The sequence below is a fragment of the Streptomyces sp. SCSIO ZS0520 genome, from assembly GCF_025643355.1.
In the GTDB taxonomy this organism is placed as follows: Bacteria; Actinomycetota; Actinomycetes; order Streptomycetales; family Streptomycetaceae; genus Streptomyces; species Streptomyces physcomitrii.
The window spans coordinates 2518595-2576265 of sequence record NZ_CP092644.1 but is presented as its reverse complement, the minus strand read 5'-3'; the positions used below and the strand labels follow the sequence as shown (position 1 = coordinate 2576265).

The window sequence follows — 57671 nt, the reverse complement described above, 5'->3', positions numbered from 1 at the left end:
GCCCGGGGCGGCTGTGCGGCTCCGGGTGCTGAACCTGCGTGCCCGGAGGGTGGGGCAGGACCCGACCGGTCCGTAACGGTACATGCGGACCCGATCCCCGTCCGGACCGGACGGCTCGAACACGGCCCGAGGCCTGTTCCGTTGCTCCGTCACTCGGCTGTTCCACTGTTCGACTGCGGAGCCTCCGCAGTCGAACACCGTCGGCCGCGTTCGGGGTCCCGGCGAACATGGACAGTTCTTGCTTCCTTGGCCCATATTGAGCGCCATGACAAAGCAGGGCGCCGATTTGTCCGACGGGTGGTCGATCGCCGCTGACGCTGCTGAAGTACACGAACTGCTCTGCGCTTCGGATGTCTTTGTCGCCGCGACCTACGGAACTCCGGTGCCGCGGCGAAACCGGGAGAGCACCGACGGGCTGGTGTCCGCGGGAGCCGTGCATCTTCTCCGGCAAGGCGGCGTGGCGACAGGCATGTTCACCCTGACGTGGGCACCGTCGTTCACCACCGGTACGGACATCTTCCCCGATACCGCCAAGCCGATCTACATGCAGCGGATGGCCGTGCTCCCGGACCGGGTCACCGGCGGGGAATTGACGGGCCTGATGTGCGTGCGCCGGGCCATGGAAGCGGCGCTCGAATACGGGGCGACGGCCATTCGGGCCGAGACCAATCCCGATCTCACGAACACCCTGCTGCTCATCGAGCAATTCGGGTTCCGGCCCTATGGACCCGTCCTTGCCGACGGCGGCGTGCGCCGTATCCATCTGCAGAACGACCTCGAAATACCAGAGTAGTGATGGAACGATGCCGACCGAAGGCGGTTCGGGACGCCGCGGCCAGGCTGCGGGACCGTTGGCGTCTGGCGGGAATGCTCCGTGCGGCGGGTCTGCCGGCCTTCGCCGGGCTGACCGTCGTCGATCTCGCGCTCGCCCTGCTCCCCACGGGCACCGGCCTGATGACGGGCGCCCTGGTCTCCCGTCTCGTGTCCGATCCGGACGACGGCCACACACTCACCTTGCTGACCCTGGCCGTCGGCGCGCTGATCTTCGCCTCGCAGGCGTTCGAGTTCCTCCACTCGGCGCTGCGCGTCGTGGCGGCCCAACGGGTGAACGCCCACCAGCGGCTGCGGATGGGCGACCTGGCGACCCGATCCGACGGCATCGCGGGCCTGGAGGAGCCGGCCGCCCAGGACGATCTCGCCCTGGCGGTGATGAAAGGGCTCCCGAACTGGGTGTTCTACACCGTGGGCACCGGAGCGGCAGGCCAGCTCACGATCATGACCCGGACCGTCGGAGCCTGCGCCGCGGCCGGTGTCCTCGCGGTCTTCTCCTGGCCGATGGCGCTGTGCATGTTGGCGGTCTCGCTGTTCGTACGGTCCTCCACCCGCCGGCAGTGGATGAAGCAGCACGCCGAAGTCCGCGGGTGGGCGCCCGAGATGCGCCGGGAGGACTACTTCACCCAGGTCGCCGCGGCTCCGTGGGCCGCGAAGGAACTGCGCGTCTTCGGTCTCGCCGCATGGGCGATCGGCCGGTACCGAGAGGTCACCGGTAACCGGGTGGACGGAACGGCCTCGGTGCGCCGGGGCCTTCTGCTGCGACTGCGGTGGCACTTCGTTCTGCTTACCGTCGCCGCGGCGGGCGGACTGGCCCAGCTCGGTCTCTCGGCGGCGTCCGGACGGATCTCCGCCGGCCAACTCGCCGTCCACCTGGGGGCGTTCTGGGGTGTCCTCGCGGTCAGCCGCTGGGACACGGAGGCGTACGACGTGGAGTTCGCCGGCATGCCGGCGCTGCACGCGGCCGACCGGCTTGCCGAGCGGTTCACGGCGCGGGACCGCTCGTCGGCCACACCCGGTCCCGCGCACCGGGCACGCGGTGGGCCCGCGGGTGCGGAGGAGGCCGCGGCCATCCCCCCTCTGGTGCGGTTCGACGCGGTGGACTTCCGGTACGAGGGATCGCAACGCACAACCCTGCGCGGCCTGGACCTCGAGATCAGGCCCGGCGAGCTGCTGGCCCTGGTCGGCGTCAACGGGGCGGGCAAGACGACGCTGACCAAACTGCTGGCCGGGCTGTACCAGCCCACGGCAGGAGCGGTCACCGTCGACGGGGTGCCGCTCACCGAGGTCGATCCGGAGGCGTGGCGGGCGCAGATCACCGTCGTCTTCCAGGAGTTCACGCGCTACGAGATGTCCCTGCGGGAGAACGTGGTCCAGGGCGCCCCCGGCCACCCGGCGCCGGCCCGGCTCCTGGAGGACATCGCGGAGCAGGCGGGCATCACCGACCTCGTCGAACGAGCGCCCCTGGGCTGGGACACGCCGCTGGCGCGCGGGTACACGGACGGCATCGACCTCTCCGGCGGACAGTGGCAGCGTGTGGTGCTGGCGAGGGCGCTGTACGCGACCGCGTGCGGTGCCCGGCTCCTGGTCCTCGACGAGCCGACCGCGCACCTCGACGTCCGGGCTGAACTCGACGTCTTCTCCCGGGTGATGAAACACGCCGGGAAGACGAGCGTGGTGCTGATCTCCCACCGGCTGTCCACCGTACGCAGGGCCGACCGGATCGCCGTGCTCGACGGCGGTCGGGTGGTCGAGACGGGCACCCATGACGAACTGCTGGCCCTCGACGGCCAGTACGCCGACATGTTCCACCTGCAGGCGGCCCGCTTCGCCGCCGACGACGCGCTGCCCGAGCCCGCCGAGAGCGACAACGAGGTGACCTCCCCATGACCCGCGGACAGGTGCTGCGCCGGCTCTTCGGGCTCTCGTGGCAGCGGCACCGTGGCTGGGTCCTGGCGTTCGCCGTCCTCGCGGTGGCCGACGTACTGGCCACCGGGGCCTTCGCGCTCACCCTGCGGATGCTGATCCAGAGCGCACTCGACGAGCGCATGCAGGACGCGCTCATCGCCACCGCCGGCGCCGCGCTCAGCTACGCGGTGACGGTTGTCGGGGCCTCCGCCCGGCTGAACGTCGTCAACCTGCTCGACGAGGCGATCGGGGTGGACCTGGACGAGCGGATCCTGGGTCTCATCGCCGGACTGGACGGCATCGAGCACCTCGAACGCCCCGAGTACGCGGACCGGATCGCGATGGTGCGCGGCAGCGGAGACGTCATCGCCCGCTGCGGGTGGGTGCTCCTGGACGGCGTGACGATGGTGGTCAGGCTGCTCGTGGTGCTCGCCATCCTGGCGCTGACCGCTCCGGTGCTGCTCGTCCTCGCCCTGCTGCTCGTACCGGCGCTGTGGTTGCCCCGCCGAGGACAGCGCGGGATCCGGAAGGCGGCCGTCGCGGTAGCGCAGGATGTCCGGCAGGCGGAGCACCTGCATACCCTGCTGACCGAGGCGACGCCCAACATGGAGGTGCGGATCGCCGGGGCGGGGCCGGGGCTGCAGAAGCAGGGCCGGGAGGTGTGGGACCGGATCATCCGCACCCAGGCCCGCGCCCAGTGGGCGAGTGCCGGTCTCGGCATCGCCGGGTGGGCGGTCTTCTCCCTGGGATACGTGGCGGCCCTGCTGCTCATCGTGCACGACGTGTCCTCGGGGCGGGCGGAGCCCGGTGACGTCCTGCTGCTGGTCACTCTCACCAACACGCTCCGCGCCCAGGCCGAGGGCGTCGTACGGTCCCTGCAGCGCACCACCGACGGCATGAGCGCGCTGGACGCCTTCCTGTGGCTCGAGGACCACGCGGCGGCCCACCGCTCCGGCGAGTCCGGGGCCCGGGTGCCGGACCGGCTGACCGACGGCATCACGCTGGCCGGGGTGTCGTTCCGGTACCCGGGCACGGACGCCCCGGTACTCCAGGGGATCGACCTCCGTCTGCCGGCCGGTTCGACCGTCGCGGTCGTGGGGGAGCACGGGGCGGGCAAGAGCAGCCTCGTCAAGCTGCTCGCCAAGTTCTACGAGCCGACCGAGGGCACCGTCCTCGTCGACGGTGTCCGGCTGGACGAGATCCCCGCCGGGCAGTGGTGGTCCCGTACGACCGCCAACTTCCAGGACTTCGCGCGGTTCCTGTTCCTTGTGCGGGAGTCGGTCGGCGTGGGGGATCTCAGCGCGGCCGACCAGCCCGACCGGCTGGCCCGGGCGATCGCCGACGGGGACGCGGAGGAGATCGTCGCCGGACTCCCGGACGGTCTGGACACCCAGCTCGGCCGCGTGTTCGACGGGGAGGAGCTGTCGACCGGTCAGTGGCAGCGGGTGGCCCTGAGCCGCGCCCATATGCGGACCGCCCCGCTGCTGTGCGTCATCGACGAGCCGACCGCCTCCCTGGACGCGCGCAGTGAATACGCGGTCTACCGGCGGCAGATGGCGCTGGCGAAGCGTCTCGGTGAGCGTTACGGGACGGTCACCCTGGTGGTCTCCCACCGGTTCTCCACCGTTCAGATGGCAGATCTGATCGTGGTCGTCGAGGGCGGCTCCGTGGCGGAGATGGGCGATCACGAGGAACTGATGGCAGTGGGCGGCGTGTACGCGGACCTGTTCCGCATGCAGGCGGCCGCCTTCCGGAACGGATGAACGGGCCGCGGGCCGTACCGGATCGGCCCGCGCAGGCTACAGAAGGAGAATCGTGTCCTCCCCTCCCCATGATGTGGTGGTCATCGGCGCCGGAGCCGCGGGTCTGACCGCGTCGGTCATGCTCGCCCGCGCCAAGTTGCGGGTGCTGGTGGTGTCGACGGAGAACCGGCGCAACTCGTGCGTCGACGCGGTGCACAACGTGCCCTACGCGGAGGGGGTCTCGCCGGCGCAGCTGTACGGCAGCATGGAGGCGACCGCCGAGGAGTACGGCGTCGACTTCGTATGGGACGAGGTCCTGGAGGCCGAGGCGGGTGACGCCGGTGTGGCCGTGCGGACCCGTGGCGGCGGCCGCCATACGGCCGACCGCCTGCTGCTGGCGACCGGGCCGATCGACGAGCTGCCCTCCTGGCTGCCCGAGGGCGTCTGGGGCAAGACCGCCTTCGAATGCCCCTTCTGCCACACCCACGAGCACGACGGAAAGCCGTTCGCGTCGGTCGGCACGGGACTGGAGGCCATCGGCATGGCCCTGATGTCCATCCAGTACGCGACGACCATGACCGCTGTCGTCTCGGACGAGAGCGCCGCCGGGACCCCCATGGCGGAGCGCCTGCGCCAGGCCGGCGGCACCGTCCTCGTCGACGAGATCACCGGGGCCGACCGGGACGCGGGAGGCTCGATGACCCTTCACACCAAGGGGGGTGCCGAAGTGGCCGCAGGGGCTCTGCTGATTCCCGGGGTGAAGAAGCACAACCTCCGCTTCGTTCCCCAACTGGGCCTGGAGCTGAACCAGAACGGCGGCATCAGCACGACGACGCTCGGCCAGACCGCGAACCCCCGCGTCTGGTGTGCCGGCAACGGCTCGGGGAACGGGCCGTACTTCATGTGGACCGGGGCGGCCGCCAGCGGTATCAACGCGGCCCGTTCCATCTGCGAGGACATCGCGTTCGGCCCGCTCCTCGACTCGTACTGGACCCAGGTCAAGAAGACCCCCGGCGAACAGGGACAGAAAGCATGACGATGAACGTTCTGTTGGTGAGGTACAGCCCGTACTGGGCGGCTCCCGTGCTCGACCGCGACGACGTCGCCCTCTACGTCGTGCACGAGCGGACCCCTCAGCCACTCGCCGCCGACGCCCTGGCGCGCTTCGAGAAGGTCTACTACGTCTCCTCCTTCGACGCGCTCGAGGAACTCAGCGCCGTCGCGGCGGACCTCGTCAGCGAGGGCGTCGGCATCGACAAGGTGATGTCCTCCAACGAGTTCAGCCAGTACGCCGCCGCCTACCTGGCCCATCTCCTCTCCGCGGACCAGCCCTCGACCTCCGTGGTGCTCGCCACGCGCGACAAGCGCCTGATGAAGCGGCGGGCCCGTGAGGCGGGGCTGCACACGGCCCGCACCTGCTCCGTGCCGGACCCGGCGTCCCTGGCGGACGGCGACGACGCCCTCGTGGAACTGGAGAGCTCCGTCGGCTACCCGGCCGTCGTCAAGCCCGCCAACGGCTGGGGCACCGTGTCCACCACGGTCGTCCGGGACCGCGAGGAACTCCGGGCCGCTCTCAAGGACTTCCGGTACGCGCCGGAACTGCGCTCCCAGCACCTGCTGGCCGAGGAGTACATCGACGGCGAGGAGTTCCACGTCGACGCCGTCTGGCGGGACGGCGAGCCGTGGGTCTTCTGCGTCAGCCGCTACGTCACCCCGCCGCTGCAACTGCGTGAGGGCACCGGCCCCGGCCTGTCGGTCCTGCTCGACGAGGACGACCACGCCGGTCTGTACGCGGAGGTCCGGGAACTGCACCGGCGGCTCAACGAACAGCTCGGCCTGACACGGGGCCCGACGCACCTGGAGTTCTTCCGCGAGCACGGCACGGGCCGGCTGGTGTTCTCCGAGATCGCCAGCCGCCTCGGCGGCCTCACCGTGGCACAACTGGTCGGAGCCGCCGTCGGCGTCGACGAGCGGGAGATCGCCGCGCACGAGCTGCTCGACGGCGCCCTCTCCGAACTGCCGCTCGCCAAGAGCCGGTTCCGGTACGTGGGCATGCTCAACATCACTCCGCCCCGCTCCGGCCGTGTGACCCGGATACCGGCCCGCGACGAACTGCTCGCCCACGACCACGTCCTCGACGTCTCCATCGGCCCCGGCGTCGGCTCGGAGGTGACCCTGGGGCAGTCCTCCGCCAGCGTCTGCGTCATGGTCATCTACGGCGCCGACAGCGAGGACGAACTGCTGCAGATCGGCGCCGAACTGGCGAAAGCCCACCCGGTCGAGGTCGAGTAGCCCACCGGGCCCGCGGTGTCCGCCCAGGAGAAGGGCGGACACCGCGGGCGGGGCGGGGTGCCCGTTGCCTCAGCGACCCGAGAAGGGCACCCGGCCCCGTGCGTCCGCGAGCGCGGCACCGAACAAGCCCGCGAAGATGTGGTCTACCAGCGGACTCCACTCCTCACGCATCCCGCCGTACGTGGGCAGCAGTCGATGGGCGGCACCCACAGCGGAGTCGTCGTGCCGGGCGACGGCGACGACCCGGCGCCCGATCTCGGTACCGCGGACGATCAGGTCGACGGCGCGGGAGTGGCTGCGACCGGGCGGGGCCAGCACGAGCAGCGGGCAGTCGCCGGGCAACGCGAAGCGCTCCACGTGCCACCACTCCTCCAGGTCCTGGGCGAACGCGGGGAGCGCGCAGGCCTCCACCACCTTCGCCGCCGCGTACTTGGCGGTGCCTGCCTGGGGGCCGGTACCCGTCACCACCAGTGGACCGGGATCCGCCGCCACCTCCTGGGCCAGCTCCCGACACGGCGCCTCCAGCGCCTCGGCGGTCGCCGCCACGGCGTCGGCGGCGGCGCACAGTTCGTCAAGGAGCGGCCGCACGGGCTGCCGCGCGGAGCCGAGGCGCACGGCGGTGACGAGGAGCGCGGTCAGACATGCCTGGTAGGTGACGATGCCCGGCGACGCCTGCCGCGGGCCGGTCGGGGCGATCACCCCGGTGTCCGCGGCCCGCGTCACGGGACTGCCTTCCGACACGGTCACCGCGACGGTCGGCGAGCCCCGGTGCGCGGCCTCCTCCAGCACACGTGTCACGGCCCTGCTGCCGCCGGACGCGGAGATCCCGACGACCAGGGTGTCCCGCCCGTCGCCGCCGGGACCGACCGCGCCGTAGTCGAGGAACCGCTGGGCGTTCAGCGGCTCGCAGGTGAGACCGGAGAAGCTCGCGAAGGCCAACTCCGCCGCCCGTGCTGCGTGATAGGAGTCCCCGTTGCCGGTGAGCACCACCCGGCGCACTCCGCGGGCCGTCCCCTCCAGTGTCCCGTCCGCGGTCGCCCGGGCCAGGTGGTCGACCACCTGGGTGAGCTCCGACGCCAGGGACCGGGTCTGGCGCCGCATCTCCTCGGTCGTATAAGCCTGGTGCGCGGTCACGCGGCGTCCTCCAGCGAGCGCAGGATGTCCATATAGGCGGCGACCTTGTCCACCTGGATGCGGCCCTTCCATCCGTTGAAGCAACTGCTCACGAACGCCCCGTCGGCGTGCGCCATGAGCCGCGCCGCGTTCTCGTGGTCGGTGTGGCCCGCGAGGAAGACCGGAACCCCGGGTGCCGTCCGCCTGACCGCGGCGATGGTCTCGAGCGTCCGCTCCTCGTCCTTACTGCCCAGGCACACCACATCGGCGCCGACGAAAGCCGCCTGACGGGCTATCGACTCCGTCGGTACGCCGCCGCCGAGCCACTGGAAGTGCATCGAGTCCACGTCGGCGATGACCTGGACGTCCCACGCGTCGATCTTCCGCCGGTACTCCATCACGTCGAGCGGGTCCGCCTGGACCAGGCCGTGGGTGCTGACGGTGGCGCCCACGACGGCGGTCGCACGCACGAAGTCGCCCCCGCAGACCTTCGCCACCGCGAGCGACGCCTTCGTGGCGTGCCGCATGAGTTGCACCCCGATCCGGAAATCGTCGCCAGTGGCCTCCCGGGCGGCCCGGGCGATCACGCTCATCGACGCGATCCGGGCAGGGTCGGACTCGTCGCGGGTGGAGTAGACCCGGTCGACGGTCTGCAGGAGGGCGCCATGAGCGCCGCCCTCGTACAGCGCCCGCACGGATGCCACGGCGTCGTCGAGGATCCGGTCGAAGGAGCCGGCCTCGTGGAAGGGAGTGCCGGGCAGCGGATCGAGGTGGACGACGCCCAGGCACACCTTGCCCGGTCGGCCGCCGGCCGCCCCATTGTTCTCAACCTGACTCAAGGGATCACCTCGTATACTGCGCGTTATGCTTCTTTATCTTTCTTCATTTCGCATCGGGAATCGGCCCGAGGAGTTGCAGCGCCTGCTCGCCGGACGTACCCGCACGGCACTCGTGATGAATGCCTATGACTTCCAGGACGCGGACTCCAGGAATGCCTCCCTGCAGCGCGAGGTCGCGGAACTGCAATCGGTGGGACTTGCTCCGGAGGAACTCGACCTCCGCGACTATTTCAGTGGTGACCGTTCGCTCCGGAAAACTCTGGAGAACTTCGACCTGGTGTATGTGCGAGGTGGGAACACCTTCGTCCTGCGCCGTGCTCTCCTGCACAGCGGCGCCGACGAACTGCTGCCGGAACTCCTGGCCTCCGACGCCCTGGTCCTCGGCGGATACAGTGCCGCCGCGGCCGTCGCGGGCACCACCCTGCGCGGCATCGCCGGCCACGTCGACGACCCGGACCACCTTCCCGCGGGCTACCCCGAGGGCCCTCCGCTGTGGGACGGGCTCGGACTGCTGCCCTTCGCGGTCGCTCCCCACTACCGCTCCGACCACCCCGAGACCGAGGAGATCGAGCACACCGTCCAGTACTACATCGACCATCACGAGCCGTTCGTGGCGCTGCGGGACGGCCAGGCGATCGTCGTCGACGGCGACGGTGTACGGGTCGTCGGCTGACCGCCGCCCGGCCGTGTCCGCAACGTCGTGCCTGCCCCGCGTGCTCCGGGCGAGCGACGGGACTTTGCGGACACGGTCTAGGGGACGACCGAGAAGCGGTAGATCGTGCTCTCGGTGCGGGTACCGCCCGGGTCCAGCCGCGCCGAGGGGTAGTCGGAGCGGTTGGGCGCGTCCGGGAAGCAGCCCGGCTCCAGGGCCAGTCCGGCCCGCGGGGTGAGCATCTTGTCGCCGGAGTACACGCCCATCCCCGGCCCCTCGGTGCGGATCTCCAGCAGCCTGCCGCTGCCCGGGTCGTGCAGTTGCGCGGCCCACAGCCAGGGGTCGTCGAGGACGAAGAAGTTGTCCAGCTCCTCGGCCCCGATGCCACGTGCGCTCTGGTAGTCCAGCCGCGTCCCCCGGATGTCCGCGGGCGGCCCGGCGAGCGGCATCTGCTCCGCGTCGAAGAACACGCTGCTGCTGGAGTTGATCGCCAGTTGGTGCCCGTCGACGGTGCCCTGCCCGGCCAGATTCCAGAAGGCGTGGTTGGTGAGGCCGAAAACGGTCGGCGCGGTCGTCGTACCGCTGAACTCGATGGTCAGCCCGGCCTCGCGGTCGACCCGGTAGACCGTCTCCGCCGTGACCGCGCCGGGATAGCCCTGGTCGCCGTCGGGGCTCTCCAGCCTCAGCCGCAGCACCAGTTCGTCGCCGTCGCGGCCCGCCTCGGCGTCCCACACCCTTCGGTCGAAGCCTTCGCCGCCGCCGTGCACATGGTGCGGCCCCTCGTTGCGCGCGAGCTGGTGCGGCACACCGTCGAGGACCATCCGGCCGTCCCGGACACAGCGGCAGTACCTCCCCACCGTCGCCCCGATGTAGGCGTTGCGCTCGCGATCCTCGTAGTCGCCGAGCCCGGGCAGGCGTACGACCACGTTGTCGGTCCGGTTGTCCCGGCCGGGCGTGCGGACCTCGACCAGGGTGGCGCCGTAGGTCCAGACGGTGACCGCCAGATCGTCGCCGTTGTCGAGGGTGTAGGCGTCGACCGGCAGATCGGATCCCTGCGAGGTGTTCGTCCGTCCGACGGGCTGCCTCTGGATTCTCAAAATTCCCTCCACGGAATATATTGCTGCACACGGTGTCCAGCGAGAGCCTCGGGAGCGCTCGGCGTATGCGTGTACACGGAGATGCGATTCGGTTCGGAATTCATTCCGGACAGCAGTACGCGACCTTTTCTGAAATGGTCGACTTGTGGCAGCGGACAGAGGAACTGGGGTACGACTGGATTTCCTGCTTCGATCATTTCCGCCCGCCCATAGGCGGCCCCTCCGGCCCCTGTTTCGAGGGCACTACGCTGCTGTCCGCGCTGGCCGCCCGCACGAGCCGCATCCGCTGCGCCCTGCTCGTCTCGGCGGTCACCTGGCGGCATCCCGCGGTGGCTGCCGCCGCCGCGGCCACCATCGACCATGTGTCCGGCGGGCGCCTGGAGTTCGGCATCGGCGCCGCCGGTGACGATCTCGGCTACGAGCAGTACGGAATCCCCTTCCCGCCGGCCGGAGAGCGGCTGGACATGCTGGACGAGGCGTGCCGGGTGCTGCGCGGGCTGTGGGACGAGGAGAGGACGGACTTCGAGGGCAAGCATTTCCGGCTTTCCGCCGCGCACTTGGAGCCCAAGCCGCTGCAGCAGCGGCTTCCCCTCGTCATCGGCGGCGAGGGTGTGCGGCGGATGCTGCGCATCGTGGCCGAGCACGCCGACATCTGGAACACGCTCGTGGCCGAGCCGGAGACCTATCGCCGCAGGCTCGCTGCGCTGGCCGACCATGCCGCCTCCGTGGGCCGGGACCCGGGTGAGATCCGGCAGTCGATGACCTTCCGAGCCGTCCTCGGCGAGGACCGGCGGCAAGTCGAGGAGCAGAGAAGGGCCGTGGCCCGGATCCTGCCGCCGGACTCGCCGTTGTGGTCGGAGTACCTGGTGTTCGGCACTCCGGAGGAGTGCGTGGAGCGGCTGAAGCCCTATCGTGAACTCGGCGTGCGGGACTTCCTGCTGGGCTCCCGGCCTCCTCTGGACTGGCGGACCATCGAGCTGTTCGCGACCGAGGTGATCCCCGCACTGCGCGACGACACCGCCTAGGTCGGGGTGGGCAGGCTGACACCGTCCGCTCCCGTGCCGGTTGCCCGGTCGTCGTCCGCCTGCCCGCCCGGTGCCGGGCGCCATCCCATCCTGCGCAGGTCCTCGATCCGCTTGCGCAGGAAAGAGGCCGCCGTGTACTGCTCGTTCAGCCGGACGCCGCCCGCCGGGTGGAGGAACATCGGCATGGAGAAGCGCGAGCGCCCGCCGTCGCCTCCCTCGGGGAACCGCACGCGATGCTCGGTGGCCCGGTAGTGCCCGCCGGTGAGCTGCTCCAGCATCTCCCCGGCGTTGATCACGAAGGCTCCGGCATCGCAGGGCACGTCGTGCCACTCGCCCGCGCTGTCACGTACCTGCAGTCCCGGTACCCGGGGGGCGGGGAGCACCGTGATCAGGTTCAGATCGGTATGGGACAGTCCGCGCAGGGAGTCCGGGGTCTCCTCGCCGGTCGCCGGGAGGTAGCGCTGGATCCGCAGGGTCGTGTTGACGGAGCCCTCCAGCATGCGCGGCAGCGGCATGGCGAACCGGCGTGCGACAGCGGTCGGCACGGCGTCGCCGAGCCAGCCGAGCAGCGTGGCCGCGAGCCGCTCGGCTTCGTCGAAGTACCGCAGTGCGGAATCCGGCACCTCCTCCGGATAGCTGCCGTCGCGCATGACCTGAAAGAATTCTTTTCGGTCGAGTTTCGGCGCATCGGGTCCTTCGCCCGCCGGCAGTGGAAAAAAGCCGCCCTGGCTCCCGGAACTCGTGTACTTCCGCTTGGCGTCGGTGGCGAAGAATCTCGCCCATTCCTCGTGGATCTGTCGGGGCAGACCCGTGGCGGCCAGCGGATGGCCGACGACGACGCCGAAACCGGTCGCGTGCATGGATGCGGCGAACTCGGCAGGTGCGTGCGGGTCGTTGTAGTCGATGGTCGCTACGTGCATGGCCTCCCACTCTCCCCAAACGTTCGGCCTGCGGGTCTCGGTGCCAGACGGTAAGCCACGTGTCGCGTTTGAGTCCACGGCCGATGCTTTCTGCTGTTCGAGCGAACACCTGGCCTACGTTGTCACTCCTGGAAATGACCCATACGCTTTCCTGCCGGTCCGGTAAGGGGCGATTCGTTTTCGAGACTGCGGAGGCTTTCCTGTGACTCGTTCAGACTCCCTAAACGACAGGGAATTCTTTGATTGGGTGTGTAGTCGCATCCGGACGCCCGAAGCCGTGAGCCGCCGCGTCGGGGGGAGCACCGCCGGCTCCCGCGCCTGCCTGACGGTACCGGGCCGCGGCCACGCGCCGGTGCCCGGCGGGAACCTGGAGTGATGGTGCACGGCACCTTCCTCGAACGGGACTCGGATCCCCATGTCGCGCTGCGCGGCTCGCTGCTGAACAGCGGCCGGCGGCTGCCCCCGCCGCGCGAGACGGTGCCCCCGGTGCCGCCGGGCGGACTGCTCGCCGAGACCGTCCGCCAGCTGGACGCGGACGGCCTCTTCCTCGGCGCTCTCGACACCCCACCGGTGGACGAGGACTTCATCGCCCTCGGCAGGACCCTGGGGGAGCCGATACCGGAGGCCGACCCGGCGGTGCAGGACCACGTGTCCCAGGAGGTCCTGCTCAACCTGGTCAGCGTCCACCCCGAGACCGACGACGCGTCGCTGCAGCCCTTCGCGACCGGGGCACTGACCCTGCACTCGGAGGGAAGCGGCCGCCCGGTCGGCGGCCAGCCCCGGTACATCGTGCTGATGTGCTGCGACCCCGGAAGGCCCGCCGTCACCGCGGACGGCGGTGAACTCGTCCCGGCGCAGACCGTGTTGGTGCCGATGGCCGAGGTGCACGAGGCGCTGACCCCGGCGGAGCGCGACATCCTGCGCGCCACCCGCTACCGCACCGACCAGTCCGTACCCACCGTGCTGCGCGAGGTCGACGGCAGGCCCGTCTTCTCGTTCCGCGACTTCGGTACCGCGAAGCTGCACTGGGTCTGCGACGCCCGCGGGGTCACCGAGTCCGAGGTGAACGACGCCTTCCGCGCCCTGCTCGCCGCGATGTACGCGCAGGAGACGGCCCGGGCCGTCCACTGGGCGCGCGGCACCGTCGCCGCCCTCGACAACACCTACTTCTTCCACGGCCGCACGTCCGGCGCGGCCCATCAGCCCGGATCCCGCCGCCACCTCAAGCGGCTCCGGATCAGGACCGCACGGCACACGGGGGAGCGATGACCACGGGATCGGGGTTGTTCTCCGGCATGGCGACCGGCACGCCTCTCGCGGTGCCCGAGGAGATCGCCCGCAGGGCGGGCATCGTTCCGCCGTCCGCGGGGGTGGTCATGGACCCCTCGCCGGACGACCGGATGGCCGAGATCTTCCGGCGGGCCGCCGATCCGGCGGACCCCATGGAACTGCGCGACCTGTACCTCGGCCGGATGGAGGCCGAACTCGGCCGGCACAGCACGCGGCCCGAACTCGCCTCCCGCTGGCGGGAGTCGACGGTCCGCCGCCCGTTCGACAGCGAGGAGATACTGTCCTCGCGGGCCACGGTCCGCTTCGTCAAGGAGATGTTCAACTACTACTTCCGCGACGACCTCTACGGCGATCTGCGCCCCACCGCCGACGTGATCCTCTCCGGCGGCGCCGTGGACGAGGAGGCGTGGGGCCTGCCCGGGGTCCTCAAGGACTGCGTCAGCTACGCACTGACACGCGACTGGTACGGCTACTCCGACTCCCGTGGCCGGGAACCGGCACGCGCGGCGGTCGCCGGCTACGAGTCGGCCCGGATGGGCTTCTCCGCGTACGGAGCGGAGAACATCGCTCTGACGATGGGCGCGACCTTCGCCATCAGCAGCCTCGCCGACTTCCTGCTGCTCGGCGCCACCGGCACCGCACCCGCTCTGTGCGCTCTGCCCAACTACCCCCCGCTCGTGGAGTCCGTGGCCCGGCGCGCCGACACCAGGCTGGTGCCGCTGCCCGCCCGGGACGGCACGACATCGCTGCGCCCGCTGATCGACCAACTGCGGCCGGACACCCCGCTGGTGCTGCTGCAGACCGCGGCGAACCCGACCGGCGCGCTGGTCCCCGAGGGGGAGCTCGACGAGCTGATCCAGGCGGCGTCTCCGAACACGGCCATCGTGCTCGACGAGTGCCACGAGTGGCTCGGCCGACCGGTCTCGCTGTCCAAACTGCGCGCGGCACCCAACGTCATCAGGGTGAGCAGCCTGTCGAAGAACTGGTCCGCCCCCGGACTCAAGGTGGGCTGGATCATCGCCGACCGCGCCTTCGTGGACGAGTACTACGAGTACGCGTCCACGACCTTCGGCGGACCGCCCTCGTTCTTCTACACCCTCGTCGAGGTGCTGGCGCGGATGGAACGATGGATCGTCACGGGAGTCGAGGAGCCGGACACAGAGCAGTGCGGTGAGTTCGAGCAGGGCTACGGCGTCCAGCCGAGCGCCCTGGCCGCCGCCTACCGCGCCTACCGATCGGACCGGCTGGCCCGGCAGGATTCCCTGATGGCGCTGCGCGACGCGGTGACCGGTGGCCTCGATCTGCCGGGCATCTCGGTCATGCCCGCCGCGTACTCCATCAACCTGGCCCTGAACTTCGACGACTACGCCGACTCCTACCTCTGCTTCCGTGATCTGCTCCGGGAGACGGGCGTGTCCGTCTTCCCGGGCCTGCTGACCTTCGGCCTGTCGGGCGGCACCGTGCGGATCACCAGCGCCCGCCGGTGGGAGGAGCTGTCCGCGGCCCTCGACCGGCTGGCCACCCGCCAGAACCGCGTCCGGGGCACCACACGTTCGACCGCATCGCATCCGCAGTCGAACGGTCTTCGGCAGGCGCGAGGGCGCACCCATGGCTGACACGTCCCCTCGGACGGGCCCGCGACGGGGCCCGGGCACACGCGTACCGGCCGCAGCAGCCTTCGTACGGCGGGGAGTGGGCGATGCCGCGACCCTGCCAGGCCCGGCGGCCCCGGCAGGGACGCCGGGCCCGCCATATCGCGGGGACCCGGACCGGTCTCCCGAGAGAGGAAGAGAGCGCGGATGAACGATGTGACGCAGACGGTCGAGGAGCTGGTCATCCGGCGCCTCAAGGCGGGGGACGCGGAGGAGCCCGCGGACCTCGACACCCCGCTGACGGACCGCGGCGTGGACTCGCTGGCCATCGCCGCACTGATCGTGGACATCGAGCGGACCTTCGGCGTCCGCTTCCGCTCCGACCTGATCACGCACGACACCTTCGCGTCCGTGCGCACGGTGGCCGCCGCTGTCCGCGACCTCACCGAGGCCGGCACGGACAGCGCGGTCACGCCCCGGCCCGGGGACGACGCATGACCGGCCCCGAGCAGGACCACGCGGCCGTTCACACCTACCAGGGCATGCCCTCGGACCGGTACACCGGCCGCCACTCCACCGTGCTGGCGGCGCTGGCGGCCCGCGTCCAGGACATGCCTGACGCGCCCTATCTGACCGCCGTCGCCGCCGACGGCACCGAGACCGTACTGACCTTCGGACGGCTCGACGCGTGGAGCGCCAGGCTGGGCCGTTGGCTGCGGCGCGAGCTCGCGATCGCCCCGGGCGACGTGGTCGCACTCATGCCGCTCAACGAGCCCATCTCCATCGCCACCCTCTTCGGAGTGCTGCGCGCGGGTGCCTCCTGTCTGCTGCTCAACCCCGGGGACCCGGCCGAGCGGGCGCTCCAGCAGAGCGGCAGCCAGTCGGCGGTGACGGTGCTGTGCCCGCCGGCGGTACTGCGCGAGCGGGATCCGCTGCCGGGCGCCGTCACCGTGCCGGATCCGTCCCTGCTGCCGGACGCCCCGGACGGGAGTGACCTCCCCGAGGTACGGGCCGGTGCCGACGCGCTGCTCTTCGGTACGTCGGGTTCCACGGCGGCGTCCAAGATCGTGGCGCAGACCCACCGCAACGGCGCCGCCAACGCCGAGGCGTTCGGGCGCCACCACCGGGTCCGGCCCGGCGAGCGCATCCTGGGCTTCCTGCCGATCCACCACGCCAACGGCGTGCACACCACCCTGTTCTCCCCGCTGTTCTCGGGCGCCCATACGGTGCTGGCCGCTTCGTTCAGCCCCTTCCAGTACCCGGGACTTGTCGAGCGCTACCGGCCGCGGTTCGCCAGCGCGGTGCCCAGTGTTCTCGACTCGCTGCTGCACACCTGGCGCGAGCCGCGACTGCCCTCCGGCTTCGAGTACTTCCTGACCGCGGCCGCACCGCTGTCCGCACGGACGTGCGCCGAGGTGCGGCGGACCTTCGGGGTCCGGATCGTCCAGGGGTACGGGCTGACCGAGACGACCAACTTCTCCACCACGGTGCCGCTCGGCCTCTCGGAGGACGAGTACCGGCGCCTCATGCTCGACACGGACATCCCCTCCATCGGCACCGCCGTGTACGGCAACGAGGTCGCGGTCTTCACGGATTCCGGCGACCGCGCCCGGCCCGGCGAGATCGGCGAGATCCGGATGCGCGGCCACAACGTCATGTCCCGGTACGCGGGAAACGCCGAGGCCACCGAAGAGGCGTTCCGCGGCGGCTGGTTCCACTCCGGCGACCTGGGCTACGAGGTGGAGTCCCCCGAGAGCCCCGGCAGCCTCCTGGTCATCACCGGCCGTACCAAGAACATGGCGAAGGTACGGGGCGAGGCGGTCTCCCTGGAGGAGATGGAGCGCGCCCTGCTGCGGCTCGACGGCGTGGTGGACGCCGCCTGCCTCGCCGTCGCCGATCCCGTGGACGGGGAGGCGGTCACCGCGGTCGTGGTGTCGCCGCAGCGCGGTCAGGGCGAGGTCTTCCAGCACCTGAAGACCGCGTTCTCCGCGAACGCCCTGCCCCGGCGGATCGTCTTCGCCGACCGGGTCCCCAGGACGAGCACGGGAAAGATCATCCGGCGGCAGCTCGCCGAAGAGGTGGACAGGGACCAAGGGGAGCGCCCGTGAACACCGGCGCGGAGCTTCGCCTGTACAACTCGCTGAGCCGCAAGCTCGAAGTGTTCGAGCCGTCCGGGGGCGAGGGCGAGCCGGTGCGCATGTACAGCTGCGGCCCGGTCGCCTTCTCCTCCGCGCACCTGGGAATTCTGCGCGGCTTCGTGTGCGTGGACCTGCTGCGGCGAGCGCTGCGCTGGAAGGGGCACTCCGTCCGGCAGGCCATGATGATCACCGATGTGGTCCGGGCCGGCGTGCCGGAGGGCACGGACCCCGAACTCCACATCAAGGAGTTCCTCGACAGCCTGGCGGCCCTGAACGTCCTGCCCGCCACCCACTACCCCCGTGCGTCGGAGCACATCGACGACATGATCGCCATGGCCGGCGACTTGGAGCGACGCGGCCACGCCTACCGGCTCGACTCGGGCCTGTACTTCGACACCTCCCGCTCACCGGGCTACGGAGAACTCGCCGGGCTGGACCTCGACGCCCAGCGCGAGGGCGCCAGCGCGGAGTCCATCCCGGGCCGCCGCAACAAGAACGACTTCGCACTGTGGCGACTGACCGGCGAGGACGCGGAAGCCGCGGGCACCGGCAGAAGCTGGGACTCACCCTGGGGCCGGGGCCTGCCGGGCAGCCATCTGCCCTGCAGCGCGGCGAGCACGGCACTGCTGGGCCCGCACCTCGACATCCACACCGGGGGCCGGCACCACCGCTCCCTGCATCACGTCAACGAGATCGCGCAGAGCCAGGCCCACTTCGCCGACGCACGCCCCTGGGTCAGGCACTGGCTGCACCACGGCGCGCTGACCGCTGCCGACCAGCCCATGGTCCGGCACCGGGCGCCTCATCTGGGCGACCTGACCGCCAGGGAGCTCCACCCGATGGCGTTCCGTCTCCTGCTGCTGCGCGGCCACTACCACCGGGACCTGGCCTACACCGACGAGGGTGTGGTCGCCGCCCAGGCCACGCTGCGCCGACTCCTCGCCCGGCACCGGCCCGCCATCCCGCACCCGCGCGGCGAAACCCGCCACACCCGTATCGAGACCTACCAGGACGCCAGGCGACTGCTGCCCCCCGACGACCCGGCCGCCCATCGCGTTCTCGACCGTATGGACACCGCGATCTGCGCGGACCTGAACACGGCGCAGGTGCTGGCCGAGCTCCAGCAGGCCGTCCGCAGCCCGGACATCACCGAGCACGGTCTGCGCGTCGTCCTCGCCGGCGCGGACGCCCTCCTCGGACTGCGCCTGACCACGCTCGACCCCGCAGAACTCGCCCAGCAGACCGGGACCGGTGAACTGCCCCTCGGACAGCAGCACCTCGTCGACCGGCTGATCGCCGACCGCACCGCCGCACGCGCCCGCAAGGACTGGGAACGGGCCGACACCATCCGCGCGCAGCTGTCCCGGATGGGCATCGAGGTCACCGACGCCGGCAGCGACTCCACCTGGACCCTCCGCCGGGACAGCCACGTCCTGGCGGAGAGAAGGACGCGCATATGACCAGAGAACGCTTGTTGATGATCGCGAGCACCGGGCGGCCCTTCCGCGAGTACATCCTGGCCGACATGAGTACGGCCGTGGACCTGATCCTCGTCGACGACCGGGACCTGAGCTGGCAGAAGCCGTACGTCAGCGGGTTCCACCAGGCCGATCCCCGGGACCCGGTCGCCGTCGCGGAGATCGCCCGCGCGGAGGCGCCCGACGGGCTTCTCACCTACGACGACGCGCTGGTCGAGATGGTGGCGGACCTGGCCGCCGAACGGGGACTTCCCCAGGCCTCGCCCGCTGCCGTACGGCGCTGCAAGGACAAGGCGGCGCTGCGGGCCTGCCTCGACGCGGCCGGTGTCGGACCGGTGAGGTTCGCGGTGGTGACCGACCAACAGGAGGCTCTCGCAGCCGCCGAGGACATCGGCTACCCCGTCGTCCTCAAACCCCGTGACCTGGGCGGCAGCATCGGCGTCGTGCGGGCGGACGACAAGGAGCAGCTCCTTGCCGGGTACGCCATGACGGCCGGCACCCGGGCCCGGTTCAGCGAGATCGACGGACCTCCCGGTGTGCTGGTCGAGGAGTACTTGGACGGACCCGAGTTCAGCGTCGACTGCCTTACCTGGCGGGGTGTCACCCACCCTCTGTTCGTGGCGGAGAAGGTCCTGGGGCTCGCTCCGTACTTCGAGGAGGTCGGCCACATCGTGCCGGCCGCGCCCCACCCGGACATGGACGAAGCCCTGCGCCTGGTGCGCGAGGCGCACCGGGCGGCCGGACTGGACGACCTGGCCACCCACACCGAGTTCCGGCTGACCAGCCGTGGCCCGCGCATCATCGAGATCAACGTCCGGCTCGGCGGCGACCTGATCCCGCACCTCGGCAAGCTGGCCACAGGCATCGACCTCTCGGTGGCCACCGCCGATGTCGCTGTCGGGCGGGAACCGCGGCTCGCGGCGGACCGTTCGCGGGTGGCCGCCGTCCACATGATCTATCCGCCCCACGACATGACGTTCCGGCGGCTGCGGCTCGACAGGGATCCCGGCCGACTCCCGGGCCTGGAGCGGTTCGAGGCCATTGTGCCGGAGGGCCGGCAGGTCCGGCTGCCGCCCAACGGCTTCCGTTCCCGGGTCGGCTACGCGGTGATCACTGGTGCGGACCGGGCGGAGTGCCTGGCGCGCTGTGCCGCGGTCGAGGCGGCCGTCGTGGTCGAGGGAGAGACGCACTGAACCGCGGCATCCCACCCTGCTCCGCGGGGCACCGCCCCTTCGCCCCACTTCCGGCTGCATCAGTACCAGAAACGGAGAGTTCATGGTTTCCGAAACTCTGAAGAACAATCCCGACGACGAGAACGAGGTCCACGACCTCGACAATTTCGAGGACGCGGGGTCCTGTATCGTCACGCCGGTCGCCTCGCTGCCGGCGATAGCCGCGAACGCCCTGGTCGCCGCGATGGCACAGGTCGTCCGAAACGGCCATGCGGTGGAAACTGCGTTGACCCCGGACAACGACGGCGTGGTCCGCGCGCAGTACTTCGAAGAGGGCCTCGTCTATATGCTGGCCAAGCCCATGGACGGCTACTCCGCGAGCCGCTACGTCATGGATCTCTTCAACGTCGGCGAGCGGGAAGCCTGTTCGCGCATGCACTACCACACGGGCGCCCGGATGGTGAGGCTGATCACGGGCGAGGACACGACCATCCGGGTGTCCGCTCTCTCACCCTTCCACTACACCTATGTCGACGGGGTGACACCTTTCAAGGTGGAGGTGGAGTGCGACAAGATGCCGGACAGCACGCGCAATCGTTACAGCTTCTGGGTGCCGGAATCCTCGATCGTCGACATGCAGATTCCCCGTGGAACTTCGCACCAGTTCAATTCCTTCGGGGACAACGCGGTGATCGACACGATTCATCCGGAGGAGACGATCGAGGCCTTCCGGGAGAAGATGTCGGGGCTGCGCATGATGGCACAGACGGTATTCCTCTCGGACGCTTTCCCCTCGGTCGAGGACTGTGGCGGAGACCTGCGCCGATGAGAGAAATCGACTGGTACGGCCTCGGAGTCTTCGGACTGCCGATGGCTTCTCGCGGTGTCGCGTCCGGTTATACGGTGCGCGCGGGAAGCGAGCGTGGTCAGGTCGCCGAGTTCCTCGCGGCCGGCGGCTCCACGTCCACGGCCGAGGTCCAGGGTCTGCCGATAGTGGCGCTCTGTCTCCCGTCGGGTATCGAGGTGCTGGATGTCGTCCGGGGGCTGCGGAACGCGTCCTGCGTGGTGGACTTCTCCTCGCACGATCCGCTGACGGCCAGGGAAGCGGCGGAGCTGTTGGCCGATCGCGGGATCACCTACGTCGACTGCCCGGTGTCGGGGAGCGTGGAGCTTGCTCGCGACGGGCAGCTGACGGGATACCTCGGAGCCGACCCGGACGATGTCACCAAGGACGTCCGCGAGTTCGTCGAAAGCCTCTGCGGCAATCTGTTCTGGACCGGCGCCCTCGGCCAGGGGCAGGCCATGAAGCTGGTCAACCAGGTCATCCATCTGGGCAATGTGCTGGTCCTGGGCGAAGGCTTCGCACTGGCGGATCAGCTGGGGCTCGCGCCGGACACCGTTCTGGAGGCGCTGAAGGCGTCATCGGGTTCGAGCCGCATGCTGGAGCGGTTCGGCCGGCAGATGCTGCGTGACCTGTACCCGCGCCAGTTCAGTGCACGGCTGGCACGCAAGGACATCGGCAACGCGCTGCGGCTGTCGCCCGACCTGCCTGTCGCGGCCATGGTCGAGGAACGTCTTCAGGGCCTCGTCGACTCCGGGCACGGTGAGGAGAACTTCACCCGGCTGGCGAAGCGGCCGCAGAAATAGACGACAGGTTCCTCCGGTTCCTCGCGGTCACCGCTTGGCCCCCGGTTGCTGGTGACTCAGGTCCAAGAGGTGCCCCGCAGCGGCGGCTTTCGGCGCGGACGCGGGGCACCTTTCCGGCTCCGGCCGGGAGGCCGAGGAGTGGGCCGACGCGGGTACCCGCGCTCGGAGCGGGATCTGCCGCAGGCCGACGGGTCGTCCGTCGTCTCCTCTGAAACGACGCCTCCGGGCCGAGGCGGGCCGCTCTCCCGTGGTCAGCCGACAACCGGCGGCATATACAGGCAAGTTGGGCTAACGTTGGGCTCCCACTTCTGACCGGCCGACGAGATCGCGCGGCCGGTCCGCCGGACTCCGGGGGGTTTTCATGGACCAGACCTTGCTGACGCTGGCCGCTTCCGCCGGTACGACCGTCGTGTCGCTCCTGGTGACCGAGGGGTGGCAGCAGGCCAGGGACGGCGTCGTGAGCGTATGGCGGCGGTTCCACCCGGAGGCCGCCGACGATGTGGAGCAGGCCCTGGAGGCGTCGCGGCGCTCCTTGCTCGCGGCGGAGGAGAGCGGTGACGCCGATGCCGCCCTCAACCTGGAGGCGCACTGGCGCCAACGCGTGGCGGGTCTGCTCGCCGAGCACCCCCAGGCCGCGGTCGAGCTGGACGGGTTGCTGATCAGGCTGAACGAGGCCTCGTCGGGCCGGACGATCAACGGCGGCGTGCGGATGCAGGCCCGGGTGTCCGGGAACGGCCGCTCCTACCAGGCCGCCGGCGACCAGCACATCACCGAGCGATGAGTCCCACCACACCGGGCGACGCCGAAGGAGAGTCCCGTAGGAGGGCCGAGACCTGGGGCCGCGCTTCCGGTCGGGGCCACGTCTACCAGTCCGGCAGGGACCAGCAGATCACGCATGTCCATGTGCGGACCGTCTCCTCGGCAGACGAGGGCTCGGAGACCGAGAGCGGTCTGGCCGTCCTCCGGATGGACGACCAGTTGCACACGCTGGTCCAGGTGCTGACCCTGACGGCGGCCGAGTGGCGGGAGCGCTGCACCGAACTGGCGGAAGAGGCGCAGCGTGCCCGGGAGGAAGGCCGCGCCGAAGCACTCGCCGAAGTGCAGGAGCAACTGCGGGAGTCCGAACTCCGCGTCATACAGGCGCAGCGCATGCTGCGGGAGGCGCAGGAGGGACGCAAGGAGGCGGAAGCCCTCATGCTGCGGGCCCAGCAGGAGGCGGCCCAGCTGCGGAGAGCGCAGGAAAGTCGAGAGGTGACGCCGCAAGAGAACGATCTGCCGGCACCTCGCGGCGCAGACCGTACGGAACAACTGCGCGTAGAAGGAACGCAGTTGACCGACATCATGGACGAGGCCGAGGCGCAGCTCGCCTCGGTACGCGAAGAGCTGCGCTCCCTGGGTGAGCAGGCGAGGGTGAAGCAGCTCGGACCGGGGTCCGGCACCGTGGTGGGGGAGGCGGTTCTGCCTCTTGACCCGGAGGACGGACACCTCGCGAACTCTTCCGCCGAGTCCGCCGAGTCCGCCGAGTTCGCTGAGCGGGATTCCGGCTCCCGCTCCACGACGGCGCCCCGGGCGGGTGCCCAGGAAGCGCCGCAGGCTCCGGAGCGGACCAAGCCCCCCGTGCCGGGTCCGCCGCGGAGTGGCCGTATCACTCTTCACCTGGTGCTGTGTGCGCTCCCCGCGGCCGTTCCGATGGTCACCGTCACGGCTATTCGGGCCGCATACGCGGCCGACCCGACAGCCTGGCAGGCCGTGGCGTTCACGGTTTCGGCGGCGGTCGCCGGACTCCTGGTCTACGGCGCACTGGGATTCTCGATCCTGGTGGCGGGCACACTTTCGCTGGACCGGGACAGGGAAGCGTCCGCCTGGGACATCGGACTCGTGGAAACCCTGCTCGTGGCGTGCCTCTTCTTGATCGTCGGCTTCTTCACTCCGCTGGACTGGCCGGGCCCGGCCGGGGAGTGGGGCCGGTCGATCGCGGCGCTGGTGGGGCTCCACGCTTAGGTCAGGGGCAGGCACCGCTCCCGCGGCCCCACGTTCACATGACCGCTGTTCCCTCGGGCCTGGTCGCCCTTTGCGCACCCGTCACCAGCGGTAGTCCACCCTGCCCATGGATGCCCTGCCCATGCATGCCCGGTCCATGGATGCCCGGTCCACGGGTGCCCGGCCCAGGCACACCGTATTCAGCGACACCACAGGCCCACCGCGGGCGTGGGGAGCGGCTTTCACGTCTGGATGCCCTCGTCCCGCAACCCCACCCCCAACTCCCCTCGCCCCCGAACCCCCAACTTCCGGTACGTGCTGGTCAGATGGGTCTCCACGGTCCGCCGGGCCAAGCCGAGCAGTTCCGCGATCTCGGTGTTGGTGCGGCCCTCGGCGGCGAGGTCGGCCACCCGGCGTTCCCCGGCGGTCAGTGAGTCGGCCCCCGTATGAGGCGACGGCACGCGCCGGGCCCCGGTTTCCAGGAGGGCGTCGGTGGCCTGGGTGCGGAGGTGGACGGCACCGAGGCGTTCGGCGTGGGCGGCGGATTCGCGGAGGGCTGCGCGGGCGCGGGGGCGGTCTCCGGTGGCGAGGAGTTGGATGCCCAAGTCGAGGAGGACGGCGGCCAGTTCGGCGCCGTCGGGGGCGGAGCGGAGCAACTCGACTGCCTCGGTGGTGAGTTGGAGGCCTTCGGGGCCGCCGGTGGCGCGGCCCAGGGCGCGCAGGGCCCGGCCGACCGTACGAGGGGTGTCCCAGACGCGGGCCAGGCGCAGTTCCTCGGTGGCGAGAGCCAGGGCCTCCGGGCGGTTGCCGAGGGCGAGTTGGCAGGCGGCGGCGGCCGAGCGCCAGGGGGTGACCACGGGGCTGTGCACGGTGCGGGCGCTCTGCCGACGGCCGGATTCCAGGAAGTCGTGCAGGGCGCCGGGGAGGTCGCCCTCGGCGAAGCGCAGGACACCGCGGGCGTAGAGGAAGCGGTTCAACTCCCAGGATTCGGCGGCCTCGCGGAGCAGGCGGCTGTCCACCAGGCGCCGGGCCCGGCCGAGTCGGCCGGTGGCGACGAGGGCGAGGACGGCGTGCGCGTCGGCGTTGTCGGGCCCGCGCCGGGCGGGGTCGGACCCCAGCTGAGCGGAGTCGGCCCCGCGCCAAGTGGAGTCTGCCCCGAGCCGGTCGGAGTCGCCCCCGAGCCTGGCGGACCCGGACCCGGACCCGGACCCGGACCCGGACCCGAACCCGTGTCGGCCCGGCCCGGAGCGGGCGGCATGTTCGGTGAGAACGCGCTGGTAGTCGCCCCGGGCGGCGGTGACGTCGAGGCGTACGTTGCGCAGGGCGGCGGCCATGGGGTGGAGATAGCCGGGGCTTTGGCCGTCCAGGCCGCGTTCCACCAGGGCTTCGGCCTCGTCGAGTTCGTCGGCCCACTGGGCGACCGCGGCGGCGGTGCCGAGCAGGAAGGGTTCGGCGAGCGGGTCGGCGGGGCCGGTGAGCAACTCCCTTATGCGGCCCATCGCTTCGCGGGCCGAACTGGTCCCGGCGGTGGCCGCGTACCGGACGAGCAGGGCCGCCCCCGCGGTGCCGACCAGGGTGGGGGAGCGGTCGGCGGTGTCGCTCAGGGCGCGGTAGGCCTCGGCGCGGACCGTCTGGTCCTGGTCGGAGAGGAGTGCGACGGCGGCCCGTACCGTGCGGGCCAGTTCGGGGTGTTCGGCCAGGCCGCCCGCGACCTGGTGCAGGAGCCGTACCGCGGGCTGCACCTCGCCCCGGTCGGCGAGGGCGGTGCCGAGGGCGAGGGCGGTGCGCACCCGGTCCTGGGACCCGGCGGGCAGCCGCAGCGCCTCGGTCAGCCGCGGGATGCCGCCGGGGGCCGTGCTGCCGCTGTACTCCAGGGAGCCCAACTCGGTGAGCAGCCGCTGCCGCAGGGCGTCCGGGAGGGGTTCGTCCAGCGCGCGGCGCAGATAGCGGACGGCGTCGGCGGGGCGGGATGCGCGTACCGCGACGGCGGCCGCGTCCCGCAGGGTCCGCAGCGCCCAGGGCTCGCCGAGGGCGGTGACGGCGAGCAGTTGCCGGGCCACCGCCTCCACCGGGTCGCCGCGGCGCAGCATCTCCTCGGCCGCCGCCCGGCCCGCGGCGAGGCGCCGCTCGGCGGGCCAGCCCGCGAGCACCGCGTCGCGCAGCAGGGGGTGGGCCCAGCGCGGGCGGCCCCGGTCGTCGGGGCGCAGCGGGCCGAGCCGGGTCATGGCGGTGAGCCAGCCGGTCACCCGCGCCCGGTCGGTTCCGCTCGCCGCGGCGAGGAGGTCCGCCGGGTCCGCCAAGTCGTCGGGGAGGGCGGCGAGTTCGATGCCCGCGAGCGCCCGGGCCACCTCGGCGGTCTCCTTCCCCGCGCTGTCCAGCCACCAGGAGACGGCCGCCGGATAGGCGCCGGGGTAGAGCGCGGCGCTGCTCTCGGGCAGGCGGGTGCCGGGGGCCTCGCGCAGGTCCTCCAGGAGGGCGCGGAGGAGAAGGGGGCTGCCCGCGCCCGCCCTTACGCAGTCGGCGATCAACCGCGGTGCGGCGGACGGGAGTTCGTCGCGTACGAGCCGGGTCGCGGCGGTGTCGCCGAGGGGGTGGAGGGTGAGGGTGCGCACCAGGGACGGCGGCAGGGTGTGGGTGAGTCCGGCCGGGTGCGGGGCGATGTCGTACTGGCTGCGCTCGGTGGCCAGCAGGAGGAGGGGTAAGGCGTCGACGCGCCGGGCGGCCTCGGTGAACCAGCGGTGCGAGAGCGGATCGGCGAGGTGTACGTCGTCCACCGCCACGCACAGCGGGGCCTGTCCGGCGTAGGTGTACAGCGTCCGCCACAGCCGCGCCGCGGTGTCCCGCTCGCCGGTGCCGGGCGGTTCGGAGTCGCTGAACTCCGGTATGCCGCACAGGAGATGGCGTACGGAGGAGAAGGGGGCCGCCCGGTCCTCGGGGGAGCAGCGCACGCTCAGTACGCGCAGTCCGAGCCCGGCGGCCTGCGCGGTGGCGCGCTCCAGGGCGGCGGTGCGGCCGGTGCCGGTGGCTCCCCGCAGCAGCACCAGGCGGCCGGTGCCCGCGTGGGCGCGCGCGGCCTCGGTCACCAACAGCGCCTGGGCGCCCTCGCGTTCCCAGAGCGGTGCGGTCATCGCGGCCTCCTGGGGTGCTGGGGGGTGGCGCGTGCCGTCCGCGGGACAGGGAGAGACGGACCGCGTGTCATGAGGTACTCCGTCCGGGACCTGGGCGGTTCCCGTGGCGATGGTCACTGCGGAAAAACGCAACGAATTCGAAAGCGGATCCGCGGCTTCCGGTGCACCCCGTCTGACCTGGTGTTCTGTCCGCTTTTCCGGGTCTCTCGTGGTGGCCCGGGGGCTGCTCTCGTGGTGCCCCTCGTGGGGGTCCACGATTGCGGCGGGGCGGGCGGGCGAACAAAGGTGAGCCCGGCGCAGGTTCGGCCGGTCCGTCCGGTCGCCTGGCTTCGGCATCTCACCGTTCACCTGGGAGAATCGGTTGCTCAGCTCACCCCGGACGCCGGAATCCGGCATCGCGCGGCGGATACCTGTGGCGGTCGCCGCCCCGGACCCGCTGTCCCGTGAAGGCGCCGCGAGCCTGCTACGCCACCGGCCCGAGGTCGAGATGCGCGAGGACTCGGGACCCGGCACCGTCGCCCTCCTCGTCGAGGACGTCCTGGACGAGGAGGCGCTCACCCGGGTGCGGCGGCTGGTGCGCGGCGAGGGCACCCGCGCGGTCCTGGTCACCGCGACCCTGCGGGAGAACGAACTCCTCGATGTGATCGGCTGCGGGGTCGGCGCCATCGTCTGGCGGCGGGAGGCCACCGCGCACCGGCTCGTGCAGGCGGTGCTCGCCGCCGCGCGCGGGGAGGGCGACCTCCCGGCCGACCTGCTGGGCAGACTCATCAGCCAGGTGGGCACCCTGCACCGGGGTACGGCGGGCAGATCGGGCGTGCCCTCGCTGGGCCTTGCACCACGCGAGGTGGATGTGCTGCGGCTCATCGCCGAGGGCCTCGACACCGGGGAGATCGCGGGCAAACTGTCCTACTCCGAACGCACCGTCAAGAACGTCATGCACGGACTCACCACACGACTGCATCTGCGCAACCGGGCACACGCCGTCGCATATGCCCTGCGTGAAGGCTACATCTGACCTTCCGGGCACCCGCGAGCGGACCCCGGGGCAGCGGCTCTGCCCGCCCGCCGTCCCCGCCGCGCCTCGGCCCGCCCGTACGGAGGCGGCACGATCGGTACCGGGCGGACGGACAGACAGACGGACGGGCAGACGGGCGGACGGGCGGACGGGCGGACGGGCAGACGGACAAGCCCGGGACTCCCCGGACAGGGCCCACCCGGCTCGGCGGTCGACCTGAACAGGGCCCACCTGCCTCGGCGATCGACCCGAACAGGGCGCGCAGGCAGGGCGATTCACCCGGACGGGACGTGCCGACAGGGCCGGTCCATCCCAACAGGCCGTATCAGCAAGGCGATTCAGGAGCACGACGGTGATCCACGAGGTGGACGAGGTCCTCAAGGGGCTGCTCGGCGGCGGTGCGCTGACCGGCTCGGGCATCGAGGTGTCCTTCGAGGCACCCACCCGGGACTGGGCGGCCCGGCGCAACGCCCCTGTGGTCAACGCCTACTTGTACGACATCCGCGAGGACGTCGCCCGGCGGCAGCGCGGCCAGGTGCCGGTGCGCGACGAGCGCGAGGTCGTGGTGCGGCGCCGTCAGCCGCCGCGCTGGTTCCGCCTCTCGTATCTGGTGACGGCCTGGACCAAGACCCCGCAGGACGAACACCGGCTGCTCTCCGCCGTGTTGGCGACCCTGCTGCCCCGCGAGATGCTCGGGCCGGACGAACTCCCGGGCTCACTGGGCACCTTGGGTCTCTCGGTACCGGTGACGGTGGCCGGGATCCAGACCGAGTCCCGCTCGCTCGCGGAGATCTGGTCCGCGCTCGGCGGCGAACTCAAGCCCTCCCTCGACCTGGTGGTCACCGCGCCCTTCCCGGCCTACCCGGAATACGACGCGGGCCCGCCGGTCACCGAGGGCGCGGTGGTACGGGTACGCGGACTGGACGGCGACCCGCCGGAGGACGGCGAACGCGCGCACCGCCCGGACCAGCTCGCCACCGCCCGCGAGGCCGCCCGCGAGCGGAACAGGCAAGGCAAGCGGAACAAGCAGGACGAGCGGAACAAGCAAGACGAGCGGGATGAGCGAGACGAGCAGAGCAAGTCATGACCGAGGCCCGCGCAGACACCGCCCCCGCTGCCCCGACCCCCCTGCTCACCGGACTGGCCGCCCTGCGCGAACGGGTCGCCGCCCTGGTCGCCCACCGCTCGGCCGGTGACCCCACCGCCGAGGACCCGCTCCGGGGCCTCTACCTCTCCGAGGAGGCGGTGCACCATCTGCTGCACCGGCCGGACGGGCCCGGGGCGGCGCAGGGCCCCACCGCCCCTGCGAGCAGCGACCGCGTCGCCGCCCCTCCGAGCAGCGACCGCCCCACTGCCCCGCCGGATGGCGACCACCCCGCCGCCGAGGGCAACTCCGCTGCCCCCGAGGGCAGTTCCCCCGACCCGCTGAGCGCCCTCGCCCCCCGCAACGGCCTGACCGAGCGGGACACCGCGGTCCTGCTCGTCGCGCTCGCCCCCGACCTGGACCGCTCCTTCGAGCCGCTCTACGGCTACCTCAACGACGATGTGAGCAGGCGCCGGGCCACCATCGGACTCGCCCTCGACCTGCTCGGGGTGCCCGCCTACGAGGCCGGGGCGCGGGCCCGCTTCCACCCCTCGGCGCCGCTGCGGGCGCTCGGCCTGCTGGAGGTGGAGGAGCCCGAACGCCCCTTCCTCAGCCGCTCCTTGCGGGTACCGGACCGGCTGCTCGGCCACCTCCTCGGCGACGACACCCCCGACCCGGAACTCCGCGGCCATCTGCACCCGCTGCCCGAACCGCCCTCCCTCGAAGACGCCCCGGACGGCGCGGAGTTCGTCGCCCGGCTCGCCGAACGCCTGCGCCAGGGCCCGCTGTTCGGCTACGTACGGGAGCACCGCGAGGGCGGGGGCGTGGCCGCGCTCACCTCGGCGCTGCGGGCGGCGGGACTGAGCGCCCTGCGGTTCTCCGGCCCCCAGGAGCGGGTCCCCGCCCTGCTGCGCGAGGCGCGGCTCACCGGGCAGGCCGTGGTCCTCACCGAGCTGCCGGAGCAACCCGGGGCCCTGGTACACCAGTTGGGCGCCGCCGGGGATGTGACCGTACTGCTCGCGGATCCGCGCCCGTACGACCCGCACTGGTCCCCCCACGACCCGCTCGTGCTCCAGGCGCCCCGGCTGCGGGCCGGGGGTGCGGCCTCCTGGGCGGCGGCGCTCGGTCCGGCGGCCGAGGGCTTCGACCTGGCCTCGGCGGTCGCCCCGTACCGGCTCGGCGGTGAGCGGGTGCGCCGGGCCGCCGAGGCCGCCCGGGCGCTGGCCGCCTTCGAGGGCGCCCCGCTCGGCGCCGAGCACATCCGGCTCGCGGCCCGGCAGCAGTCGGCCTCCGGGCTTGAGCAGCACGCCCGGCGGATCCGGCCCGCGGTCGGCTGGCCGGACCTGGTCCTGCCCGAGAAGCCGCTGGCCCAGCTGCGCGAACTCGCCCTGCGCGCCCGGCACCGCGACCGGGTGCTCGGCGACTGGCGCCTCAGCGCGGGCGGCGGCCGGGGCCGGGGGGTGCTCGGCCTGTTCGCGGGCGAGTCCGGCACCGGCAAGACGCTCTCCGCGGAGGTGGTCGCCGCGGACCTCGGACTCGACCTGTATGTCGTGCAGTTGTCGTCCATCGTGGACAAGTACGTGGGCGAGACCGAGAAGAACCTGGAGCGCGTCTTCAGCGAGGCGGACCGTACCGACGCGGTGCTCCTCTTCGACGAGGCGGACGCCGTCTTCGGCAAGCGCTCCGAGGTCAAGGACGCGCACGACCGGTACGCCAACCTGGAGAGCGCCTATCTGCTCCAGCGCCTGGAGTCCTTCGACGGCATCGCGCTGCTCACCACCAATCTGCGCGCCAATATCGACGAGGCCTTCACCCGGCGGCTCGACTCGGTGGTCGACTTCCCCTTCCCGGACCCGGAGCAGCGGCTCGCCCTGTGGCGCTACAGCCTCTCCGCCGTGCCCCGTGCCGAGGGCGTCGATCCGGCCCCGCAGGCACGGGAGTTCGAGCTGTCCGGCGGCTCCATCCGCAGCGCCGTGGTGACCGCCGCCTATCTCGCCGCCGGACGCGGCGAACTCCTCGGCGACGCGGACCTGTGGGAGGGCGCCCGCCGCGAGTACCGCAAGGCGGGACGGCTGGTCCCGGGCGAGGCGGGCTGGTAGGCCCCGGGCTGCCTCTTCCGTACGACCGGTCGTCGGTCGTCGGTCGTCCCCCAACAGACGCGGTACACGGGCCACTTGAGCAACAGCCCCGGGAACAAGACCCCAGCCCCAGACCCCAGCCCCAGACCCCGCCCGTACGCGAAAAGGACCCCCAGCCGACCTGATCGTCGACCGGGGGCCTTCTCCGTACGGGAGTTCGGAAAGCGCGCCGTCAGACCGAGAACCGGAAGGCCACCAGTTTCCGGCCCCGGGTCTCCTCCTTCATCATGTCGGCGCCGCCGTACATCCAGTCACCGGGCTTGGTGCACCCCAGCGGGCGCCAGCCGTCCACCTCGATCCGGGCGACCTGGCAGACCGAGCCGTCGGGGACCTTGATGGTGTAGCCCTGGAGCGGGGACTCCGACTCCTTGCTGCTGCCGATGTAGAGGTTCTGCCCGTCCGGCTTGGTGACCCAGGGCTCCTTCCAGCCGCCCAGCGCGTAGGCGGCCGCGGCGTGCACGCCCTTGGTGCCGGAGGTGGCGATGTTGAGGGCCTTGATGGGCGGCTTGCCCTCCCAGGAGCCCTCGGTCTCCACCGGGTCGGCGCCGTCGCACACCGGCTTCTGCCAGCCCTTGTCGGCGACCAGGGCGCGGTAGCAGATATGGCGGCCCGGCTTCAGTTCGACGGCGTCGCGCACCGCGTCGGCGGCGGTGCGCTCGCGGGGCTTTTTCTTCTTCTCCTCGCCGCCACCGCCGCCGCCGTTCGGCTGGGACTGGACCGGCTCCGGCTCCTTGCTGGGAGTGGCGCTGGGGCTGGGCGGCGCCGAGGTCGGCGGCGGTGGGGGCAGCGTGCTCCCCGTCTCCTGGAGCTTCTCCCTGGCCAGGCTGTGCACCTGCGGCTTGTAGGCGAGCCAGATCATCACGAAGGCGATCGCCAGGGTCAGGAAGATGCCGAACACGGTCATCAGCCAGCGCGGCAGGAAGCCGCGCTGCACGAAGGTGCCGTCGACGTCCACCGGCTGCGCCCCGGAGCGCCGCAGCGCGAGCTTGTAGTGCTGCTCCTCCTTGGAGCCGAACCAGATGATCTGCCGGGGCCGCAGCGTGGTGTCGACGAACACCGCCCGCCCGGGCTCGATCTGCACATGGGCGGGCCGCATCTCGTAGGCGAGCTTGTCGCCGTTGTCGCTGCCGCTGAGCGAGGCGGTCACCTTGGTGTTGCCGAGGTTGTCCACCGCCAGGCGCGGGCGCCCGCGGAAGCGCCCCTTGACGACCGGGGGCACCAGCTCGGCGCGTACCTCGGTGAAGGGGGTGACCGTCAGGTTCCCCTCCGGCACGGTGACCGCCTCGGGGTGCTCGGTCGGGGTGATCCGTACCGCGTACGGGTTCGGGCCGGCCTCGGCGTCGGGGGTGCGCGGCGGGGCGAAGGTCAGCTCCACGGTTCCGGTGGTGCCGGGGTACAGGCGCAGGGTGCCCGGCTCCACGGTCGTCCACGGGGCCACCGGGCCCACCGGTTCGAAGCGGTACTCGTCGACGACGTCACCGGTGTTGCGCACCCGCAGCCTCACCCGCGTACTGCTACCGGGATCGACCGTGGTGGAGGCGGGTTCGAGAGAGGTCCACAGGCTCACGCCGTCGACGCTACCGGCGGGCCCGGCGCGGGTCAGCAGGCCGCGGGGCAGGCCCGGTTGCCCCCGGGGACAGCGGGAGGTGCCCCCGGGGTGCGGGCCGGCGCGGGCCCGCCTCAGGCGGCGGTGTCCATCGCCTCCGGGCTGCTGTCGCGGCCGCCCGCGTTGTCGGAGGCGGGGGAGTCGGACTCGGAGCCGTGGCCGGTGTCCACGCGCTCCTTGCCGCCGCAGTCGACCCGGAGGGTGACGTGGGTGCCGCCGGCCGCCCGTGCCGCCGCGTCGATCCGGGCCGCGAGCGCCGGGGCGCCCGCCACCGTGTAGTCGTCGATGCCGATGTTGGAGGACTTGCTCGGCCAGAAGGGGCCCGGGCGCTTGGAGTCGTCGCCCACGAACAGCTCCATGTAGCAGACCATGCAGGGCCGCTTCACGCCCGCGACGCGGTTCGCCGGGATGCTGCCCTCGGGCGCGCTCGCCATGATGCGGCGCTCGGCGTGCAGCCCGTCCTCGCCGGTGGCGGCGCGCCCCTCGGGGATGTTCACGGGTCCGGCGAGCGCCTGGAGCAGCTCGCCGAAGCGCTCGGCGCCCTCCGCGGAGCCGAGCAGGCGGCTCGCGAGCTTGCTGGCGTGCCGCTTCTCGAACGGCATCCGCTGGGTGTTCGGACTGCTCTCGGTGACGGCGTTCTTCGCGAGCAGGTCGGTGAGGAAGGCGCGGGCGGTGTTCTTGGTGCCGCGCAGGTCGGCGAGGGCCTTGTTGGCGGTGTCCTTGTTGGAGGAGATGTACAGCTCGTACTTCTTCAGGGTCGCGGTGTTCGGCGCGACCGGTGCGGAGTCGACGCCCGCGACGCCGGCCTGCACCTCCTCCGGCTGCTTGCCCAGGTCGTTGAGGTAGTTGAAGGCGGCGGTGGAGATCCAGCGCAGGGCCTGCTCCACGGGCACCGGCTTGAAGGACCGCTTGTCGCTGATGCCGCCCGAACCGTGGTACATCCCGCCCATCTTGGTCTCCTTGAGACCCTCGCTCGTGGCGTGCGCGGGCGGGTTCGCGGACTTCACCGGCAGGTGGACGGTCTTGTCCCGGGCGCCGCCGTGCTCCTCCCAGCCGTGGTTGTCCACCAGCGCCGAGACGATGGCCGCGGCGACCGAGGCGCCGTCCTTCGCCTTGCCCTTCTTCTTGGTGACCCGGCCGCCGCTGGTGGGCATCCGCTGCACCGACTCCCGGCCCTCGGTGCGGTCCGGCTCCGCGGCGCGCTGCACCGCCGGGGCCCCCGGCATCGAGAGGTCGGGCGCCGCGCCCTGCGCCACCCGGCGGCCGTTGGCGGCGGACTGGCGCTCGAAGTCGTCGCCCTCGTGGGAGACCTTCACGCCCGAGCCGTCGTTGCGGCCCGCGACCTCGCCCTGCGACTGCTGCCGTACGTGGTCGAGTTCGTGGAACATGGTCTCGTCGTCGACCTTGTCCGCGCCGAGCACGATGTGGTTGCCCACGGTCAGCGCGCGGGCCTCGAAGTCGGCGGCGGCGCGCTGGGCCACCGCGTCGTTGTGCACCACCACATGGTCCATCGGCATCCGGTACGCCTGCTGGGCCTTGTCGAGGAGGTGCGGGGCGAGGGAACTGCCGCCCTTGCCGGTCGCCTCGGCCAGCGCGTCCCGCCGCTCCTCCGCGGCCCGCTCGATCCCGCTGGGCGCCATCCGCCGCTGGACGCCCTGCTGCCGGGAGCCCTCGTGCCCGCAGCCGGGGCCGTGCCGGTGCCCCTCGGCCGCCGCGCGCTGCACCGCCTGGTGCCCGCAGCCCGCGCCGTGCTCGTGCCGCTCCTCGTCGAGGGCGCGCGAGAGGGCGGCGTTGCCCGCGGCGCGCTGCAGCGCGAGCAGGCCCGCGGCGGGGGAGGCGAGCGGCGGGCGGGCGGGGGCGCGTACCGCCCCAGGCCGCCCGCCCCGGTCCTTGTCCTGGTCCTGCGCGCGCACGGGCCTTCCTCCTCCACGACGGCGGTCCATGTCGATCAGCCACCGTGCCGGGCGGGGGCGCCGCCGCGGAAGGTCCTCGCGGGCAACTCCGGGGGCAGCGAAGGGAATCTGCCCTTCCGGGCAGGGGCACTGCCCCCGAGAGGGCACCGGAGGACGTTTCCCCCACCGGCCGCGCGCGCGACCGTGGGCAGCAGTCCTGACGCGTACCCCGAGGAGAGCAGAGCATGCCGTCCTATCTGTCGCCCGGCGTCTACGTCGAGGAGGTGGCCAGCGGCTCCCGCCCCATCGAGGGGGTGGGCACCTCGGTCGCGGCCTTCGTCGGTCTCGCCCCGGCCGGACCCCTGAACGAGCCGACGCTGGTGACCAATTGGACCCAGTACGTCGCCGCCTTCGGTGACTTCACGGACGGCTACTACCTGGCCCACTCCGTCTACGGCTTCTTCAACAACGGCGGCACCGCCGCGTACGTGGTCCGGGTCGGCGGCAGCGCCGCGGGCGCCGCCGGTGAGGCCGCCCCCGCCGCGGTGTCCGGCGCCCCGCGCCCGGCCGAGCTGCCCGCCGGGGAGCCCCGCGCGCTCGGCACCTTCTCGGTGACGGCGACCGGCACCGGCCAGAAGGGCCCGCTCACCGTCGAGGTCGCCGACCCCGAGGGCGAGGGCCCCGCCGAGCGCTTCAAGCTCGTCGTCAAGGACGGCGACAAGGCGGTCGAGACCTTCGACGTCTCCGCCAAGAAGGGCAACCGCTCCTACGTCGTCACCCAGGTCAAGGAGCGCTCCCGGCTGATCACGGTCGCCGAGGCCGCGCCCGCCGCGCAGCTGGCCCGCCCGGAGAACCAGACGGTGACGCTGCCCGCGCCGCCGCCCGCCTCCGCCGCCCCCGAGCCCGCCGCGGCCGAGAGCACGGCGGCCGGTCCTGCCGAGTACCTCGGTGACAGCGCGGACCGTACCGGCTTCGGCGGTCTGGAGGCCGTGGACGAGGTCTCGATGGTCGCGGTGCCCGACCTGATGGCCGCCTACCAGCGCGGCGCGATCGACCTGGAGGCCGTCAAGGCGGTCCAGCTCGGGCTGATCGCGCACTGCGAGCTGATGGGCGACCGGGTCGCCGTCATCGACCCGCCGCCGGGCCTCAACGCCCAGCAGATCCGGGTCTGGCGGCAGGAGACCGCCGGGTACGACTCCAAGTACGCGGCGCTGTACTACCCCTGGATCAAGACCTTCGACCCGTCCCTCGGCAAGGCCCGCCTGATCCCGCCGAGCGGCCATGTGGCCGGCATCTGGGCCCGCAACGACTTCGAGCGCGGCGTCCACAAGGCCCCCGCCAACGAGGTCGTACGCGGCGCGGTGGACCTGGAGATCCAGATCACCCGCGGCGAGCAGGACCTCCTGAACCCGGTCGGCGTGAACTGCATCCGCGCCTTCCCGGGCCGCGGGGTCCGCGTCTGGGGCGCCCGCACCATGTCCTCGGACCCGGCCTGGCGCTATCTGAACGTCCGCCGGTACTTCAACTACCTGGAGGAGTCGATCCTGATCGGCACCCAGTGGGTGGTCTTCGAGCCGAACGACCACGCGCTGTGGGCGCGGATCCGGCGCAATGTCTCGGCCTTCCTGGTCAACGAGTGGCGCGCGGGCGCCCTCTTCGGCGCCCGGCCGGAGGAGGCGTACTACGTCAAGTGCGACGAGGAGACCAACCCCCAGGAGTCCGTGGACGTCGGTCGGGTGGTCTGCGAGATCGGCATCGCCCCGGTCAAGCCCGCCGAGTTCGTGATCTTCCGGCTGGCCCAGTTCTCCAGCGGCAACGGGGAGTTGGAGGAGTAGTCCCGCCTCCCGCCCCGCCCGCCCCCTAAGCCCTTCACAACGAGGAAGCACAGATGAGTCTCCAGCCGGGTGACGCCCTCACCTCACATAATTTCGGCCTCCAGATCGACGGTGTCATGGTCGAGTACCTCGCCGAGGTCAGCGGCCTCAGCCTGGAACAGGACGTCATCGAGTACCAGCAGGTCTCGGCGCAGGGCAAGCCGGTCACCAAGAAGCTGCCCGGCGTGAAGAAGGCGGGCACCTGCACCGTGGTCCGCGGCATGACGCAGTCGGCGGCCTTCAACCAGTGGATCACCGAGTCCGTCAACGGCATGATGAGCACCGCGCGCAAGAACGCCACGATCATGGTGATGGACTACCAGAACAATCCGGTCAAGCGGTACAACATGCGCAACGCCTGGTGCAGCAAGATCGACACCAGCACGGTGAAGGCCGGTGAGGCCTCGGCGCTGACCGAGACGGTCACCATCACCTTCGAAGAACTGGTCATCGAGTAATGCGGCGTACCGCTGTCCGGGCGGCGGGCGGGCCCCTCGCGCCGCCCGCCGCCCCGGCGCCGGAGCCCGAGCCGGAGAGCGCTCCGGCCCTCGCGCCGGCGCCCGAACCGCAGCGCCTGCAGACGGAGTTCCCCTTCGAGCTGCCGCGCGGCTACGTCGACGAGGCGGGCACCGTCCACCGGGACGGCGTGATGCGCCTGGCCACCGCCCGGGACGAACTGGTGCCGCTGCGGGACATCCGCGTCCAGGAGAACCCGGCGTACCTCTCGGTGGTGCTGCTCGGCCGGGTCATCACCCGGCTCGGCACGCTGCCGATGATGCACGACGGCGTGGTGGAGAACATGTTCGCCTCCGACCTGGCCTTCCTCCAGGACTTCTACCGCCAGGTCAACGCCGAGGGCCACACCCGCGCCGCGGTCCGGTGCCCGCACTGCGCCGAGCCCTTCGAGGTGGAACTCGGCGGGAGCCGCCTGGGGGAATCGTGACGTACGCGAGCGACCGGCTGCACGAGGAGATCGCGTACGTCGCCTACCACTTCCACTGGCCCCTGGACGACATCCTCGACCTCGAACACCACGACCGCCGCCGCTTCACCGACCAGATCGCCCGCTTGAACAACCGCAGCAGTACGGAGGGTTGAGCCGTGGGGTTCCTGGACCGGCTGCGTGGGGGGAGTCGGGAGCAGAGGGGGCGGGGAGGGGCTGGAACGGCCTCGGGTACGGGTGCCGGTACCGGCTCGGGTACGAGTGCCGGTCCGGGTACGGGTACGGGGCCGAGCACGGGTTCCGGCTCGGGTACGGGCACGGGTGAAGGTGTGCCCGCCGGAGGTGTGGGGCCCGCTGTCGCCGCCGCCTCGTGGTCCGCGCTGCCCCCGCTTCAGCGTGCCGCGCGACAGGCACCCGGCGTCGCGGACTCTAGCTTCGGCGGCCGCCTCGCCACCTGGCAGGACCCGAGCTTCAGCGGCGCGGCGGGCGGCAACGCCTCGCTGGGCAGCGGGACTTCGGGGCTGGAGCGGATGGGCGGGCTGCGGTCGTCGGCCCCGCCCGCGTCTCAGCCTGCGTCGGCTTCTCCCTCTGCCGCGGCCTCTCCGTCCGCCTCCGCCTCCGCCTCCGCGCCTGTGCCCGCGCCGGGTGCCGTGGTCCCGGGTGGGCCGGGTGTACGTCCTCAACAGCTGTCTGCCGTAGGGCAGTTGAGGCCTCCGGTGGGGCCGGGGCCGTCGTCCGCGCTGCCTGCGTCCGGGCTGCCGGGTTCCCTGGCGTCGTCAGGGTTCACGGCGTCAGGGCCCGCGGTGCAGCGCGCGGTGCGGCCCACGGTGCGCCCGGCGGTACTGGACCAGGGTGCCGGTGCGCCCGCCGGGCCGGGGGGTTCCGCAGCGGGAGTGTCCGAGGCGCCTGGTTCGGCGCTGCCCGCCTCGTCTTCGGCAGCGGGTCCGATGGCGCCGTCCGCGTCCCCCTCGGCTGCCGCTGCCGCTGCCGCTGCCCCGGCTTCGTCTTCCGCTTCCGGGAGTACGTCCTCGGCGGTCGCACCCGTGGTTCCGGCTGCCGTGAAACCGGTGTCGGCAGGCGGGAGTTCGGCAGCGGGCGGGGCGCCGGTCCCTCCGGTTCCGCGGCCCGGGATCCGGGTGGCTCCGGCTCCGGCACCACGTCCGGCCGCCCCCGCGCTGACCAGGTCCGCCGCCGCGCCAGTGCAGCGGCGCACCCTGCCGACCCGGCTGTCGTCACCGGGCAACTCCGGTCGCAGCGGCTCTACTTCCGGTGGGGGAAGCGGGGCGGCGGAGAGCGTGGGGGCCGGTGGGGCGCCGGGGCGTGCCGGGGCGCCGAGTGCTCCGGCGTCGGGTGCCGCGTCCGCGTCCACAGGTGTGGACAAGGGGCAGAGCCCTGAGTCGAAGGAGCCGTCCTCAAGCGGTCCGTCCACTGCATCGCCCACTGCCCCGCCAACGGCTGCGCCAGTGAAGGGAATTGCTCCGGGGACTGGCTCTTCCTCCGGTGACGCATCGTCGGAGAGTTCCCCGGCGGGGGCCAGCGGGACGCCGACATCTGTGCAGCGAGCAGCCGCCAACAGCAGCCAGCAGCACCGCAGTTCGGCCGATGCCCCGCCGCAGTCGCGGCAGACCGGCACTCCCCGGGTGCCTTCAGGGCAGAACCCCTGGGTGCCCTCAGCGCAGAGCGGGACTCCGCCCGTACAACGGCGGTTGAAGGACCCCTCGGGCAACTCCGTGACGGAGAAGCCTTCTTCGGCGTCCGGCTCCCGAGGCGGGGCGGCAAGCGATGCCGCCTCCGCGACCCTCGGTCCTACGGCTCCGGCTGCCTCGGCGCCCGGCGGCTCCAGCGGTACGCCGGGCCCCTCGGCCGCCCCGGCAGCGCCGTCGGCAGCCGCATCGGTCCAGAGGTCCCCTTCCGGCCCGGCAACCGGCGCATCGGACTCCGACCGGGGCAGCAGTGACCCCGCTCCCGGCGCGTCCGCCTCCGCCCCGAGCGCACGCGGTGCCTCCCCGGCCGCCGGCAGTTCCTCGGCCGCCGACACCTCGCCCTCACCCGCGCCCCCGGCGGCCTCCCCCTCGGACCTCAACTCCGCCGCCACACGCCCCAGTTCAGCCACGGCGAACCCTCCCGCCCCCGGCCGAGGCGTGCCCCCATCCGGAGGCCGCCCCGCCCCGTCGTCCTCGACCCCCTCCGCCCTCTCCGCCACCCCGCGTACGCCGGGCCTGGGTGCCCCGCGCTCCGGGACAGGTGGGCCCGGGCTCTCCTCGGCCCCCGGTGCCTCGGCCTCCGGCGCCGCTGTCCAGCGCGCCACCGCCCCGCCGGTCACCTCGAAGCCCGCGTCCCCGGCACCGTCCACGCCCCGCAACGCCTCCCCGGCACCGTCCACGCCGGGCAAGGCCTCCCCGGCACCGTCCGGGCCCCGCACCACGTCCCGTACGCAGCCGCCGGGCGGCACCCCAGGCGCGTCCTCCGCCACCTCGGAGGCCACCGAGGCCACCCCGGATGCGTCCTCCGCCACCCCGACTCCGCGATCCGCGCAGGCTCCGGCTCCCCAGCCCGCCGAGAACCCGCAGCCGCATTCCGCCAACTCCCCGGGCCCGGACCGTGCTACGCCCACCGCCGGACCGGCCGCAGCGGCGGCACCCTCCGCCCCGCCCTCCCCGGCCACCGCGCCCTCCGTGCAGCGGGCACGAGCAGCCACCCCTGCCCCGGCAGCACCCAACTCGGCCCTGGCAGCACCCAACTCGGCCCCGGTTCACGGGACTTCACGTACGGCCGCATCCGGCGACCGCACCTCGGTCCCCGCCGTGCAGCGCTCCGTGCAGCGCGCCGCCGCCCCGACCGCCCCCCGGCGCCTCGGTCTCGGCGCCCCCGCCCCGCAGCCCGCCGCACCCGGCACCGTCCGCCCCCTGACCCGCCCGCTGGACACCGGCGCCACCCCGGGGGGCACCAGCTCCACCCCGGCGTCCGCCCTCGCGAGCCCGGCGGCACCCCCCTCCTCCGCACCGGCCCCGGCACCACGGAAGTCGACACCACCGACCTCGGCCGCACCGACCCCGATCCCACCGACCCCGATCCCGCCGAGCCCGACTCAACCGACCCCGGCCGCACCGAACCCAGCCGTCCAGCGCGCCGCCCTCCCCGGCCAGGGCACCTCCGCCACCGGCCCCCGCCCAGCCCCTGAGTCCGAGCCGCCCGCCAGGACAGCCCCGCCCGCCTCCGGCACCACGCCAACACCCCCTGGCGTACGGCCCGTTGAGGCATCCGACGCCAACCCCGCCGTCCTCGCGCCGCCCGCCTTCCCCACGGTCGATGCCCCGCTCGGCACCCGGCCCCCGACCGCCCCGCCCCTGCCCGCCACGGCCCTGGCGACACCCCCGGTCATCCAGCGAGCCCTGCGTCCGAGTGCCCAACGCGCCGCCCCTGCTGTCCCGTTGCGCCGTACCACCCCGGGCGTCAGCCCCCTCCCCGTGGCCCGCCCCCTCACTCCGGTGGACTCACCCACAGGCAGCACCCAGGCGACTCCCGCATCACTGCTCACAGCCACAGCCACACCCACACCCACCCCCGCCCCCTCCGTGGTCCAGCGCACCCCCGAATCGCAGACCACCGCACCAGAGCAGACCCGGGCCCCGGCCCCCCACGAACAAGCGAGCCACACCCCCGCCCAGACCACCCGCACCCGCGACGCCGAGGGCGGAAGCGGAGGCGACGGCGGTGGCGGAGGAGACGGCGGCGATCCCCCCTCCTACACCGCCGTCCCCGACGGCGGCTTCGACCCCCGGGCCCTCACCGACTTCCAACTCGACGAGCTGACCCACCGGTTGACCGGGCGGATCACCCGGCTGCTGCGTACCGAACTCCGCCAGGACCGCGAACGCGTAGGCCGCCTCCGCGACCCCCGCCGCTGACCCGCCCGGGGCCCGCCGCACCAGAGCGGACCGACCCGCACCGACCGACCCGCACCGACCGACCGCACCGACCGACCGACCGCACCGACCGGCTCACCGAGCACTCCACCCAGCCCACCCCAGCCCCACCGAGAAAGGCCCCCGATGTCCCGCGACCGCGACCCGGGATCCACGATTTTCTTCACCCTGACCATCGACGGCGAGAGCCTCGGGTACTTCAACGGGTGCGAGGGGCTGTCGTCCACGGTGGAGGTCGAGCACTGGCAGGAGGGCGGGAACAACGGCTTCGTCTGGCAGTTGCCGTCCCGGGTGACCTTCTCCACGATCCGGCTGACCCGGCCGCTGACCCCGGACACCACCAAGGTCGCCAAGTGGATCTCCTCGGTCACCACCGGTCTCACCCGGCCCACCGCGCAGATCGCCGCCCTGCGCGCGGACGGCTCCGAGGTCGCCCGCTGGGGCCTGATCGACGTGATGCCGGTCAGCTGGCAGGGCCCCTCGCTCGACCCGGCGAACCCGGCGGTCGCCACCGAGGTCCTGGAGATCACCCACCACGGGTTCACCGACTGAGCGGCGGCCCGGGCGCGCGGGACGCGCGGCAGCTCAGACAGCGGCGGCAAGGGAGGACAGGCACAACCATGGCCAAGGGAAGCAAGGGCGGCGCGGGCAAGAGCCTGGTGCGCGCGAGCCTCGCCATCCACGAACCGCCGGTGGGGTCGAGCACCACACCGGGCGGACTGATCAAGTCGTTCGCCTTCGACTTCAACCCGGCGCAGCTCTCGCTCTCCGTACGGGCGCAGTGGAAGGCGACGCCGACGGTGGCCGTACGGGACGGCTCCATACCGGAGTTCATGGGGCCCGAGCCGCGCGAGATGACGGTGGAGATCTTCCTGGACTCCTCCGACAAGCCGAGCAGCAACACGGTCCTGAAGAAGGTCGAGTCGCTGCTCGCCTGCTGCGAGGTGACCAGCCGGAGCATCGCGGCCAAGCAGCCCTCGCCGCCCTGGGTGGTGCTCCAGTGGGGCTCCTTCTCCACCGCGCGGTTCACGGCGTATGTGAGCAGCGTGGAGGCCTCGTACTCGCTCTTCGGGACGACGGGCGTGCCGATCCGGGCCACCTGCCAGGTGCGGCTGCACGAGATCCCCGGCAAGACCAAGGGGCAGAACCCGACCTCGGGCGCGCTCACCGCGCAGCGGGTGCACCAGGTGGTGGCGGGGGACTCGCTCCAGTCGCTGGCCTGGCGGGAGTACGGGGACGCCACTGTCTGGCGGGCGATCGCGGAGGCCAACGGCCTGGACGACCCGGCGCGGCTGCCCGCGGGCACCGAACTGGTGCTGCCCGCCGTGGAGGAGGTGCGGCACGCGTGAGCACCCCCGCCTACTCCAGCATCGCTGTCGTCACCATCGACGGGCGCGAACTCACCACCGACCAGAAGCCGTTGCTCACCGAGGCCTATGTCGACCAGGGCGTCGGGGTCCCGGCCGCCTTCCGGCTGCTCTTCCGCGATCCCTACCGCCGGGTGCTCGGCGAGCTGAAGGTGAAGTTCGGCAGCGAGGTGGTCATCACCCCGGTCGCGGACGGCAAGTCCACCGCGGGCCCGCTGCTGACCGGCGAGGTCTGCGCGATGGAGGCCGACTACGACGGCACCGGCAGCTTCGCGGTGATCCGCGGCTACGACCTCGGGCACCGGCTGATGCGGCGCCGCCGGGTCGCCGCGTACCGGCAGATGAAGGCCGACACCATCGCCACCAAGCTCGCCGGGGAGGCGCGGATCCCGCTCGGCCGGGTCGAGTCGACGAAGGCGCCGGCGTACGAGTTCATCAGCCAGTCCGGGGTCAGCGACTGGGACTTCCTCCAGCGGCTCGCGGACGAGAACGAGATGGCGCTGTGGGTCAACTCCCGCGGGAAGCTGCAGTTCGCGGTGCCGGACAAGGCCAGCGGGGCGCCCGCGCCGAGCGCGCCGGGCCGCAAGAACCGCTTCGAGCTGAAGGCCGGTATCGACATCCTGCGGCTGCGCTCCGCGGTCTCCGGCGCCGAGCAGTACGGCAAGGTCGAGGCGCGCGGCTGGGACGTGGCGCAGAAGAAGAAGGCCACCACCACCCTGAAGGTGCAGCCGAACCCGGGCATCAGCATCGGCGTCACCCCCACCGAGGCCTCCACCAAGCTGAAGAACACCAAGCTGGTGGAGACCCGGACCCCCTACGACAGCCCCGCCGAGACCCGCACCGCCGCCAAGGCGCTGGACGCCGAGGTGAGCGGTTCGCTCGCGGAGCTGGAGGTCGTGGTGCGCGGGGCGCCCTGGCTGCGCCCCGGGGTGCCGGTGACCCTCGCCGACGTCGGCGAGCCCTTCGCGGGCAAGTACACCCCGACCTCGGTCCGGCACGTCTTCGGCGAGGGCAGGCACTACGAGACCTGGATCACCGTCAGCGGCCAGCAGTGGCGCTCGCTCTACGGACTCGCCTCCGGCGGCGGCGACCAGGCGCTGCGGCTGCCGGGCACGGTCAGCGCCCTGGTCACCGATGTCTCCGACCCGAAGAGGCAGGGCCGGGTCAAGCTGCAGTTCCCGTGGCTGGACGACGCCTACGTCAGCGACTGGACCCGGGTGGTGCAGTGGGGCGGCAAGCGCGGCGGCTCGATCTTCCCGCTGGACGTGGGCGACGAGGTGCTGGTCGGCTTCGACCGGGGCGCGCTCGACCACCCGTACGTCATCGGCGGGCTCTACAACGGCAAGGACGACCCGACCAAGGTCAAGGAGCCGCTCTACGCGGGCGCCCGCAACAAGGCCGCCCGGCACACCCTCTCCGACCGGGAGGGCAACCGGATGGACCTGCTCAGCAGCCCGAACGGCCCGGCGGGCAAGCAGGGCGTGCGGCTGAGCACCGGCAACGACCGGCTGACCATCAACCTGGACCGGGCCAAGACCGAGATCACCGTGGACAGCAAGGGCACGGTCGCCATCACCGGCAGCCGCTCGGTCTCCATCAGCGCGGGCACCGATCTGACCCTGAAGGCGGGCCGCACCCTGACCCTGCGCAGCGGCGGCATGGTCAACATCCAGGGCACCGGCATGGTCAACCTGCGCTCGCTGGGCGGCCCGGTGAACGTGGACGCCAAGGGCGCGCTCTCCCTGAAGGCGCTCGGCGCGGTCTCGGTGAACGGCACCGGCGCGGTCAACGTCAGCGCGATCGGGGTGCTCAGCCTGACCTCGCCGAACATCACCATGGGCGCGGGCCTGATGAGCATCGTCTCCACCCTCACCTACAAGGGCAAGCCGCTGCCGCCCCCGATCGGGCCGTGAGATGCGGGCCCGCACACCGGTGCGCGAGGCGCCGGGAGACGAGATCTGCGCACCGGACACGACACGTACGAAAGGGCGGTGAGGGGCTGTGGCGGAACAGTTCGTCGGGTCCGGGTGGGCTTTCCCGCTGCGGATCGGGCCGACCGGGGGCATCGCCCTGGTCAGCGGGGAGCGCGAGGTCGAGGAGGCGATCCGGCTGGTGCTCGCCACCGCGCCCGGGGAGCGGCCGATGCGCCCCGAATTCGGCTGCGCCATCCACGACCTGGTCTTCGCACCGGTCAACGAGGCCACCGCGGGCCGCATCCAGCACGAGGTCTACGCGAGCCTGGACCGCTGGGAGCCGCGCATCGAGGTGCACGACGTGGAGGTGACCGCGGGCGAGGAGCAGGGCGTGCTCTTCATCGACGTGCGCTACGCGATCCGCGGCACCAACAACCCGCGCAGCCTGGTCTTCCCCTTCTACGTCATCCCCTCCCACGAGGACCCGGACGCCGAATCCGGCGCCCTTTCCGAAAGCGACCGCTGATGGCACTGCCCCAACCCAACCTCGACGACCGCCGCTTCCAGCAGTTCGTGGACGATGCCAAGCGCTACATCCAGCAGCGGGCGCCGGAGTGGACCGACCACAACGTCTCCGACCCGGGGGTGACCCTGGTCGAGACGGTCGCGCACATGGCGGACCAGATCGTCTACCGGCTCAACCGGGTCCCGGAGAAGAACCACCTGGCCTTCCTCGACCTGGTCGGCATCACCCTCTTCCCGCCGTCCGCGGCCCGTACCGACCTCACCTTCTGGCTCTCGGCGCCGCACGAGGACCCGGTGCTGCTGCCGCTGGGCACCGAGGCGGCCACCCTCGGCGGCGACGGCGACGACGCGGTGGTCTTCGCCACCGAACGCGAACTCACCGTCGTGCCCAGCGAGTTGCGGCACCTGGTGGTCCAGCACCAGGGCGAGGCGGTCACCGACCGCACCAGCGACCTCGAAGCGGGCAAGGACCTGCTCTGCTTCGCCGAGGCACCCCGCCCCGGCGACTGCATGCTGCTCGGGCTGAGCGCCGCCGTCCCGCACTGCGCGGTGGCCCTGGAGCTGGACAGCCGGGTGGACGGCGTCGGCGTGGACCCGCGCCAGCCGCCGCTGGTGTGGGAGGCCTGGACCGCGGACGGCTGGCAGGAGTGCGAGCTGGAGCGCGACGGCACCGGCGGCCTCAACCGTCCCGGCGAGCTGATCCTGCACATCCCCGGCGGCCATCTGCTCTCCCGCTCCGGCGGCCAGGAGGCGGGCTGGCTGCGCTGCCGCGTCACCGAACCCCTGCCCGGCCAGCCCTTCTACACCACCTCGCCGACCGTGCGCGCCGCCGAGGCCTTCACCATCGGCGGCACCGCGCCCGCCGTGCACGCCGAGACCGTCGACGACGAGGGCCTCGGCGAGTCCACCGGGCTGCCCGGCCAGCGGCTGCGGCTCGCCCACGCGCCCGTGGTCGGCGACGACCCGCCGCTGCTGCTGCAGAGCGCCGGGCCCGAGGGCGGCTGGCAGGACTGGCGGGTCGTCCCGCACTTCGCCGCCTCCGGCCCCGCCGACCGCCACCTCACCCTGGACGCGGCCACCGGCGAGATCGCCTTCGGCCCCTCGGTCCGCGAACCCGACGGCACCCTGCGCCAGTACGGCGCCGTCCCCGAGAAGGGCGCCGTACTGCGCGCCCGCCGCTACCGCACCGGCGGCGGCCGGAAGGGCAATGTCGCCCGCGGCGCCGTCCGGGTGCTGCGCACCTCCGTCCCGTACGTCTCGGAGGTCGTCAACCGCGAGGCCGCCCGCGGCGGAGTCGACGGCGAGAGCGTCGAGGAGGCCAAGGTCCGCGCCCCGATCACGCTGCGCGCCCAGGAACGCGCCGTGACCCTGCGCGACTACGAGGAACTCGCCCGCCGCGCCGCGCCCGAGACCGCCCGCATCACCTGCCTGGAGGGCAAGGAGAGCGACTACGGCTCCTACGCGGTACGGGTCCTGGTCGTCCCGCAGGCCGTGCCGGACCCCGGCGGACGGCTCCGCTTCGAGCAACTCGTGCCCGGGGACGCCCTGTTGGAGCGCATCACCCGGCACCTGGACGAGCGCAGGCTGATCGGCACCCGGCTCGCCGTGGGCCCGCCGTACTACCAGGGCGTCACCGTGGTCGCCACCGTGCACGCCTTCCGCGGGGTGGACACCGACCGGGTCCGCCGCCAGGCCCACGACGCCCTCTACCGCCACCTCGACCCGCTCACCGGCGGCGCCGACGGCAAGGGCTGGCCCTTCGGCCGCCCGGTCCAGTCCGGCGAGGTCTTCGCGGTGCTGCAACGCGTCCCCGGCGTCGAACTCGTCGACCAGGTCACCCTGCACCCCGCCGACCCGCTGACCGGCAAGCGCGGCGACCCCACCGACCGGATCGACCTGGAGGCCCCGGCCCTGGTCTTCTCCTTCGACCACCGGGTCCGGGTCATCGGGGACGGCTCATGAGGGGCTCGGTGGACGGGCTCGGCTCCTCCGCGCCGATCGGGGCGATGCTGCCCGCGGTCTTCGCCGAGGACGACCTCGCCCAGCGCTTCGTCGGCGGACTCGACGAGGTCCTCGCCCCCATCCTCAACGTCCTCGACTGCCTGCCCGCCTACTTCGACCCCGCTCTCGCCCCGGTCGACTTCACCCGCTGGCTGGCGGGCTGGGTCGGCGCCGAGACCGACGGCAGCGAACCGGAGCCCCGGCTGCGCGCCGCGGTCGCCGCCGCCGCGTATCTGCACCGGGTACGCGGCACCCGGCGCGGACTCGCCGAGACGGTACGGCTGGCCTTCGGCGTGGCACCGGAGATCACCGAGAGCGGCGGCGCCGACTGGAGCGCCCGTCCCCTCGGCCGCTTCCCCGGCGTCCCGCGCCCGAGCCTGCACGTCGCCCTGCGGCTGCCCGACCCGAAACCGGCGGACGCACACCGCCTCTCCGCCCTGGTGGCCGCCGCCCGCCCCGCCCATATGCCCTTCACGGTCAAGGTGACCCCCGCCGAAAGGACTCCGCAGACATGACCTCCCAGAACTGCGCCGAATGCGGCACCCGGGCAGAACCGGGCCAGTCCTTCTGCGACGCCTGCGGCGCGGTCCTGAGCTGGACGGGACGGGGGCCGGGGCGGAGTACGGGGCGTGGGGACGAGGCGACGCCGGGGGGCTCGGCATCCTCGAACTCCCCGGATGCCTCGGGTACTTCGGGTGCCTCGGGTGGGGGCGGTTCGCAGCAGCAGCCCGGGGGGTCGGCGGAGGACGGTCCGTATCGGCGGCCCACCGCGCCCGGAGGTGGTGTTTCCGGCGGTGGTGCTTCCGGCGGTCGCGGGCACTCCGGCGGTGGCGCTCAGTCCGGTGGCGCCGGGCCTTTCGGTGGTGGCGCGCTCCCGCCGCAGGTGCCCGCGCCCGCGCCGCACAGCGCCTCCCTGCCGCTTCCGCCCGAGGCGGGCGGCCCGTCCTCCGGCGCCTCCCCCTCGGGGCAGTCCTCCGGAGTCTCCCGGGCAGGCGCCCAGTCCGCCGGTCCGTACCGGCCGGACAGCCAGCCCTCGGGCCCGTATCGACACGACAACCCGTCCTGGCCCGGGGCCGGTTCGGGTCAAGGTCAACCCAACTCCTCCTGGCCCGCGACCGGTTCGCAGCGGAACGAACCCGACTCCGCCCAGGCAGCAGGCCATCCGGTCCAAGGCGCACCCCAGGGCGGATCCCACCCCCCCCCCCACGCAAACCCCACCCCCCACGCAAACCCCGCCGCCCCGGGACCCCGCCGTGCGGACGAGACCGCGCCCACCGAGCCCGTACCGGCCGCCGGTGAGTCGATGACCGAACGCGTCCGCTCCCTCCTGGTCCCGGTGGAGGACCCGCAGCACCGGCCCGCCCCGGTCCAGTCGGTGGCCCCCGTGCTGCCGGGCCGCCCGCTCGCCGAGCGGCCCCAGGTCCGCGCGCCCGGGTACGAGCAGGGGCACGAGCACGGGCTGCCGTGCCCGTGGTGCGCCACCCCCAACCGCCCCGACCGCCGCTTCTGCACCCGCTGCGCGATGCCGATGGAGCGGAACGGTGCGCAGCAGGCGCAGCACCGCCCGTGGTGGCGCCGGCTGCCGCTCTTCGGCTCCCGCCGGGAGGTCCCCTGGGCGGGCGACCGGCCCCCGCTGCGGCGCGCCTTCGACCGGATCCTGAGCTGGGGCGTCGGCGCCCTCGTCCTCGGCCTGCTGATCTGGGCCGTGCTGAGCATCCCGGCCGGGGTGCAGGCCACCCGGGACCACTTCGCCAAGCGCGCGCCGGTCGCCCCGGACGACATCCGCGCCTCGCGCTCGTACCAGGGTCACCACCCGGACCTGGCCTTCGACAAGGTCAACAACACCTGGTGGGGCCCCGGCGTCTCGCAGACCGGCGAGGGCCAGTGGATCGAGGCCCGCTTCGACCAGCCGACCCGCCTCCTGGACCTGATCATCACCCCCGGCGTCTCCACCAAGGCCGACGAACTCACCAAGTCGGCCCTCCCACACCGCCTCAAGGCCACCATCACCACCAAGGAGGGCAAGACCAAGACCCGTCAACTCACCCTGGACCAGGGCGCCGGAGGCCAGCGCCGCCCCTTCCGCGTCGGCGAGGTGACCAAGGTCCGCTTCACCATCGAGTCCGCGTACGCCACCTCCGCGAAGAAGCAGGTCGCCCTCGCGGAGATCGAGATGTTCGGGCCGTCGAACTCCAGCGGGGGCTGAGCGGCTGCCGGGTGCCTCGCCGTGGACGGGACCGCGGCGGGGTCCGTGGGGTCAGCCGCCGCCTCGGTTGCCGCCGCGCGGCGGGGTCAGCGCGTCCAGGTCCAGCTCGATCGCGAAGGGCACCGGGCGCCGGAGCGAGCCGCGGTGGATCCCGGCGGGGGCGTAGGCGCGGGTCGGCTCGTCCAGCTCGTAGACGTGCACGGCCGGGGACCCGTCCTCGTCCTCGACACACCAGTAGTGCGGAATCCCGGCCTCCGCGTACTTGCGCAGCTTGACCGTACGGTCACGGTGGGCGGACTCGGGGGAGACGACCTCGACGACGAGCCGGACATCCGCCGGGTCGAACCAGGTGCGGTCCGGGTCGTAGGGCTTGGTACTGATCAAGAGGTCCGGCTCCGGGCGGTTGCGGGCATCGAGCCGGATGGTCATCTCGCGCTCCACCTCGAAGCCGGACGGCGCCTGGGCCATGAGAACGGTGGTCAGCGAGGTCACGAGGCGCCCGTGCCAGGACCTCCGCGGCCACATCACGAAGACGAGTGCTCCGTCACTGAGTTCAGTGTGACGGGGCGCCTCGGGGAGGCGGTCCAGGTCATCCGCGAACCAGCCTTCCGCGCGTGGCGGGCGCATCCAGTCGGGCAGTCACGTCGCTTCAACGATCACCGGGGTCGGGACGTCGTGCGTGGCTGTCAACGAAGTCGGCTCCTCTACGGTGCTCGGCGGAGCTGACGGCCACTGGCGCCGGTCAATGCCGCATGCACGGCGGACGGCCCGGTGAAGTCCTTGGCGAGGGCGTCCATGAGGACCTCGTCGCAGACCTTGCCGAGCCAGTACCCGGCTTCCCGCAAGGCACCGACTGTGCGGAAGCCGGCCTTCTCGTAGGCGCGGATGCCCGCGGTGTTGGGCGCGAGGACCTTGAGCCAGACCATCCGCAGGTTGGTGATGTGGAAGGCGTAGTCGAGGGTGAGCTGGGTCGCTGTGGTTCCCAGGCCGCGACCGCGGGCTTCCGGCGCGAGCATGATCACGTACTCGGCGGTGCGTACGGAGTGGTCCGGCAGGAGCGTGGCGACGCCGGCGGGTGTCGGGGTGCTGCTGCACAGGTCGTAGATGGTGAAGCGGATGTTGTCGCCGCGAAGTTGGTGGGCCATGCCCTCGGTGCGGGCTTCGAGGGACTGGGGGCTCTGGCGGCCGTAGCCGACGAGGAGGGTGGGGTCCTGCTCCCACTGCCAGTACGTGTCGACCAGGTCGGCGCGGTAGGGGCCGAGGCCGCAGGTGTCGGTGCTGATCCACAGGGTTTGCTCAGGGCTGGTGCTGATGATGGCCTCCGATGGTGAGTGCGGGCGTGTAGGCGAGCGTCGAGGCGGGCTCGGCGACGGGGGTGCCGTCCTCAGTCTCCACCCAGGCGTGCAGTCGTATGGGGTCCGGGGCGACGCCGTGGCACCAGGTGCTGGACAGCCGCCGCGTGGCCAGGAGGATGACGGTGGCGGCGGATTCTTCCAGGCAGGCGGTCCGGGCCGGGGAGTACCAGCACGCCTGGCGTACGGCGAGGGCGGCGGCCGTCGCCTGAGCCGGGGTGGCCGGTCGGCGGCATGTTGACGCGGCGGCCTTCACCACGGTGGTGAGACGCTGCATCGCGTACCTCGTGGGTCCTGCGGCCTTGATGGCGAGGACGCAGGCCAGTGCGGCGGCTGCGGTGGTGCTGTGGCGGTGCCTCGCTCGGGGTCGGCTGGTCCCGGCGGGGTGCTCGGATCCTCCCCAGCTCGGTGGTGCGGGCGGGGCAGCGACGGGGGCGGTCCAGGGTGTTGCGGTGGGCCTCGGGACGAGGAGTGCGGAGGTCAGGAGCTGGGTGGCGAGGGCGGCGGGCATGGTGTCCAGCCGGCCGGTGCGAGCCGTTGCCGTCCAGTGGGCCGCGGCTGCCGGGAGGAGGCACTGGACGTGGTTGGAGCGGTAGTCGATCAGGACCAGGACATGCCCGAAGTCCAGAGCTCGGACGTGGCGCGGGGCGGTGGCGAATCGTGGCAGTTCAGGCATGAGGGTGCTCCGGCGGTTGTGTAGTCCAAGCCGGGCTCGGCGTGGCGTGGTGCGCGTGGCACCATGCCTCGGCACTCAGAGCCTGTTCGATCGCGGCCAGGGGCATCGGGATGCCGGCGGCGGCCTGGCGAAGGTGGCTGCGGAAGCGGGTCGGTTCGAGGAGTCCGAGGTCGGCCAGGTGGCCGTCGGCCAGAGCCGTGAGGGCGGGAAGGTTGGCGCGCATTCCGGCGTAGTGGTCGGCGTTGAAGCTGCCCTTGGTGCTGCGGCGGGCGACGGCGCCGGGGAGCAGGTCCTGCATCGCGTGGCCGAGGGCGGGCTTGTAGGAGTGGACTGCCGGGCGGTGTGCGATGGGGGTGCGCAGGACGGCGTCGATGGTGCGTGGGTCGAGGAAGGGGTTGTGGAGAGTGGTGCCGTGGGCGTCGGCGAGTTCGGCGTCGGCGGCAGCGGTGCGGGCGACTTCGCGGATCTCGTCGATGAGGACGCGCAGCGACGTGTCCAGGCCGGGCAGCGGATCTGCGGTACTGATTGCCTCGTCGGCCGCGTCGAGCAGCAGCCGTCGGGCCGTGGGTGTGGCCCAGCCGGGCAGCGGCAGGGGCGCGAACCAGGAGACGTTGCCGCGGCCGTCGCCTTGTTGTCCTGCTCCGGCAAGGGCGCGGGCCAGGTCCTGGAGCCCGCTTCGTCGGCTGGTGCGGGCCAGGGTCGCGGCGCCGCGCAGGAGCGGGAGGACGGAGGTGTGGCGAAGCCGTGCCCAGCCGAGGCTCTCGCTCAGCGTCCGTCGCCACTGGCGGTGACGCAGGAGGTCGGCGAGGTGCGCGGGCGGCTGGAACAGGACGCTGTCTCCGCCGTCCCCGGTCATATGGGTCCGGCTGCCCAGGTGCTGGCGCATCCAATCGAGTTGCCAGGCCAAGCGGGCTCGGGTGAGCGTCGAGGGGGCGGGCTCGGTGGTCGGGGGCACGGCGGTGATCTCGGTGTAGGGCAGGTGCTCGGCGGCCAGCGGCAGGAGATGGTGACGGATCCGACCGTGGTGCGCGGCGGCCAGGCGGGCGTACCGCAGGTCCGCGCCGCTCTCGTCGCCCTCGGGGTGGATCGTGATCGCGTTCAGGTGGTGGGACTCGGGCAGACAGACCGCGGCGAGGACGGCAAGGCTGGTGGAGTCCAGTCCTCCCGACAGGTCGCACGACAAGTCCGGGGCCCTGTTCACCCGCAGGGCCACCGCCTCGGTCAGGGCCGTGCGCAGACGGTGGTACGGCTCACCCGGGACCGGATCGGGCCGCCATCGCACGGTGACCCGCAGACGGCTGCCGTCAACGGGGAGTTCGATCCGGCTGCCCAGGGCCAGCTGCTCGATCCCGGCGAAGAAGGTTCGCGTACCGGACAGGGCCGGGACCGACGGAGCAAGTACGGAGCAGGCGAGCCGTTGCCCGTCGATGGGTGCCTCGGTGAGGCGGGCGAGTATCCGGGCGGAGGTGGACCAGGCCCAGCCACCCTGCCACGGCGTCGCATAGACAGGGAGCGCGGCGGCTGGATCGGTGTGCAGCACCGTGCGTTCCGGTTGCTCTTCGACGACCACGTAGACGCCGGGCCAGCGCCAGGTGATGTCGGTCGGCAGTCCGGCGGTGGCCAGGCGGCTCAACTCGCCGTCGGTGGCGCCGCACTCGCCCAGGACCACAAGGCGCCGTTGCCCGTGGTCCGCTGCCACACAGCGTGCCGGGGAGCGTCCGAGCCGCCAGATCGGCGAATCGGTGGCGATGAACTCGGCGTTCCCGGGACGCTGGCGAACCTCTCGTGTGGTGCTGAATCCTCCGAAGATCACGATTGCCTCCAGGCGGGTCGCACGGTGCGGTGGTGGTGCGGCCGCAGGGCAGCACCACCACCGCGGAGGGGTCAGCAGTTGTAGGCGCGTCGCTTGTCCTCGCTCTGGCCTCCGCCCTGGCCCTCGGTCAGTTCGGCGGTGCCGCCAACCTCGATCGGCAGGAGTTCGTCGTCGGAGATGACGGTCTCGGTGCTGAGCAGGCTGTCCATGATCTTCCTTTCGGAGTGCGAATGGAGGGTCACGCCGTCCAGCGCCCCGACTTGGGGATGCTGCGGGCGGCGCAGGTTCAGGACACCGCGGCCCGCCGGGAGGGGCGAGCACGTTCTCGCCGGTCGCACGCCGTTTGCGCATCACGCACACGGCCTCGACGTGTAGTGGCAGCCCGGCTACCGTGAGTTGATCGCTGTCTGGTTCGGCCGGGAGTCGCGATGCACACACACGCACCGAACTGGGACTCTCCTAGGGCACGGGCACTCATCGACGCAGGCGACGTCGGCGGTCTGATCCGCTGGGCGCGCGTCGAGCTCGGGTGGCGGCAGGTCGACCTCGGCAAGGCGACGGGGTACTCGGCCTCGGCCGTATCCCGGCTGGAGACCGCGCATCGCAGCGCCACCGACCTCGACATGCTCCGAAACTTCGCGCAGGCCCTGTTCATCCCTGCGAGCGCACTTGCCGCAGTTCTGCGCGTAACCCCCTCGCTGAGCACTAGGGTTGCTGCCACTGCCGGAAGGCACATCGAAGCCGAAGAGGACCCGATGAGGCGCCGTTCTCTGCTCCAAGCCGCGGGCCTCGCCGTCCCGCTCACCGTCCTGAACGGACTCGACGAGTCGCTCGCCCTACTCCCCGGCCCGACCTCGGCGCCAACCGTCTCGAACCTCATGACCCAGTTCCGGCGAGCACGCGCCCTCTTCGATGTCGGCGACCACAACAAGCTCGTCCTGGCGCTGCCGAACCTCCTCGCGACCGGCCACGCCTGCGCAGAGGACGGCGAAGCCGACGATTACGTACGACTCGCCGCCTGCTACGACCTCGCCACCGAGGTCCTGTCCAAGATCGGCCGCTACTCAGCCAGCAGGATCACCGCCGACCGATCCAACATCTTCTCCGACCTGTCCGGTTCGCCCCTGGCGGCCGCGGCCTCCGCCCGCGCCTTCAGCATCGTCCTGCGCCACGAGGACCGAGGCGCAACCGCACAACGTGTCACCCTTCACGCCGCCGACAAGGTGGAAGCCACCGGGCTGAAAACTCCGGCGCAGGCTGCGACCTTCGCGCAGATACTGTGCACCGTGTCCTACACGGCCGCACAGGCCGGGGACCGCGACCGCGCCCTGGAGATGATCCGCGCCGCGGAACGCGCGGCGAAGCTCCTCGCCGACCGGCATGAGCGCCCGCAGACCCTCAGCGTGACTCCAGCGTCCGTCGCCCTCTACAAGGTCGGGGTCCTCTGGAGCCTCGGCGATGCCGGCGCAGCTGTCCACGCGGGCAAGAACCTCCACCCCGGACAGTTCCCAACTGCCGAGCGTCGGGGCCGACTTCACACGGACATGGCGCGGGCCTGGTGGCAGTGGGGCAAGCCGGAGGAGACCGCAGCGGCCCTGCTGTCCGCTCACCGAGAAGCCCCCGCAGAGGTGCGGGACCGCCCGGGCATCCGCCGCATCGCCACGCAACTCGCCGAACGCCACCCTCGGACCAGCAGCGTCCGCCAGCTCACCGCAGCTCTCCACGCACGCAGCGCCTGAACGCTCGTCCGACCAAGCCATGCTGGACTACCTATCAGCATCTTGCCTCTTGTCGAGGTCACCGCTGCCCCGAAGAAAAAAAAGACCATCACCTGGGAGCCGGTTACCGAACCCATCGGACTCGGCTAGAAGATGAGCTGGGCACGCAGAAATACAGAGAGCACGTCTCAAGCCTCCGCGCTTGGGCAGGCTCGTGCCGCATGATCGACGCATTGGCGAAAGGCGACCTGCTCAAGAGGCTGCGCCGGGACCGTCAGGCGCTGCTCTGGAAGCTCGACGGCTTGTCCGAGTACGACGCGCGCCAGCCCCTGACCGCGACCGGTACCAACCTCCTCGGCCTGGTCAAACACCTGGCCACGGTCGAGGCCAGGTACTTCGGTGAGGTCTTCGACCGCCCCTCGCCGGAGCCGCTGTGCCGGTGGCAGGACTCCGACGGCAGCGACCAATGGGTGGCCAAAGGCGAGACGCGCGGGCAGATCATCGGTTTCTACCGGCGTACGCGGGAACACGCGGACGCGACGATCGACGCGCTCGTCCTCGACGCCCCCGGCCAAGTGCCCTGGTGGTCGGGGCCTGGTCCGAACACGAACCTGTTCGCCGTCCTGGTCCATGTCCTCGGCGAGACCGTCCGGCACGCCGGGCACGCCGACATCCTGCGCGAGAGCGTGGACGGCCGGACCGGAGTGCGCGCCGAGAACGAGCAGCCGATCGACGAGGATGCCCGTGCCGCCCACGTCGCGAAGATCGAGCGGGCCGCAAGGGCAGCCGCGTCGACCACCGCCTAGAAGGCCGTCCCGCGACCTGACGTGCTGAGCGAGCGGCGCTACGGGAAGCCCGCGAGCCCAACCACCCGGGACACCGGCTCAGAGCAGGTGGTCGGCCTTTCCGGCCTTGATGTCGGTGATGAGGGTGCGGAGGGCTTCGCGGGTGTCGGTGAGGTAGTGGTCCTCTTGGCCGTTGACGGTTATGTAGGCGTTGCCTTCGGCGTCGGTGCCGAGGCGGAAGCAGGAGTTTCCTTCAGCGCAGAAGGGAGCTTCCCAGGTGATGTCCGGCATCGAGGCCTCTCCTCAGAGTTGGCGGGCGATCTCGCGGATCATGTCACGCGACCGTTCCGGCGACAGAGCCAACTCCTGCAACCGATCCAACTGGGCTCGGTATTTCCCCAGCTGTCCATCGGCGTAGAGAAAAGCTGGACCATGCGAGCTGTCCACCTGAACCGTGTCCAGCTGCGGGACAGGGCCTTCGGCATACAGCACTGTCTGACCAGCACCCGGGAAGCCGCCATGGGCGAAAGGAACGACGAGCAGTTCCATGTCATCACGTTCGGAAGAGGCGAGCAGCGACGAGAGCTGGGCTCGCGCTACCTCGGGTCCGCCGAACTGCATGCGGAGAGCTGCCTCATGGATGAGAGCGGTGTACGTCGATCGCGTGCCGTCGGTAGCGACGTCCTGCCGTTCCGCTCGATGGGCGAGCCGCAAACCGATCTCATGCTCGGGCAACGGGGGAACGGCGGCACGGAAGATCGCGAGCGCATAGTCGGAAGTCTGCAGCAGCCCGGGGATGTGGATGGTGTTCCAGGTCCTCATACGAGAGGCATTCGCTTCCAACTCTGCCAAATCGAGGAAGCCTTGAGGGAGGATCCCTCGGTAGCGCTCCCACCACCCCGTGCTGCTTGGCTGCGCCATCTCGATCAGAGCGTCGACGTAACTTGCATCCGTCACCTCACAGTTATGGGCGAGTGTGCGGAGTCGATCGGCGCTGATACTCCTGACGCCGGACTCCATATTGGAGATCTTTCCGCGGTCCACTCCCAGCAGGCCTGCCGCGAACTCCGCTGACATACCTGCGGCGTTGCGGATCCGCCGCAGCTCGCTGCCGAGCCGCCTCTGCCGTTCAGTCGGCGTAGCCCTCTGCGGCATGTCACTCCCTCTCCTTCAGCCGTGATCAGCATGCCGCAAGGGCTACAGGTTCCCCAGTGAGTGGCAAATATCTCGAAGCAGGTGGCAAATCTACCACCGCATGGCTTACCTTCAGTGAGACATCAGACGCGCACCGCAACACCCGGAAGCGCACCGCGCGAGCATGCCCACTCGTCCTGGGGTGAGGTCTGCCCGCGTCCAGGGCGGTAGGCCACCGGTCGCGTGCGGCGCCGGTGCGTCAGTGCCCCGAAACCCCAACACCCCACCACCTCAACGGAGTTCGCCATGCCCGAAATCCCGCTCGTACCCTCCCTCTGGCGCTTTCCCGCTCGGCCCGCCTCCGTGGCGCGGGCCCGGCGGGCGGTGGTCGAGGCGCTTCCCCGGGGGTTGTGGCCCCAGATCGGTGAGGATCTGCACCTGCTGACCTCGGAGTTGGTGACCAATGCCGTACGGCATGGTGCGCGGGCCGGGGAGGAGGAGCTGGTGGAGATGGTGCTCTGGCCCGCGGACGGGCACTACTGGCTCGCCGTCTCGGATCCGGGGGAGGGCGGCGAGTCGGCGGCTCGGATGTCCGAGGTGGGGTGGCCGAGCGCGGACAGTGAGAGCGGCCGGGGGCTGGTCCTCGTCGATCACCTCGCTGCCACCTGGGCCGTGCGCCCGCGGCCCGTCCGCGGCAAGTCGGTCATCGCGGGCCTGCCGCTGCCCGGTGGCGGTTGGGTGTGAATCGCTCCCTCCTGTCGGGCAACCCAGACCCGACTTATGCCCTCTTGCTGGGAGCAGGGCGCTTCACCATGCCTTCACGGAAGCACCCGTGGTCATTCAACTGTCACACAGAGTC

49 protein-coding genes are annotated in these 57671 nt (G+C 72.0%); 35 read left to right on the top strand and 14 right to left on the bottom strand.

Annotation, left to right across the window (positions count from 1 at the left end; all coding sequences use genetic code 11):
• The first annotated feature begins 265 nt into the window (after positions 1–265).
• The 5 genes from MID12_RS09490 to MID12_RS09470 all read left to right on the top strand — a co-directional run bounded on the left by MID12_RS09490 (position 266) and on the right by MID12_RS09470 (position 6773).
• Complete coding sequence (locus MID12_RS09490; RefSeq protein ID WP_263166127.1) at positions 266–793, top strand: hypothetical protein; 528 nt, start codon at positions 266–268, stop codon at positions 791–793.
• Positions 794–867: 74 nt separating this feature from the next.
• Complete coding sequence (locus MID12_RS09485) at positions 868–2721, top strand: ABC transporter ATP-binding protein (RefSeq protein WP_263166125.1); 1854 nt, start codon at positions 868–870, stop codon at positions 2719–2721.
• Positions 2718–4502 (top strand): ATP-binding cassette domain-containing protein, encoded by a 1785-nt coding sequence (locus tag MID12_RS09480; RefSeq protein ID WP_263166123.1) that lies wholly within the window; start codon positions 2718–2720, stop codon positions 4500–4502. The genes MID12_RS09485 and MID12_RS09480 overlap by 4 nt, the downstream gene beginning before the upstream one ends.
• A gap of 52 nt (positions 4503–4554) precedes the next feature.
• Complete coding sequence (locus MID12_RS09475) at positions 4555–5517, top strand: NAD(P)/FAD-dependent oxidoreductase (RefSeq protein ID WP_263166122.1); 963 nt, start codon at positions 4555–4557, stop codon at positions 5515–5517.
• Entirely contained in the window at positions 5514–6773 is a 1260-nt protein-coding gene (locus MID12_RS09470; RefSeq protein WP_263166121.1) for an ATP-grasp domain-containing protein, read from the top strand. The genes MID12_RS09475 and MID12_RS09470 overlap by 4 nt, the downstream gene beginning before the upstream one ends.
• 69 nt (positions 6774–6842) lie before the next feature.
• On the opposite strand, the gene MID12_RS09465 is transcribed toward MID12_RS09470, so the two are convergent.
• Positions 6843–7907, bottom strand: coding sequence for an SIS domain-containing protein (locus MID12_RS09465; protein WP_263166118.1), 1065 nt, complete (start codon positions 7905–7907; stop codon positions 6843–6845).
• Positions 7904–8725 (bottom strand): BtpA/SgcQ family protein, encoded by an 822-nt coding sequence (locus tag MID12_RS09460; protein ID WP_263166116.1) that lies wholly within the window; start codon positions 8723–8725, stop codon positions 7904–7906. The genes MID12_RS09465 and MID12_RS09460 overlap by 4 nt, the downstream gene beginning before the upstream one ends.
• 25 nt (positions 8726–8750) lie before the next feature.
• Between MID12_RS09460 and MID12_RS09455 the strand changes: the two genes are divergently transcribed.
• Positions 8751–9398, top strand: coding sequence for a peptidase E (locus MID12_RS09455; protein WP_263166115.1), 648 nt, complete (start codon positions 8751–8753; stop codon positions 9396–9398).
• A gap of 77 nt (positions 9399–9475) precedes the next feature.
• On the opposite strand, the gene MID12_RS09450 is transcribed toward MID12_RS09455, so the two are convergent.
• On the bottom strand, positions 9476–10474 hold the full coding sequence (locus MID12_RS09450; protein ID WP_263166114.1) for an aldose epimerase family protein: 999 nt from the start codon (positions 10472–10474) through the stop codon (positions 9476–9478).
• Between the two features lie 65 nt (positions 10475–10539).
• Here MID12_RS09450 and MID12_RS09445 point away from each other — a divergent pair, with 65 nt between their 5' ends.
• Positions 10540–11499, top strand: a complete 960-nt coding sequence (locus MID12_RS09445; RefSeq protein WP_263166113.1) for an LLM class flavin-dependent oxidoreductase — start codon at positions 10540–10542, stop codon at positions 11497–11499.
• Here MID12_RS09445 and MID12_RS09440 read toward each other — a convergent pair.
• Positions 11496–12419, bottom strand: a complete 924-nt coding sequence (locus tag MID12_RS09440) for a 2OG-Fe(II) oxygenase family protein (RefSeq protein ID WP_263166112.1) — start codon at positions 12417–12419, stop codon at positions 11496–11498. The genes MID12_RS09445 and MID12_RS09440 overlap by 4 nt on opposite strands.
• Positions 12420–12794: 375 nt before the next feature.
• On the opposite strand from MID12_RS09440, the gene MID12_RS09435 reads away from it, so the two are divergent.
• The 10 genes from MID12_RS09435 (at position 12795) to MID12_RS09390 (ending at position 23737) form a co-directional block, all read left to right on the top strand.
• Entirely contained in the window at positions 12795–13688 is an 894-nt protein-coding gene (locus tag MID12_RS09435; protein WP_263166111.1) for a TauD/TfdA family dioxygenase, read from the top strand.
• Positions 13685–15325: a pyridoxal phosphate-dependent aminotransferase gene (locus tag MID12_RS09430; RefSeq protein WP_263166110.1), complete on the top strand. Its 1641-nt coding sequence runs from the start codon at positions 13685–13687 to the stop codon at positions 15323–15325. The genes MID12_RS09435 and MID12_RS09430 overlap by 4 nt, the downstream gene beginning before the upstream one ends.
• 183 nt (positions 15326–15508) lie before the next feature.
• Positions 15509–15799 (top strand): acyl carrier protein, encoded by a 291-nt coding sequence (locus MID12_RS09425; protein WP_263166106.1) that lies wholly within the window; start codon positions 15509–15511, stop codon positions 15797–15799.
• Entirely contained in the window at positions 15796–17409 is a 1614-nt protein-coding gene (locus MID12_RS09420; protein WP_263166103.1) for a class I adenylate-forming enzyme family protein, read from the top strand. The genes MID12_RS09425 and MID12_RS09420 overlap by 4 nt, the downstream gene beginning before the upstream one ends.
• Complete coding sequence (locus MID12_RS09415; RefSeq protein WP_263166100.1) at positions 17406–18899, top strand: hypothetical protein; 1494 nt, start codon at positions 17406–17408, stop codon at positions 18897–18899. The genes MID12_RS09420 and MID12_RS09415 overlap by 4 nt, the downstream gene beginning before the upstream one ends.
• Positions 18896–20110: an ATP-grasp domain-containing protein gene (locus MID12_RS09410; RefSeq protein ID WP_263166098.1), complete on the top strand. Its 1215-nt coding sequence runs from the start codon at positions 18896–18898 to the stop codon at positions 20108–20110. The genes MID12_RS09415 and MID12_RS09410 overlap by 4 nt, the downstream gene beginning before the upstream one ends.
• Before the next feature lie 82 nt (positions 20111–20192).
• Complete coding sequence (locus tag MID12_RS09405) at positions 20193–20918, top strand: hypothetical protein (RefSeq protein WP_263166096.1); 726 nt, start codon at positions 20193–20195, stop codon at positions 20916–20918.
• Positions 20915–21736, top strand: coding sequence for an NAD(P)-dependent oxidoreductase (locus MID12_RS09400; RefSeq protein ID WP_263166093.1), 822 nt, complete (start codon positions 20915–20917; stop codon positions 21734–21736). The genes MID12_RS09405 and MID12_RS09400 overlap by 4 nt, the downstream gene beginning before the upstream one ends.
• 361 nt (positions 21737–22097) lie before the next feature.
• On the top strand, positions 22098–22517 hold the full coding sequence (locus MID12_RS09395; RefSeq protein WP_040248861.1) for a hypothetical protein: 420 nt from the start codon (positions 22098–22100) through the stop codon (positions 22515–22517).
• 185 nt (positions 22518–22702) lie between these two features.
• On the top strand, positions 22703–23737 hold the full coding sequence (locus MID12_RS09390; protein ID WP_263166090.1) for a hypothetical protein: 1035 nt from the start codon (positions 22703–22705) through the stop codon (positions 23735–23737).
• 221 nt (positions 23738–23958) lie between these two features.
• Here MID12_RS09390 and MID12_RS09385 read toward each other — a convergent pair whose 3' ends face one another.
• The gene (locus tag MID12_RS09385; protein WP_263166088.1) at positions 23959–26844 is read right to left on the bottom strand and encodes a helix-turn-helix transcriptional regulator; all 2886 of its coding nucleotides are present in this window, start codon (positions 26842–26844) and stop codon (positions 23959–23961) included.
• Positions 26845–27205: 361 nt separating this feature from the next.
• Here MID12_RS09385 and MID12_RS09380 point away from each other — a divergent pair, with 361 nt between their 5' ends.
• The 3 genes from MID12_RS09380 to MID12_RS09370 all read left to right on the top strand — a co-directional run bounded on the left by MID12_RS09380 (position 27206) and on the right by MID12_RS09370 (position 31042).
• On the top strand, positions 27206–27859 hold the full coding sequence (locus MID12_RS09380; RefSeq protein WP_411576930.1) for a helix-turn-helix transcriptional regulator: 654 nt from the start codon (positions 27206–27208) through the stop codon (positions 27857–27859).
• Positions 27860–28211: 352 nt separating this feature from the next.
• Positions 28212–28946, top strand: coding sequence for a DUF4255 domain-containing protein (locus MID12_RS09375; RefSeq protein WP_263166085.1), 735 nt, complete (start codon positions 28212–28214; stop codon positions 28944–28946).
• Complete coding sequence (locus MID12_RS09370; protein ID WP_263166082.1) at positions 28943–31042, top strand: ATP-binding protein; 2100 nt, start codon at positions 28943–28945, stop codon at positions 31040–31042. The genes MID12_RS09375 and MID12_RS09370 overlap by 4 nt, the downstream gene beginning before the upstream one ends.
• A gap of 211 nt (positions 31043–31253) precedes the next feature.
• On the opposite strand, the gene MID12_RS09365 is transcribed toward MID12_RS09370, so the two are convergent.
• Positions 31254–32648, bottom strand: a complete 1395-nt coding sequence (locus MID12_RS09365) for a hydrolase (protein ID WP_040248847.1) — start codon at positions 32646–32648, stop codon at positions 31254–31256.
• 113 nt (positions 32649–32761) lie between these two features.
• Entirely contained in the window at positions 32762–34600 is a 1839-nt protein-coding gene (locus MID12_RS09360; RefSeq protein WP_263166079.1) for a DUF4157 domain-containing protein, read from the bottom strand.
• A 224-nt stretch (positions 34601–34824) separates the two neighbouring features.
• Between MID12_RS09360 and MID12_RS09355 the strand changes: the two genes are divergently transcribed.
• The 12 genes from MID12_RS09355 (at position 34825) to MID12_RS32405 (ending at position 49334) form a co-directional block, all read left to right on the top strand.
• Entirely contained in the window at positions 34825–36414 is a 1590-nt protein-coding gene (locus MID12_RS09355) for a phage tail sheath subtilisin-like domain-containing protein (RefSeq protein ID WP_040248844.1), read from the top strand.
• 53 nt (positions 36415–36467) lie between these two features.
• Positions 36468–36911 carry a phage tail protein gene (locus tag MID12_RS09350; protein ID WP_040248841.1) on the top strand — a complete coding sequence of 148 codons (444 nt, stop codon included), beginning with the start codon at positions 36468–36470 and terminating at the stop codon, positions 36909–36911.
• Positions 36911–37396, top strand: coding sequence for a hypothetical protein (locus MID12_RS09345; RefSeq protein WP_263166074.1), 486 nt, complete (start codon positions 36911–36913; stop codon positions 37394–37396). The genes MID12_RS09350 and MID12_RS09345 overlap by 1 nt, the downstream gene beginning before the upstream one ends.
• A complete protein-coding gene (locus MID12_RS09340) occupies positions 37393–37551 on the top strand; it encodes a DUF6760 family protein (protein ID WP_163011108.1) in 159 nt (52 codons plus the stop codon). Before MID12_RS09345 ends, MID12_RS09340 begins: the two co-directional genes overlap by 4 nt.
• 3333 nt (positions 37552–40884) lie before the next feature.
• Complete coding sequence (locus tag MID12_RS09335; protein ID WP_263166072.1) at positions 40885–41304, top strand: extensin; 420 nt, start codon at positions 40885–40887, stop codon at positions 41302–41304.
• Between the two features lie 144 nt (positions 41305–41448).
• Positions 41449–41874: a phage tail protein gene (locus MID12_RS09330; protein WP_263166071.1), complete on the top strand. Its 426-nt coding sequence runs from the start codon at positions 41449–41451 to the stop codon at positions 41872–41874.
• A gap of 68 nt (positions 41875–41942) precedes the next feature.
• Positions 41943–42671, top strand: coding sequence for a LysM peptidoglycan-binding domain-containing protein (locus tag MID12_RS09325; protein WP_040248829.1), 729 nt, complete (start codon positions 41943–41945; stop codon positions 42669–42671).
• Positions 42668–44602: a VgrG-related protein gene (locus tag MID12_RS09320; protein ID WP_263166068.1), complete on the top strand. Its 1935-nt coding sequence runs from the start codon at positions 42668–42670 to the stop codon at positions 44600–44602. The genes MID12_RS09325 and MID12_RS09320 overlap by 4 nt, the downstream gene beginning before the upstream one ends.
• 88 nt (positions 44603–44690) lie before the next feature.
• Entirely contained in the window at positions 44691–45128 is a 438-nt protein-coding gene (locus MID12_RS09315) for a GPW/gp25 family protein (protein WP_263166065.1), read from the top strand.
• Positions 45128–47089, top strand: coding sequence for a putative baseplate assembly protein (locus MID12_RS09310; RefSeq protein WP_040248821.1), 1962 nt, complete (start codon positions 45128–45130; stop codon positions 47087–47089). The genes MID12_RS09315 and MID12_RS09310 overlap by 1 nt, the downstream gene beginning before the upstream one ends.
• A complete protein-coding gene (locus MID12_RS09305) occupies positions 47086–47643 on the top strand; it encodes a phage tail protein (protein ID WP_040248819.1) in 558 nt (185 codons plus the stop codon). Before MID12_RS09310 ends, MID12_RS09305 begins: the two co-directional genes overlap by 4 nt.
• On the top strand, positions 47640–49334 hold the full coding sequence (locus tag MID12_RS32405; RefSeq protein ID WP_263166060.1) for an NADase-type glycan-binding domain-containing protein: 1695 nt from the start codon (positions 47640–47642) through the stop codon (positions 49332–49334). Before MID12_RS09305 ends, MID12_RS32405 begins: the two co-directional genes overlap by 4 nt.
• 51 nt (positions 49335–49385) lie before the next feature.
• Here MID12_RS32405 and MID12_RS09295 read toward each other — a convergent pair whose 3' ends face one another.
• The 5 genes from MID12_RS09295 to albA all read right to left on the bottom strand — a co-directional run bounded on the left by MID12_RS09295 (position 49386) and on the right by albA (position 53384).
• Complete coding sequence (locus MID12_RS09295) at positions 49386–49961, bottom strand: Uma2 family endonuclease (protein WP_263166058.1); 576 nt, start codon at positions 49959–49961, stop codon at positions 49386–49388.
• Positions 49962–50038: 77 nt separating this feature from the next.
• Positions 50039–50623 (bottom strand): GNAT family N-acetyltransferase, encoded by a 585-nt coding sequence (locus tag MID12_RS09290; RefSeq protein ID WP_052482215.1) that lies wholly within the window; start codon positions 50621–50623, stop codon positions 50039–50041.
• Between the two features lie 7 nt (positions 50624–50630).
• Positions 50631–51362 (bottom strand): lasso peptide biosynthesis B2 protein, encoded by a 732-nt coding sequence (locus MID12_RS09285; protein WP_040248813.1) that lies wholly within the window; start codon positions 51360–51362, stop codon positions 50631–50633.
• A complete protein-coding gene (locus MID12_RS09280; protein ID WP_040248810.1) occupies positions 51355–53175 on the bottom strand; it encodes an albusnodin/ikarugamycin family macrolactam cyclase in 1821 nt (606 codons plus the stop codon). Before MID12_RS09280 ends, MID12_RS09285 begins: the two co-directional genes overlap by 8 nt.
• A gap of 71 nt (positions 53176–53246) precedes the next feature.
• Entirely contained in the window at positions 53247–53384 is a 138-nt protein-coding gene (gene albA, locus MID12_RS09275) for a lasso peptide albusnodin (RefSeq protein ID WP_103055247.1), read from the bottom strand.
• A 219-nt stretch (positions 53385–53603) separates the two neighbouring features.
• Here albA and MID12_RS09270 point away from each other — a divergent pair, with 219 nt between their 5' ends.
• A complete protein-coding gene (locus MID12_RS09270) occupies positions 53604–54914 on the top strand; it encodes a helix-turn-helix domain-containing protein (protein ID WP_040248806.1) in 1311 nt (436 codons plus the stop codon).
• A 200-nt stretch (positions 54915–55114) separates the two neighbouring features.
• Entirely contained in the window at positions 55115–55699 is a 585-nt protein-coding gene (locus tag MID12_RS09265; protein ID WP_263166046.1) for a DinB family protein, read from the top strand.
• A gap of 78 nt (positions 55700–55777) precedes the next feature.
• Here the strand turns inward: MID12_RS09265 and MID12_RS09260 are convergent, their stop codons facing one another.
• Positions 55778–55969, bottom strand: a complete 192-nt coding sequence (locus MID12_RS09260; RefSeq protein WP_040248802.1) for a hypothetical protein — start codon at positions 55967–55969, stop codon at positions 55778–55780.
• Positions 55970–55981: 12 nt separating this feature from the next.
• Positions 55982–56833 carry a helix-turn-helix domain-containing protein gene (locus MID12_RS09255; protein ID WP_263166042.1) on the bottom strand — a complete coding sequence of 284 codons (852 nt, stop codon included), beginning with the start codon at positions 56831–56833 and terminating at the stop codon, positions 55982–55984.
• Between the two features lie 285 nt (positions 56834–57118).
• Between MID12_RS09255 and MID12_RS09250 the strand changes: the two genes are divergently transcribed.
• Positions 57119–57556, top strand: coding sequence for an ATP-binding protein (locus MID12_RS09250; RefSeq protein WP_040248798.1), 438 nt, complete (start codon positions 57119–57121; stop codon positions 57554–57556).
• Positions 57557–57671: the final 115 nt, after the last annotated feature.

Bases quoted from the DNA above. Each gene is read 5' to 3' on its own strand.
- MID12_RS09490 (WP_263166127.1), top strand. From the start codon at position 266: ATGACAAAGCAGGGCGCCGATTTGTCCGACGGGTGGTCGATCGCCGCT.
- MID12_RS09485 (WP_263166125.1), top strand. From the start codon at position 868: ATGCTCCGTGCGGCGGGTCTGCCGGCCTTCGCCGGGCTGACCGTCGTC.
- MID12_RS09480 (WP_263166123.1), top strand. From the start codon at position 2,718: ATGACCCGCGGACAGGTGCTGCGCCGGCTCTTCGGGCTCTCGTGGCAG.
- MID12_RS09470 (WP_263166121.1), top strand. From the start codon at position 5,514: ATGACGATGAACGTTCTGTTGGTGAGGTACAGCCCGTACTGGGCGGCT.
- MID12_RS09455 (WP_263166115.1), top strand. From the start codon at position 8,751: ATGCTTCTTTATCTTTCTTCATTTCGCATCGGGAATCGGCCCGAGGAG.
- MID12_RS09445 (WP_263166113.1), top strand. From the start codon at position 10,540: ATGCGTGTACACGGAGATGCGATTCGGTTCGGAATTCATTCCGGACAG.
- MID12_RS09440 (WP_263166112.1), bottom strand. From the start codon at position 12,419: ATGCACGTAGCGACCATCGACTACAACGACCCGCACGCACCTGCCGAG.
- MID12_RS09435 (WP_263166111.1), top strand. From the start codon at position 12,795: ATGGTGCACGGCACCTTCCTCGAACGGGACTCGGATCCCCATGTCGCG.
- MID12_RS09430 (WP_263166110.1), top strand. From the start codon at position 13,685: ATGACCACGGGATCGGGGTTGTTCTCCGGCATGGCGACCGGCACGCCT.
- MID12_RS09425 (WP_263166106.1), top strand. From the start codon at position 15,509: ATGAACGATGTGACGCAGACGGTCGAGGAGCTGGTCATCCGGCGCCTC.
- MID12_RS09420 (WP_263166103.1), top strand. From the start codon at position 15,796: ATGACCGGCCCCGAGCAGGACCACGCGGCCGTTCACACCTACCAGGGC.
- MID12_RS09410 (WP_263166098.1), top strand. From the start codon at position 18,896: ATGACCAGAGAACGCTTGTTGATGATCGCGAGCACCGGGCGGCCCTTC.
- MID12_RS09405 (WP_263166096.1), top strand. From the start codon at position 20,193: ATGGTTTCCGAAACTCTGAAGAACAATCCCGACGACGAGAACGAGGTC.
- MID12_RS09400 (WP_263166093.1), top strand. From the start codon at position 20,915: ATGAGAGAAATCGACTGGTACGGCCTCGGAGTCTTCGGACTGCCGATG.
- MID12_RS09395 (WP_040248861.1), top strand. From the start codon at position 22,098: ATGGACCAGACCTTGCTGACGCTGGCCGCTTCCGCCGGTACGACCGTC.
- MID12_RS09390 (WP_263166090.1), top strand. From the start codon at position 22,703: ATGGACGACCAGTTGCACACGCTGGTCCAGGTGCTGACCCTGACGGCG.
- MID12_RS09385 (WP_263166088.1), bottom strand. From the start codon at position 26,844: ATGACCGCACCGCTCTGGGAACGCGAGGGCGCCCAGGCGCTGTTGGTG.
- MID12_RS09370 (WP_263166082.1), top strand. From the start codon at position 28,943: ATGACCGAGGCCCGCGCAGACACCGCCCCCGCTGCCCCGACCCCCCTG.
- MID12_RS09355 (WP_040248844.1), top strand. From the start codon at position 34,825: ATGCCGTCCTATCTGTCGCCCGGCGTCTACGTCGAGGAGGTGGCCAGC.
- MID12_RS09350 (WP_040248841.1), top strand. From the start codon at position 36,468: ATGAGTCTCCAGCCGGGTGACGCCCTCACCTCACATAATTTCGGCCTC.
- MID12_RS09345 (WP_263166074.1), top strand. From the start codon at position 36,911: ATGCGGCGTACCGCTGTCCGGGCGGCGGGCGGGCCCCTCGCGCCGCCC.
- MID12_RS09330 (WP_263166071.1), top strand. From the start codon at position 41,449: ATGTCCCGCGACCGCGACCCGGGATCCACGATTTTCTTCACCCTGACC.
- MID12_RS09325 (WP_040248829.1), top strand. From the start codon at position 41,943: ATGGCCAAGGGAAGCAAGGGCGGCGCGGGCAAGAGCCTGGTGCGCGCG.
- MID12_RS09310 (WP_040248821.1), top strand. From the start codon at position 45,128: ATGGCACTGCCCCAACCCAACCTCGACGACCGCCGCTTCCAGCAGTTC.
- MID12_RS09305 (WP_040248819.1), top strand. From the start codon at position 47,086: ATGAGGGGCTCGGTGGACGGGCTCGGCTCCTCCGCGCCGATCGGGGCG.
- MID12_RS32405 (WP_263166060.1), top strand. From the start codon at position 47,640: ATGACCTCCCAGAACTGCGCCGAATGCGGCACCCGGGCAGAACCGGGC.
- MID12_RS09295 (WP_263166058.1), bottom strand. From the start codon at position 49,961: ATGCGCCCGCCACGCGCGGAAGGCTGGTTCGCGGATGACCTGGACCGC.
- MID12_RS09285 (WP_040248813.1), bottom strand. From the start codon at position 51,362: ATGCCTGAACTGCCACGATTCGCCACCGCCCCGCGCCACGTCCGAGCT.
- albA (WP_103055247.1), bottom strand. From the start codon at position 53,384: ATGGACAGCCTGCTCAGCACCGAGACCGTCATCTCCGACGACGAACTC.
- MID12_RS09270 (WP_040248806.1), top strand. From the start codon at position 53,604: ATGCACACACACGCACCGAACTGGGACTCTCCTAGGGCACGGGCACTC.
- MID12_RS09265 (WP_263166046.1), top strand. From the start codon at position 55,115: ATGATCGACGCATTGGCGAAAGGCGACCTGCTCAAGAGGCTGCGCCGG.
- MID12_RS09260 (WP_040248802.1), bottom strand. From the start codon at position 55,969: ATGCCGGACATCACCTGGGAAGCTCCCTTCTGCGCTGAAGGAAACTCC.
- MID12_RS09255 (WP_263166042.1), bottom strand. From the start codon at position 56,833: ATGCCGCAGAGGGCTACGCCGACTGAACGGCAGAGGCGGCTCGGCAGC.
- MID12_RS09250 (WP_040248798.1), top strand. From the start codon at position 57,119: ATGCCCGAAATCCCGCTCGTACCCTCCCTCTGGCGCTTTCCCGCTCGG.